This is a genomic window from Paenibacillus abyssi (assembly GCF_014640295.1).
GTDB classification, from domain to species: Bacteria; Bacillota; Bacilli; order Paenibacillales; family Paenibacillaceae; genus Paenibacillus_D; species Paenibacillus_D abyssi.
The window spans coordinates 1-57,671 of the sequence record NZ_BMGR01000010.1 but is presented as its reverse complement, the minus strand read 5'-3'; the positions used below and the strand labels follow the sequence as shown (position 1 = coordinate 57,671).

The following is a 57,671-nucleotide window of genomic DNA, read 5'->3' as shown; positions in this document are numbered from 1 at the left end:
GCAGAGCTTGGTGAAGATATAACACTCGCCAAACGAGCGGGGTTACTGCACGATATCGGTAAAGCGTTGGATCATGAGGTTGAAGGCTCCCATGTTGAAATTGGTGTTGAGTTAGCCAAGAAATACAAGGAGCATCCAGTTGTCATTAACAGTATTGCATCCCATCATGGTGATTGCGAAGCAACATCTGTTATTGCAATGCTGGTCGGAGCTGCAGACGCTTTGTCGGCTGCCCGCCCTGGCGCACGCAGAGAAACACTGGAAACGTATATCAAACGTTTGGAAAAGCTCGAAGAGATTTCCGAATCATTCGAGGGCGTGGAGAAATCCTACGCAATTCAAGCGGGCCGCGAGGTTCGTGTTATGGTTCAACCAGAAAAGATCGACGATGCCGAAGCGTTCCGATTAGCGCGTGATATCACGAAGAAAATTGAGGGCGAGCTCGATTATCCGGGTCATATCAAGGTTACCGTTATACGTGAGACAAGAGCGGTCGAATACGCTAAATAATGACGCCTGTTAATGGGCATACTAAAAAGTGGCTGCTAGTCAGCCACTTTTTATGTTACCATACCAGAAAGTAAATGGGCTCCGCCGGGAGTTTGATACATAGAAGCGAGGGAATGTAATGAAAGTAATGTTTATCGGTGATATCGTAGGGAATGTAGGGCGCGGCGCATTAAAGCAGGTGCTGCCCGCTTTGCGGACGAAATACATTCCCCACATCATTATTGCCAATGGAGAGAACGCAGCTGCCGGGCGCGGGATTACGGCGTCGATTGCGAGAGAGTTTTTTGAATGGGGTGTCCATGGCATCACAATGGGCAATCATACATGGGATAACAAAGATATCTTCGATTGGATCGATGAAGAGGATCGTCTCGTCAGACCCGCCAATTATGTCGCGGAAGCGCCCGGGCAAGGCGCAGCGGTGATTAAGGCCAACGGCAAAGAACTTGGTATATTGAATCTGCAGGGAAGAACATTTTTGCCGCCGATTGATTGCCCTTTTCGCAAAGCGGATGAACTGCTTGAAGAGCTAAAAAAGAAGACCAAATGTGTATTGGTCGATTTTCACGCGGAAGCGACATCGGAGAAAATCGCGATGGGCTGGTATTTGGACGGACGGGCATCCATCGTTGTTGGGACCCATACGCACGTGCAGACCAATGATGATACGATTTTACCGCAAGGGACGGCATATTTAACCGATGTAGGTATGGTAGGCTCCAAAGAAGGCGTTCTGGGCATGGAGCGTAAGGCAGTAGAATATCGCTTTTTGACGCAGATGCCTGTAAGGTTTGTAGTTGATGAGGGCAAATGGCAGTTTCATGCCGTTGTTGTTGATTTGGATGAGAGCACGGGAAGCGCACGTTCCATAACAAAAATTAGATGGACTGAAGAGGACTGGCTATTAACGTAACGTTAATAGTCTTTTCTTAAACATATAATCTTTGAAAATTCGCGCAATTTCGAAGAGTTTGCAAAGTGATGCCAAGAAAAGAAGGAATTTTTTGACCTTTCTCGAATAGTTATTAAATAGTGGAATTCACTCATCATTCCCGAGGAGGTACTTTTCATGGAAGTATTAAAAGTTTCAGCAAAGTCCAATCCAAATTCTGTTGCTGGTGCGCTGGCTGGAGTTTTGCGTGAACGCGGCGCTGCCGAACTGCAGGCTATCGGGGCTGGTGCATTGAATCAAGCGATCAAGGCAGTGGCAATTGCCCGCGGCTTTGTAGCACCAAGCGGAGTTGATTTAATCTGTATCCCGGCATTCACGGACATTGTAATCGATGGAGAAGACCGCACAGCAATCAAACTCATCGTGGAACCTAGATAAGTCGTCTGAATCGTTGGTGATATTGACTAACCTGTTTACTTTGTAAACAGGTTTTTTTGTATGGGCGCGCCCGGAGGCACGCATCTTCTAACTTAAATCGTTTTTGTAATCTGGATGCACATGAATGACGAACATCAGAAAACCGTATGAGGGTAAACCTCACGTACGGTTTGATGAGAAGGGTCAGATTTGTCTGCCCTTTACTCTAGACGCATACGTATAGGGTAGTTAAGACAATGGAGGGATGAGCCGTGACGTATAAAATAGCGGATTTTCATTGTGATGTGCTGAGCAAAATGCTGGTTGATGATTCGATTGATTTCGGACAAGCGGATTCGGACCGGCTCGATGTAACCTATGCTCGGCTAATTAAGGCTCAAGCGGTACTTCAAACCTTCGCGATCTATATTCCTGAACAAATGGAGCTTGGTATGAGACCGATCTTGCGCAGTATCGATTTATTCTACCGTAAAGTGCTTAATTATCCGCGCATGAAGCTGGTCCGCAGTGCAGGTGATCTGGAACTATCGCTGCAGCACGGTCAGATTGGCGCATTATTGTCATTGGAAGGGGTGGGGGGACTGATGGAGGACCTCACTAACCTCAGGATACTTTTTTATCTCGGTGTAAGGGCGCTCGGATTGACCTGGAATCATGCCAACTGGGCAGCTGATGGCGTTATGGAGCCGAGGCAGGGCGGCTTAACAAGAAAAGGCCGCAGCCTCGTTAGAAATTGTAATGAAATGGGCATACTGTTAGATGTATCTCACCTGACGGATCGCGGCTTTTGGGAGCTCGTGGATGAAAGCGAGGCACCGTTCATCGCCTCTCATTCAAATGCCAGATCAATCTGCGATCATCCTCGTAATTTGACCGATGAACAAATTCGCGCGATCATTGCGATGGATGGACGGATTGGCATCACATTTGTACCATGGTTCGTCAACAAACCGCAGCCCGCGGTTATCGATGATGTTCTGCGCCATGTGGAACATGTGTGTGCATTGGGCGGCGAACAGCAGCTCATGCTTGGTTCCGACTATGATGGAATTGACCGCCATGTGGTAGGATTATCCCATCCGGGAGAAAACGTTAATCTGATAGAAGCGCTTCAAAAACATTATAATGAAACGCTTGTCGCTTCTTTTACGTATCAGAATGCAGTAAGGTTTCTGAAAACTAATCTGCCGAGATGAAAGTCTAAAAGCATTCTATCTCGTTTCGATATGAATTCAATCGAAAAGAACTATCTGATTATTTGGATGAAATACCTTGCAATTTGGTATAGAGAATCATAAAATTTATTTGACTGTTGAAAAGATTTTTTTATTATGTAAGCTGTTGTCGAAATAATGAATGTTGACCAAAAAGAGGAGTTGGACATTTTGATTAGTCAATTGTCTTGGAAGATCGGTGGACAACAAGGTGAGGGCGTAGAAAGTACAGACCGTATCTTCTCGACTGCGCTTAACCGGTTGGGGTATTATCTTTACGGCTATCGTCATTTTTCTTCACGTATTAAAGGCGGGCATACCAACAATAAAATCCGGATCAGCACCAAGCCGATGCGGGCAATTTCAGATGATCTTGATATTTTGGTTGCTTTTGACCAAGAAACGATTGATCTGAACGCTTATGAGCTTCGTACAGGCGGCGTTGTCGTAGCGGACGCCAAATTTAACCCGACGCTTCCGGAGGGTATTGATGCCAGATTGTTCCCGGTGCCGATCACTTCAATTGCGGAAGACCTTGGAACTTCCCTTATGAAGAACATGGTTGCTTCAGGCGCTTCATGGGCTTTGCTCGGATTGCCGCTTGAAGTATTCAATAAAGCCGTGGAAGAAGAGTTCGGGCGTAAAGGTCCGGCGATTGTGGAGAAAAACGTTGAAGCGGTAAAACGCGGGGCAGACTTCGTACTTGAGCTTGCAGGCGGACCGCTCGAAGACTTCCGCTTGGAAGAAGCAGACGGCAAGCAAAAGCTGTTCACGATTGGTAACGAAAATATCGGACTTGGCTGCGTAGCCGCAGGCGCTCGTTTGATGGCCGCTTACCCGATTACACCGGCTTCCGAGATTATGGAATATCTGATCAAGAAACTGCCGAAGTTCGGCGGTACGGTAGTACAAACTGAGGATGAGATTGCTGCCGTTACAATGGCGATCGGCGCAAACTACGCAGGCGTGCGTACGTTGACTGCTTCCGCAGGTCCTGGTCTTGCTTTGATGATGGAAGCGATTGGCCTTGCAGGCATGACGGAAACTCCGCTTGTCATCGTTGATACGCAGCGCGGCGGTCCTTCGACAGGTTTGCCAACGAAGCAGGAACAATCCGACTTGAATGCAATGGTATACGGTACACATGGTGAGATTCCGAAAGTCGTTATCGCACCGGCATCGATTGAAGATTGCTTTTACGATACGATCGAAGCGTTCAACGTTGCTGAACAATACCAAGTTCCGGTTATCATCATGACAGATCTGCAATTATCGCTTGGTAAGCAGTCTTGCGAAGCGCTTGATTATGACCAAATTAAGATTGAACGCGGTAAGCTTGTAAAAGATGCGCCGCCTCTTGAAGATAACAAACTGTTCAAACGTTATGAATTTACTGAAGACGGTATCTCCCCACGCGTGCTGCCAGGCGAGAAATATGGCCTGCATCATGTAACAGGTGTAGAGCACGACCAGGAAGGCCGCCCTTCAGAGAATTCGGTTAACCGTCTGAAAATGATGGATAAACGCCTTAACAAATTAAACAACCTGTACATCCGTGATGGCCTGCGCATCGATGCACCGCATGAAACACCGGATCTGCTGATCGTTGGCATGGGTTCGACAGGCGGTACGATCGATGAAGCAAGATTGCGTCTGGAGAAAGATGGATTATCGACGAATCACATCACAGTGCGTCAGATTCATCCGTTCCCGACTGAGCAGCTTACACCTTACTTGGAAAAAGCGAAGCAAGTGCTTGTAATCGAGAATAACGCGACTGCACAGCTTGCATCCCAGATCAAAATGCATGCAGGATACGGAGAGAAAATTCGCAACCTGCTGAAATACGATGGTAATCCATTCCTGCCTTCGGATGTATATAAAGCTTGTAAGGAGCTGAACTAAGATGGCTACATTTAAAGACTTTAGAAATAACGTAAAACCTAACTGGTGTCCTGGTTGCGGTGACTTCTCCATTCAAGCCGCGATTCAACGTGCTGCCGCAAATGTAGGGCTTGAGCCAGAAAGCCTGGCTGTCATTTCAGGTATCGGTTGTTCCGGACGGATCTCCGGTTACATTAACGCATACGGCCTGCACGGTATTCATGGCCGCGCACTGCCAATCGCACAAGGGGTTAAACTCGCTAACCGCGAGCTGACAGTTATCGCTTCCGGCGGTGACGGCGACGGCTTTGCAATCGGTATGGGCCATACGGTTCATGCGATCCGCCGTAACCTGGATATCACATACATCGTTATGGATAACCAGATTTACGGATTGACCAAAGGTCAAACTTCCCCGCGCAGCGCGGAAGGCTTCAAGACCAAATCAACGCCGGAAGGTTCTATCGAGTCAACGCTTTCTCCGCTGGAGATTGCGATGTCTGCAGGCGCTACCTTTGTTGCCCAGTCGTTCTCAAGCGATTTGAAACAGCTGACGAGCTTGATCGAAGCTGGCCTGAATCACAAAGGCTTCTCTTTGATCAACGTATTCAGCCCTTGCGTAACGTTCAACAAAGTGAACACTTATGATTGGTTTAAAGAAAACATCGTCAATCTGGAGCAATTCCCGGATTATGATTCTTCCAACCGCGTAGCGGCCATGAACAAAATCATGGAAACTAACGGCTTGCTAACCGGCCTGATCTATCAGAACAAAGAACGCAAGCCATATGAAGAGCTTGTATCCGGCTTCCGTCCGGAGGGCTTGGCGAATCAGGATATTCAGCTTTCCAGAGAAGATTTCGAAAAACTGGTTGCTGAATTCAAATAAGATTGAACAACGATTGAACAATGATAAAAGGCATACGGCATTCGCTGCCGTATGCCTTTTATTTTATTCGGATATAACATTATAATAGAAAGAGAGAAAAAGGGAGAGTGAAGACAATGAAAACCGTACCAGTGGGCGTATCCGCCCGTCATATTCATTTATCGCAGGAACATGTTGAATTATTATTCGGAGCAGGGTACCAGCTTACCGAGTTCAAGCCGTTATCCCAGCCTGGCCAATATGCAGCAAATGAACAGGTAGCCGTAATCGGACCGAAGGGAAGCTTTGGCAAAGTTAGAATTCTAGGTCCGGCGCGTAAACGTACACAACTGGAAGTATCCCGTACGGATGCTTTTTCACTCGGCATCAATCCTCCGGTGCGTGAATCCGGCAATATTGAGGGAACGCCGGGCATTACTATCCAAGGTCCAGCAGGCGAGGTTGTCATAGAGGAAGGTGTCATCGTTGCGGCCAGACACATCCATTTTCATACCAGCGATGCGGAGCGCTTCGGAATTAAAGACAAGCAGCTGTTAAAGGTAAAGCTTGAGGGTGAACGCGGTCTGATTCTGGATAATGTGATCGCAAGAGTATCAGAGGATTTTGCATTGGATATGCACATTGATACCGACGAAGCGAATGCCGCAGGGGCAAAAACAGGCGATACGGCGACTATTATCGACTAGTTCCAGCGGTAGCACCTCTGGTCAAAACATGATATAATTTGAAGGATATGACTAGAGGGAAGTGAATACAAGGTGGCGAAAGAAACGAAAGATTACAGCAAATATTTCGATTTTTCCGGGGCCAAAATCATTTCCGAGGACGAGTATGGCAAAAAGATCCGGATCGGCGGACGCGATGTGCATATCGTTTCTGAGCCGAACTACCGCCAAGAGAAGCAGCGCGGCAAGGAAGAAATCAAAGTGCTGTACGATCTGGCAATGCCGGAAGAGCTTCGTACCCTTGGAGTTGGAAAATACTATTTAATCTATACGTACGGTTGTCAAATGAACGAGCATGACACAGAAGTGATGAAGGGTTTATTTGAGCAAATGGGCTATACGGCCACGGAAGACCGTAATCAGGCGGATGTTATATTGTTCAATACATGTGCGATCCGCGAGAATGCAGAGGATAAAGTATTCGGAGAACTCGGTCATTTGAAAGCGCTGAAAGCCGAAAAGCCGGATCTTCTGCTTGGAGTATGCGGCTGCATGTCCCAGGAGGAATCCGTTGTCAACCGCATTTTGAATAAACATTCCTTCGTTGATATGATCTTTGGTACACATAATATTCACCGGCTGCCGCAGTTGATCAGAGATGCGCTGTTCAGCAAGGAAATGGTCGTTGAGGTTTGGTCCAAGGAAGGCGACATTATCGAGAATTTGCCTAAGAAACGCGAAGGCATGCGGGCTTGGGTGAACATTATGTATGGCTGCGATAAATTTTGCACGTACTGTATCGTTCCTTATACGCGAGGTAAGGAGCGCAGCCGCCGGCCGGAGGACGTAATTGCCGAGGTACGCGATTTGGCAAGGCAGGGTTTTAAGGAAATTACTTTGCTCGGACAAAACGTCAATGCGTACGGCAAAGACTTCGAAGATATCGAATACCGCTTTGGCGATCTAATGTCGGACATTTCCAAGATTGATATCCCGAGAATTCGCTTTACCACCTCGCATCCGCGGGATTTTGACGATCATTTGATCGAGGTGTTAGCGCAAAGAGGGAATCTGGTCGAGCATATTCATCTGCCTGTGCAATCGGGAAGCACGGAGATATTGAAGCGCATGAGCCGCAAATACAGCCGTGAACATTATCTGGAGCTTGTACAGAAGATTAAGACGGCGATTCCTGACGTGGTGCTGTCCACCGATATCATCGTTGGTTTCCCAGGTGAAACGGAAGAGCAGTTTGAAGATACGTTGTCGCTTGTTCGTGAAGTTGGGTTCGACTTTGCATACACGTTCATCTACTCTCCAAGAGCGGGTACGCCGGCTGCGGAGATGGAGGATAACGTGCCGATGGCAGTGAAGAAAGCACGTTTGCAGCGGTTGAACGATCTGATGTCCGAGCTGGCTCGTGAGAGCAATGAGCGGCTGAAAGGCCAAACGCTCGAGGTGCTTGTAGAAAGCGAAAGCAAGAACAATGCAGAAGTGCTTTCCGGACGGACGCGTACGAATAAGCTTGTCCATTTTGAGGGGTCGAAGTCACTGATCGGCCAATTTGTACAAGTGAAGGTTACGGTACCGCAAACATGGTATATCAAAGCGGAGCTAATTAATCAGGAGACTGCAGAAGCGGTTTCGTAAGCCGGCGAGGAGAGAAGAAGGATGGCAAATCAGGAAACAGCACAGACACATGACCATCACGGGCATGACCATGATCATGGCAGTGGATGCGCGATACCGAAGTTCAACACCCGGGATTTACTTGTAAGGCAGGATATTATGGATAAGGCCAAGGAATTGGCTGAGATGATCTATACCTCGGAGGAGGTTAAGCATTTCCAGCGTGCCGAGAAGCAAATTCAAGGCAATGAACGGATTCAAGCGTTGATCGCACAAATGAAAAAGAAACAAAAAGAAATCGTGGCGTTTCAATCCTTTGAAAACACGAAGATGGTGGCAAAAATCGAAGGAGAGATCGAAACGCTGCAGGACGAGCTGGATGGTATTCCAATCGTAGCGGAGTTCCAACAAAGCCAAACGGATATCAATTATTTGCTGCAGCTGGTCATCTCGATTATCCGGGATACAGTTGCGGAGAAGATTACGGTTGAAGCCGCAGAGGCGGAAGAGCCGGCAGAATGCATAGATTAATACCGGAAGAGGGCGTGTCTAAACGGGCACGCTTTTTTCAATTTTAGGCCTGTATAAGATTTATACTCATATAAGGCTGGAATTCACTGTGGACGGATGTCCCGGCAAGCTGGAACCATACGAAAAGCCGCATCCATAGTGGAGCGGCCTTCCTGCAGGTGTACCTTATAAGTAATTATAGGTTTGACTTTATTACTTATCTGCCGACTGAAGTCGAGCCGCTCGCGCTGCTGCTTGTCAGCTTCGGAATGTATGCTTGGAGGGCGGTGACGACACCTGCGGCGACAAGCGCTTTGATGGCATCGCCAGGGAGGTAAGGATACATGCCTACTGCGAGCGCTTTGTTCATCGTCATGTTGGCGGCATGCGCTAACCAAGGCACGCCTGAAACGTAAGAGATCAGAGAACCGAAAATCATAAACACGACAGACAGCGCTATGAACAAGAAAACCGGTTTTTTTGCAAGAGAACGATAAATCCGCCCGGAGAAATAACCGACGGTCAGCGCACAGACGGGAAACATCCAGATAAAACCTCCGGTAGGCCCCAAGATTTTTGCAAGGCCGCCTTCGCCGCCCAATAATGGCAGGCCGATTGCTGTGAGCAAGCACACTGAAAAAATGCTTAAAAATCCATAACGCGCGCCTAGAAAAGCGCCGGCTAACATGATTGCAAAATTTTGCAGCGTAATCGGAACCGGCGAGAAACCGAGCGGGATCCGGATTGCACTCATTACGATAAACAATGCCGCGAAGAGAGCGGTAAATACGATACTGCGAATTGGACTGGACATGGAAACATCTTCTCCTTTATGCTTTTGTTAACTTGTTGTAATCTGTTGGTTAACAAATGGAATTTTATCATAGGATGATCGTTTGTGGAAGAGGTTGGTGAAATTTTGTTGTCAACTGATGATTTGCGAGTGGAACAGGCATCGGTCATTGCGGTTGAGCCGTTGTCGGGTAAGGAAATCACATTGTTAAACGGTGTTACGTTTCATATAGCACCTGGCGATTGGGTCCAGGTCGTCGGTGCTAACGGAAGCGGTAAAAGCACATTAATAAAGCTGTTAACCGGCCATCTAGGGATGACGTGCCGATTGGAAGGTACTGTCCACCGGGGATTTGTGGGGGAGGGGCCAATTCCTTATGTCATGCAGCACCCGGAAGCTGCAATTGTCGGTGCTACGCCCTGGGAAGACGTGCTGATCGGATTGGAGCAGCAGGGTGTACAGGAGGCGCTGATTGGGGCCCGTTTAGAAAAGGCGCTCCAACTGGCCCGGCTGGAGCATATCCAGCACCGCCAGGTAACCTCGCTCTCCGGCGGTCAAAAGCAGCTAACGGCGTTAGCGGGTTGTATCGCTGCGGAGGCGCCGCTGCTCATACTCGATGAAGCCACATCAATGCTGGATCCTGAATCGCGCGAGTTGGTGCTGAAAGCCGTGCGGCATTTGAATCAGCTTGGCAGGGCGGTTATATGGGTAACCCACCGGCTCGAGGAATGGGAAGCGGAAGATCGGATTGTAGTACTGGATGAGGGAGAAATCATTTATGACGGTCATGTAGATGGCTTCTATGAGCAGCCAAACGAAAAAGATAAAAGCATCTGTGAGCGGTTAGGCTGGCAGCCGCCTTACGTAGTGGAAACCGCGCTTCATTTGCGCGCATTGGGCTATGCACTCACTCCGCTGCCTTTGACAACAGAGGAGCTGGCCAGGGCGGTGAGCGCATGGCGGTAACGGAGGGCTGGAAGCTTGAGTCCGTTGTCATCGGCTCCGAAAATGCTGCTATTTCAGGCCATACGGAACATCGAAATGAAGACGAATATGGAACTATAGGGCGGACCGGGAAGCTTGGAGCGGTGTATCGTGAGGAGAGTGGATCAGGCAGTTCGGAAGAAACGAGAACGGAGAGGACAGAGAAGGGGCCAAGCAGTACGGAAGCGAAGAGAACAAAAAAGGCGGAGAATGCAAGTTCAGGAAGTGAGCGAGGATCAGATCAGATAGGAACGGTTCTCCATATAGAGTCGCTTGTCTTTGAGCCTGGTGAACTGACGCTGGTTATTGGACCTAACGGCGCGGGGAAAACGACGCTGTTAGAGACGATGGCCGGACTAAGAAAACTGCAGCGCGGCCGTGTTACTTTGGCCGGCAAACCGCTTTGGTGCAGACGAAAGCTTAATCGTGATGTGCTGCTTCAATTTGCAATCTCACAACAGCATAGTGAATCACAATGGTTTGCCAAATCGGTTAAGGATGAGCTGCTGTATTCTTTGCGTCCCTATCGGCTCCCTGAGCAGGCCATGCAGGAGAGAATCAACGATGCATTGCTGCAGGCAGGGCTGCCGATCACGCTGCTGGATCGCGATCCTTGGACGCTCAGCGGCGGACAACAGCGGCGATTGGCGTATGCTTGCCTGCTGGTATGCCACCCTGCATGGCTGCTGCTGGATGAGCCTACTGCAGGGCTTGATGCAGAGGGCGTGCGGCTGTTGTGCGCCAATCTTGCGGCGCATAAAGCGGCGGGACATGGTGCGGTCATTGTGACGCACGATGTGCAGGCGTTATGGGCGATCACGGACCGCATTGTCGTGATCGAGAATGGCGCGGTCGGCGGCGTATATACCGCCGACCAATGGCAGGCGGAGCGGGAGGCCGGCTGGCCCTCCGCTCCCCCTAGCGCCGCAGCGCAGCCGCCAAGCGCAGCGGCGGCTGCTGCGGCAGCGCTCCGCGCGGCCGGCTTCGCCCTGCCGCGCGATCCACTGGCGCCGGCAGAGCTTGCCGGCGCCATAGCGGCGCAGCTGGCGGCGTCCGCCGCAGCGCGGGCAGCGCATGCTGCGCCTGCCCGCAGCGGCGGCATCGCCGCCGGCGCCGCTGCCGCAGGCGATCCGGAGGCACCGGATCGCCGTGCGGCGACCGGCCGGCCCGGCCCCGGGGAGGCTTCCCCGGGCCGGGAACCGGCCGCCGCGCTTGCAGCGCCCGCGCAGCGCGCGCCATTGGCGCCTGCGCCAGTGCATGGATGGGCGCGCCGCGATCCGCGCGCCCTGTGGGCGGCCTACCTGCTCATAGCGGCCGGCATCTTGATGCAGCAGCATTGGATCGGCGTCGGTGCGGCGGCGGTTTTAACGCTGCTGCTGTTGTGGGATTTGCGCAAGCTGCTGCGTCCGTGGTACGGCGCGATTAAAGCATATATTTTCTTTATATTATTTTTTATAGGGTTTTCAGGCTTGAGCTTTCAACCATTGGCTGTCGATTTTCAGACGGCCGGGGAAACGGCGCTGAGGCTTTCCAAGCTGCTGTTAGTGATGCTGTTGGGGTTGTCGCTGCCCTCACTCATTTCTCCGCTGCGTTTGCAGCGTGCGATCGAGCAGGGACTGCACAGGCTGCAGGCGATTAAGCTTCCGGTAAGCGAAATGGCATTGACCGTAGCGCTGATCTTCCGGTTTATACCTTTGTTAACAGGGGAATGGGGGCGATTTGCCCGAATTGTACATGCACGAGGCAAAGCTGTAAGCGTCCCGGGCGCTGTTCCGCTGAGGGATTTGCACCGCGTTGTGCTTCCTTTTCTCGTTTCGCTGCTTCGATTAGCGGACCAAATGTCCACCGCATTGGAAATTAGAGGATTTGGAAGAAAAAGAGGCAAGATTACGAGCGGATACAAGCTTCGTTTCAATGCGGTAGATGGCATGTTTGTCGCAGCAGCTGCAGTCGGGTTGGTGCTGCTAACGTTAGCAAGTCACATTCAGCTTCCCTAAAGTGCCGGCTGATCCGATACGGTTGGGACGAGCCCTTAGTAAACTGTTGCGTATTGATTATGAGAGCTGATTTAAGAGTAGACCTTTCATACCCGCTGAATGCACCTCGAAACCGAAAGCTAGATGTCGTCGATCGAGGTGCATATCAACACTTGGCTGGACCAGCACTGCTGCTATTCGCGGCTCCAGCTGCGAATCTGCATTATAATTTGGTGCCTTAACTATTGCCGAGAACGCTCTCTTGCGGCTTTTTCCATAATGTAATGAGCAGAACCGCGGCGAAAGCGACGCTCGCTCCGTAATAAAACCCGCTTTGTAACCCCCAGACTTCATTTAGCCAGCCGGCGAGAAACGGTCCCATGAACATGCCTACCGAATAAATCGCTTGATAGAATCCCATCGCAGTTGCACGCTTGGAAGGCTCGAAGTCTTTGATCGCCATTCCCAGCAGCAGGGGGAAGATTAATCCCAAAGCAAAGCCGTTTAATGCCTGTGTGAGCATGAGCCATCCCAACGTAGGCGAGAATGCAATGGAGGCGGTGAAGATACCGCCCAACAGGAATCCGATTCTCGCAAGCCTCCACTCGCCCAAACGCGGGGCGAACCATTTCCCGCTGAACAGCGAGGTGAGCGCATGCGGGATCATGAACGCAATCACGACATAGCTCAGCTCCAATTTGCTCGCACCAAGCGAGGTTGCCTGCAGCGGCGTAAACCCAAACATCGTGATGAACAGAATGCTGTGAGCAAAAATGGAAAGAATGGAAACCCGGATCAGAATTGGCGAGCGTACGACTTCTACAAGAGCGGAGAGGGACATAGGAGTGCGTTGAATCCCTTCACTCGGCTCTTTTATTAGAAAAGTAAGTGCCAATCCGGTTAGACCGATGCAAATCCCGGCCAAAAAAGCAGCATTCCAGCTGAATGCTTCCGCCAGCCAGCCGCTAAGCGTCATGCCGATCAACTGTCCGGATACCGTCATAAAGCTGATTGTGCCCATGGCGCGTGTAGCGCTGGAAGCGGAGAAATAGCTTGCGTACAACACGGTGAATGCCACCCATGTCGATGCGCTCACGCCTGACAGGATCCGGCCGGTCAACGGCCACAACCATGAACCGGGGATGATATAAAATAAACAGCTGATTACAGCGGTCAACAATCCGAGCATAATAAACGGTTTGCGTCTGTGAAGCTTATCTGAAGCGATGCCTAACGGAAACCGTACGATTAATTGGGTGAGCCCATAGCTCCCCAGGACCAGGCCGATCAGTTGCAGAGAAAGGCCGCGAAATTCCAAATACGGGGTGAGAATGGGTACATAGACGAATAAGGCCGACCAATAGAGGATCGTTACGATGATAAATACGGCATGATCCAGCACCGTCGTTTCGATAGGGGGCTGGTCTTTGAGTATAGCGGTTTTTTGCTGCATAACGGGCTCCTTTTAAATAGTGTATTCGCTTACAGGATGATAATCATGCCCATAATGTAACTCAGAAGTGCAAGGTTGTCTATCACCGAATGACTTTTCTAAAGAAATGTTCAAGTAAGAAACCTTTCAATCCTCCTGACGTAGATGTAAAAAAAACATTGTGAAAAAGGTATCCCAGTGAATGGGACAAACCTGCATAAAAGCTGTATTTTTATGATTTTTCAGCCCGGATAACTTGAAGGATGTGATATTAAGTTAATAACATTAAATATTAATTGCATAAATTAAATAGTATAAAGCGATGGCGAATTAAGAAAGATTTAATATCCCGTTTTTTTTTCGTTTATAAATAATCGTTATGATATTACTAGAACTAACAAAGGCGTGATGAATATGTCGATCCGCGTCAAGCTGAAGTTAACCTTATTGGCCATGGTCATCGTGCCTCAGCTTCTTCTTATCATTGTTGCGCTGCTCGTGACTCCGATTTTTCAGGGCAAGGTTCATGTATTTAAAACGTATGAGGTCAATCAGGAACTGCTGCTTCACTTGTCGGAAGTAACAGGTGAAGTCAAATATGTAGCAAGCCATGATCCTGACCGGTTTAAAGAGCCGGAGTATGTGCAGTCTGTCATGAACCGTTTTGAGCAGTGGAATTCCGGATTTATATTAACCGAAGGAGGGGAGGTCACCGCGTCACCGAATTGGCTGGCAGATACTGCAAAACAGACGGAATCAACCGTCAGCAAAGCCCAATCCGCAGACAATATTAAGATCGGTGCGGAGAACTATTCCATACATAAGGAGACGTTCACGTATTCGGACGGCAGCGCCGGAGAGTACACGCTGTTATACAATTACGAACCGATTCCGGTTTATATGCGGCCGTTGATTTTTATTGCTTTGCTGATCTCCATCGGCGTGACGCATTTTGTGCTCAGCTATCTCGTATCCCGAAGCTTGATCCGGCCGTTGGATGAATTAAAAGGTGCGGTGGAGCAAATCAAGGACGGCAATCTTAATTTTGTCGTCAAACCGACATCCAATGATGAAATCGGCCAGTTGGGCACTGCATTTGAGGATATGCGCTCCCGGCTGAAAACCTCGATTGATCAAAGCTTACAGTACGAGGAGAACAGGAAAGAGCTCATCTCGAACATTTCCCACGACTTAAAAACGCCGATCACGGCCATTAAGGGTTATGTCGAAGGCATCCTGGACGGGGTGGCCAATACGGAGGAGAAGCGGGAGAAATACATCCGGACGATTTACAGTAAAGCATCGGAGATGGATAAATTGATTGACGAGCTGTTTCTATTCTCCAAGCTGGATCTAAACAAGGAGACTTATGATTTTCAGAGCTTCGATCTGCATCGTTACTTAAGCGATTATATGGAGGAACGCCAGTTTGATATGGAGAAATCAGGCGTGATATTGGAGTTTGTGCCTGCCGCTAATGTACCGGTGCATGTAACAGCGGATCGTGAAAAGCTGAGCAGGGTGCTCTCGAATATAATCGACAACAGCTTAAAGTATATGAAAGTGCTGCCTGCCGGCCGGGAAAAACGAGTGACGGTCAGCTTGAAGGAGAAGGAAGATTGCGTCAAGGTGGAAATTCAGGATACGGGCCCGGGCATTAATAAACAGGCGCTTCCGCATATTTTTGACCGGTTCTACCGGGCGGAGCAATCCCGCAGCTCTGCGAATGGAGGAAGCGGGCTCGGCTTGGCTATCGTGAAGCATATTGTTGAAGGCCACGGGGGCACCGCGGAAGCAGCGAGTATTGAGGGACAAGGAAGCAAGATCGCTTTTACGCTTCCCAAATCCATGTCGAAGGAAGCGACGGTGAAAAAAGTTGAAGAAAATTTTGATCATTGAGGATGAAACGTCGATCGCCGAGCTGGAGAGGGATTATTTGGAAAGTCATGGCTTTTCTGTAGATTTGGTGAGCAGCGGAGAGGTTGGATTACGGCAAGCGCTGCAAAACGACTATGACCTGCTCATTCTCGATTTGATGCTGCCCGAGGTGGACGGTTTCGAGATCTGCAGACAGCTTCGGCAAACGAAGGATATCCCGATTCTGATGGTATCGGCCAAGAAAGAGGAAATCGACAAAATCAGAGGCCTTGGGCTAGGGGCAGACGATTACATGACAAAGCCGTTCAGTCCGGGTGAGCTCGTAGCCAGAGTAAAGGCTCATCTAGCCAGGTATGAACGGCTCATGGGAGCAAGGGAAGGCAAAAGCGACCAGATTCGAATCCGCGGCCTGATCATTGACAAGCCTTCGCGAAGAATATTTATCAATGAACAGGAGGCTGTTCTAACCTCCAAGGAATATGATCTGTTAATGTTTATGGCCCAGCACCCAAACCGCGTATTTAATAAAGAGGAACTGTTCGAGCGGATTTGGGGACTGGATTCTACAGGCGACCTGACAACGGTAACGGTTCATATTCGCAGAATACGGGAGAAGATCGAGCTCAATCCGTCGAATCCCCAGTATATCGAGACAATTTGGGGCGTCGGCTACCGTTTTAAAATATAGATCTGCTATTACCTAGACACTAGAAGGAGTGGAAGTTGTTGAAAAGCACGATTCGTTTCTCGTTAAATAACAAATTTGCCATTTGGATTATGACCATTATTGTCACGGTGGCAGGCTTGTATTCCGGCTTCAATATGAAAATGGAAACTATGCCCGATATTACAATTCCTATCGTCAGTGTGACGACAGTGTATCCTGGCGCAACGCCGGACGAGGTGATGGAAAATTTATCAAAGCCGATTGAACAGCGCACCCGTAATTTGGATGGGGTAAATACCATCTCATCCACATCGATGGAGAATGTATCTTCGGTCGTCATTGAATATAATTATGAAAAAGATATGGATGAGGCTGTTGCCGAAGTGAATGAAGCATTATCCAGCATGCGCCTTCCTGATGGAGCGCAGGATAGCAGCGTTTCCCGGATGTCCTTCAATGCGTTCCCCGTGATCTCGCTGAGCGTCTCCGATCAAACCAGAGATCTTCCTGAGCTGACAAAGCTGGTTGAAGAAACCGTTCTGCCGACTGTTCAAGGAATAGAGGGCGTTGCTTCCGTGCAGATCTCCGGACAGCATGTAGAGGAAGTTGAACTGAAGTTCAATGACGAGAAAATGGCTGCTTTAGGATTGAATCAAGAAACAGTCAAAGGCATCATTCAAGGCTCGGCAATTACGATGCCGCTTGGCATTTTCGAGTTTGAGAATACAGAGAAAGCCGTACTGGTCGACGGGAACATCATTGGCCTGGATGACCTGAAGAACTTGACCATTCCTGTCATTCCTTCAGCAGCTTCTGCACCAAGTCAGGGGATGCCGCAGCAAGCGCCAACCGCTCAAGGCCTGCAAGCGCCTGGCACAGGGCAGCAGCCGCAAGCGGGAGCACCTAATCAGCAAGCGGAGACGAACGTCCCAGCTGTTATGCCGGGTCTTCCAACCGTTACATTAGGCGAGATCGCCGACATTAACGTGATCGGTAAAGCGGAATCGATCTCCCGCACGAACGGACAGGATTCAATCGGCTTATCAATTGTGAAAGCAGCTGACGCGAACACCGTTGATGTTGTTAACGACGTCAAGGCTGAAATGGAACGGCTGGGCAGTGAGACAGAGGGTTTGATCATCGAGACTTCGTTTGACCAAGGAGCTCCGATTGAAGAATCCGTGCACACCATGCTGAACAAAGCATTAATGGGATCCTTGTTTGCAGTTATCATTATCCTGCTTTTCCTGCGTGATATTCGCTCCACAATCATTGCGGTAGTATCGATTCCACTGTCCATTCTGATCGCACTGCTTGTATTAAATCAGATGGATGTCACGCTTAATATTATGACGCTTGGCGCAATGACTGTAGCCATCGGGAGGGTCATCGATGACTCGATTGTCGTTATCGAGAACATCTACCGAAGGATGTCGATGAAATCAGAGAAGCTTAAAGGCAAAGAGCTTGTGCTGTCGGCGACAAAGGAGATGTTCGTGCCGATTGCGGCTTCGACGATTGTAACGATCGCTGTATTCCTTCCGCTTGGTTTGGTTGAAGGGGCGATTGGCGAGATTTTCCTGCCGTTTGCACTGACTGTAGTATTCGCGCTTCTGGCATCTCTGCTTGTTGCCGTAACTGTCGTGCCGATGCTGGCGCATATGCTGTTTAGAAAAATGCTCGTGGAGGGAACAAAGAAACAGCATGACGAGAAGCCTGACATGATGTCTAACGGTTACAAACGTATTCTGAATTGGTCGCTTAATCATAAATGGATCACGTTTGGTATCGCCACACTCGTGCTGTTTGCCAGTCTGCTGCTTGCACCGGTGGTCGGCTTCAGCTTCCTTCCGTCTGACGAGCAAAAAATGATGGTTGTAACCTACAACCCTGCACCAGGCGAAACATTGGAACAAGTGGAGGACCTGGCTCTCAAAGCGGAAAAAGCATTCATGGAGCGCGAAGGGATTGACATGCTTCAGTACTCGATTGGCGGTCAGAACCCAATGAGTCCAGGCGCTTCCAAGCAGGCTTTGTTCAATTTGAACTACGATCCTGATTTTGAAAACTTCACTGAGGAGAAACAGGATGTTGTTCAGTTCCTGGAAGGCCTTGGCGGAGAAGGGGAGTGGAGAGAGCAGGATTTCACAGGCGGCGGTTTAGGCGGAAGCGGAGTGTCCCTGCAGGTCTTTGGACCGGATATGGAGACCCTGCAGCCTGTTGTTGGCCAAATCATGGACTTGATGAGAGAAAATCCGGATCTGTCGAATGTCGACTCAAGCATGTCCGAAACCTATGAGCAATACGTGCTCGTTGCCAATCATGAAAAGCTGGCGCAATATGGATTGGTCGCCGGTCAAGTGGCGATGGAATTAAGTCCTGCCCGCCAGCGTCCAGTGCTTACGACGATTGAGAACGACGGTAAAGATATGAATGTTTACATTCACGTTGAAGAGAAAGGCTTCTCAAGCAAGGAAGAGCTGGAAAATGTTACACTTCGCTCTCCGCTTGGCATGGAGGTTGCCCTTAAAGATGTGATGGACATTCAAGACGGCGAATCCCCAAATACGATTACAAGACGGGATGACCGTACCTATGCGGAAGTAAGTGCGGACGCGACTGCAGCCAATGTAGCTGCTGTTTCGAACACCCTTCAGCAAGAGATCGACAAGCTAGAACTGCCTGCGAATGTTGAAGTCAGCTTTGGCGGGGTTACACAGCAGATGAATGAAGCCTTTACTCAGCTCGGTCTGGCAATTCTGGCTGCGATCGCGGTCGTTTACCTCGTCCTTGTCATCACGTTTGGAGGCGGCTTAACACCGCTCACGATATTGTTCTCGATTCCGTTTACGGTGATCGGCGCACTGGTTGGACTGTGGCTTGCCGGTGAAACCATTAGTGTCACCGCCTTGATCGGCGCACTGATGCTGATCGGGATCGTCGTTACCAATGCAATTGTATTGATCGACCGTGTCATACAGAAGCAGAAGGAAGGTCTCACCGTGCGTGAAGCGCTGCTTGAAGCAGCAGGAACAAGGCTGCGCCCGATTTTGATGACTGCACTCGCAACTGTCGGCGCATTGCTGCCGCTCGCTTTTGGATATGAATCCGGCGGATTGATCTCCAAAGGGCTGGGCGTCACGGTTATCGGCGGTTTGATCAGCTCCACGCTGCTCACGCTTCTGATCGTTCCGATTGTATATGAATTTATGGCTAAATTCCGCAAAGCTCCTGCGAATGCGGAAATCGAATAAGTTTGATTAAACAGAGGTTTATTCCGCAGCGGCCCGTCCGATGCAGGATAAATCTCTTTCTTTTTCCTGTAATCAACGGGTCGTGATGAGGGGACACTATTGGCAACAAAACCGTGGAGAGAAGGATGGCTTTTATGCTATTATTAAACCTGTTTCTTGTTGCTGTCTTGATCTTATTTACGGCCTTTTTTGTGGCAACGGAATTTGCTATCATTCGATTACGGCCAAGCCGCGTGGATCAGCTGGTTCAGGAAGAGCGAAAAAATGCGCAAAAAGTCCATAAAGTAACCAACAATTTGGACGGTTATTTGTCAGCGTGCCAGCTAGGTATTACGATCACCGCACTCGGACTGGGCTGGCTGGGCGAACCAACCGTTGAAAAGCTCCTTCACCCCTTATTTCATTACGCGGGTATTGGCGAGCCTTACATAAGCGTTCTGTCCTTTGTCATTGCCTTTGCCGCGGTCACCTATCTACACGTGGTATTAGGTGAGCTTGCGCCAAAGACATTGGCCATTCAAATGGCGGAGCAGATCAGCTTATTGACCGCCGGTCCGATTATTTTCTTTTATAAAATGATGTATCCTTTTATTTGGGTGCTGAATGGATCAGCTAACGCATTGGTCAAAATGCTGGGGTTTAAACCGGTGAAGGAACAGGAGTATGCCCATTCTGAAGAGGAAATCCGGATTATTTTGTCCGACAGCTATGAGAGCGGAAAAATTAACAAAACCGAGCTTGGTTACGTGAGCCGTATTTTCACCTTCGACAATTTGCTGGCAAGGGAAATTATGGTGCCACGGACCGATATGGTCTGCTTATATACGAATAAATCATTAGAAGAAAATTTAAAGATCATCAAGCGCGAACAGTACACACGATTCCCGGTTGCCAAGGAGAATAAGGATAATATTGTCGGTTTTATCAACACGAAGCAGTTCTTCCTGCGTTATGACAATAATCCGGATTTTGATTTCAAATCGCTGCTGCTTCCGCCTATGACAGTGCCGGAGGTAATGCCGGTCAAATTGCTGCTCAAAAAAATGCAGGCAGAGCAGTGTCATATCGCGCTTTTGCTTGATGAATACGGGGGTACGTCTGGCATTATTACGATTGAAGATATTCTGGAGGAAATTGTCGGCGAGATCCGTGATGAATTTGACAAGGATGAAAAGAAGGCCGTCGAAATGATTGCGCCGGACCATTATATGTTCGACGGGAAAGTGCTCCTGTCCGAGGTTAGCGTGGTCGTTGGGCTGGAATTTGATAATCATGAGGTCGATACGATCGGGGGATGGGTCTACAGCCAGAACCCTGAGATTAAAAACGGTGAATCGATCCACCTTGATGATGTAACATTTACCGTACGGGAAAAAGAGCGGAACCGCATCCGCAAAGTAGAAATTAAGCGATAGCACAGGCTTTCCATAGAGGCATATCGCTGTTATCCTTATAACGGAAACCATGGGAAAAATTACAATTTAATAATGAAGGAGAAGCTTTAATCTAAGGCGAACTATTAACATATAGAGAAGAGAACAAACAGTTGATAGGAGTGTTTCATTTTGAACGACATTATTAATGCGATTATTCTAGGGATTGTGGAAGGCTTAACTGAGTTTTTGCCTGTTTCTTCAACCGGCCATTTAATTCTTACGTCACATTTGCTCGGATTTGAAGGAGAGAGCGCCAAAACGTTTGAAATTGTCATTCAGTTTGGAGCCGTATTGGCTGTTCTGGTCATTTATTGGAAACGATTTGCAGGACTGTTCAAGGATTTGTTCACATTTAATTTTGCTCATCGAAATAGCGTTAGCATCATCCATATCGCATTGGCGATGCTGCCTGCGGTAATTGCCGCTTTTACAGTGCACAGCCTGATCAAGCAATATTTGTTCGGGCCCGAAACGGTGCTGATCGGTTTGGTCTTAGGCGGTATACTTATGATCGTGGCCGAGAATACGAAACGTACGATTACAGCTGAAAATGTGGATGATATCTCGTATAAACAAGCGTTTTACATTGGATTATTTCAATTATTAGCGTTGTGGCCCGGGTTTTCCCGCTCCGGCTCAACAATCTCCGGCGGATTGCTTGTCGGGACTAGCCAGAAGGCAGCTGCGGAATTCACTTTTATCGTCTCTGTTCCGGTTATGTTCGGCGCTTCATTGTATGATCTGTATAAAAGCAGAGAGTATTTGTCCGTCGACGACCTACCGGTATTTCTGGTCGGACTTGGCGCAGCGTTTATTGTGGCGATGATCGCCGTTGTCACGTTCCTTAATCTGATTAAGAAGCTGCGGTTGACCTGGTTTGCGATATACCGTTTTGCGCTCGCGGCGATCTTCTTTATTTTTGTTATCTTATAGGAGTGCGCTGATGCCTTATTCTCCATTGCTGGTATTGAATAAGGCATTCGCATGTGGAAACAATACGCCTACTGTATAAACGAAGAGATCTTAATGAAAATTTAATGCAGCCGGATGAATCCTATAAAGCGGTTATGACGTATAATTGTGGAAGGTTATCATAATGGAGGAATGCGAAATGATTATCACGACAACACCAACCATTGAAGGTCGTCCGATTGTAGATTATGTAGGCATTGTGAATGGCGAAGCTATTATGGGCGCCAATATCGTGCGGGATTTTTTCGCATCGATTACGGATGTGGTTGGCGGACGCTCCGGCGCCTATGAAAGCAAATTGAAGGAAGCACGCGATATTGCCATTAATGAAATGAAGGATCAAGCACACCGTATGGGCGCTAATGCAATTGTAGGCATTGATATTGACTATGAAGTTGTCCGTGAAGGTATGCTGATGGTTGCCGTTAGCGGAACGGCTGTCCGATTATAAAGCGCTGATGGATATTTTTTCGCGGATTGCTGAGGACAGAATTAATGAAGCGATAGCCCGCGGGGAATTAAAGAATTACAGAATTTCGTAAGTAGGAAACCAAGTTAGTCGAAAAAGGATTGGGAGATGAGTTGTAATGTATCCGGAGTGGAGTCCAGAGGAAGTAGCAGAAAAATTAACACGCGGCGAAAAATTGAATTTGGTTGATGTTAGAGAACGCGATGAATGGCAGCAGGGGCATATCGCCCAGGCGCGGTTAATTCCGTTATCCGAGCTGACTAATCGCCTTGATGAATTAAAGCAGGGCAACGAGCCGATCATCATGGTATGCCGCAGCGGCGGACGCAGCGGCAAAGCTTGCGATTATCTGGCGAGCCTAGGCTATTCGGTTATCAATATGAAGGGCGGAATGTTAGCCTGGACCGATGATGTTGTAACAGGCGACTAGCACTCTTTGCCTAATATGTCTAACACCCCCTCACGGTTTTTTTTTTGACTTGCTAGAATTATAAAATTCCGGGGTGGGAGTTTGTGCAGCCGGTCCGCTCATCTGGACAAGTTTAGGCCGAAATGTTATAGTAACTCTTGCATAATTGAATAGTTTTAGTAGATACAGGTGTCGCACGGAATCGATCGTCACACGATTCGATCGTTCGGCTTAATAGGGAAGTCCGGTGAAATTCCGGCACGGGCCCGCCACTGTAAGAAGTAATCACCGCAGTTTGAGCCAGGTGATAACCGTTTCTTCATCATGTCACTGGGAAGCTTTCCCGGGAAGACGCTGGGACGGTTGCTTCGAGTCAGGAGACCTGCCTGTTTTACATAACGCTTTATCCTACGTGGACATAGGAAGGTGTTGGAGATTGGCTTGTTCATCTTATCTGTGGAGCGCATCCCCGGAACATGGATGTATAGCCTGGCAGGTGTTCTATGGAACATAAAGCATTTCTGACACGATGATGTCGGGAATGCTTTTTTTTGATGGAGGTTTCAGCTATTTTTTAATGTGCAATGGATATTTTGGGAGGATGATGAAGCATTATGAAAGAAAAAACGATTTTGAAATGGAACGGATTAAAGAAATCTGCGCTAGCCGTCTTATTAATTGTCATGATGATACTGGCAGCCTGCGGCAGCAATGAACCCGCTGCTAATAATTCCGCTTTGAACGATCCGGCAAGCGCCGTTAATGAGACGAATGCCGACAACGCGAATGCCGAAGGTACAGCGGAAGCTGCCGGCCAAACCGAATATCCGCTGACGATGGTGGACGTTACAGGCACTGAAATCGTATTTGAACAAGCGCCGACTATGGTCGTTACCCTGGTTCCTAGTGCAACGGAAACGCTGTTTGCCGTTGGAGCGGGCGAAGAGGTAATCGGTGTTGACGAATGGAGCAACTACCCGGAGGAAGCAGCAGCAAAACCAAAGATCGGCGACCTGACCACCAATATTGAATCCGTCTCAGCGATGAATCCGGATCTGGTCGTCGCTTCGGCCTCGATGAATGCACAGGCGATCGAACAGCTCCGGGCATTGGGCGTTACGGTATTCGCTTCGAATCCGAAAACGCTTGATGAGACAATCGCGCATATCGAGGAAATCGGCGTGATCATGAATAAACAGGAGCAGGCCTCAGCGGTTGCTGAAGAAATGCGTGCTGTGAAGCAGCAGGTTGTAGAAGCAGTGAAAGATGCACCGAAAAAGAGAGTATATCTGGAATTTTCGCCGGGTTATTCTGTCGGGAAAGGCGAATTCCTGGACGAGCTGCTGACGCTTGCTGGCGGCGAGAATATTGCCGGAGATCAAGAGGGCTGGTTTCAGATCGATGCCGAGACTGTACTGCAAAGCAATCCTGAAGTGATCATTTATCCGGATATGGGAGAAGACAAGACGATACTGGAATTGATTCAGAGCCGCCCGGGCTGGGATCAAATCGATGCGGTGAAAAACGATCAAGTGTTTGCCGTTGCCAATGATCCGCTTGTTCGAGTAGGTCCGCGTTTGACGGACGGGCTGCTGGAGATGGCCAAAGCCATCCATCCGGATCTTGTCAAATAAAGAACGATGCGAATAAAACTTTTCGGTTATGGAGGAGCAGCGATGCTCCTCCTTGCCGCATCCATTGTGCTTGCTTTATCCATCGGCTCTGCCGGTTTTCCGTTCATGAAGGTGTGGAGCATCCTGCTGCATCAGCTTCCGTGGATGGCAGATAGGCCTGTAGCGTGGACGAAGTTGGAAGAAGCAATTATTGTTCAGGTCAGATTGTCGCGCGTCATGCTCGCTATACTTGTGGGAGCCTGTTTGGCATTGGCGGGAGCAGGATTTCAAGGGGTGTTGCGCAATCCGCTTGCTGATCCATACACGCTTGGCGTTGCCTCGGGCAGCTCGATTGGAGCGGCGTTTTTGATCTTATTCGGCCTGCAGACCTTTATTGGAATGTGGTCGATCCCGATCATCGCATTTGCGACAGGGATGATGACGTTATTTGCCGTATTCTGGCTGGCGAGGTCACAAGGAAAGATGGGGATAGAAACGCTTATTTTGTCCGGTGTCATCGTGCAAGCCTTCCTTAGCGCATTTGTATCCTACATGGTTTCACTGTCCCAAGGGGTGATCAATGAAATCCTGTTTTGGCTGATGGGCAGCCTGGCCAAGCGCAATTGGGGCCATGTGAGCATGATGCTTCCCTTTCTGCTAATCGGTTTGCCGGTGCTGAGCTATTATTCACGTTCACTTAATTTGTTTGTGCTGGGAGAGAGACATGCAGCGCATCTGGGCGTTCGCGTGGAACGCACTAAATTAATCGTACTGATTGTTTCTACACTGCTGACGGCAGCGGCGGTATCCGTATCAGGGGTTGTTGGCTTCGTCGGTCTCGTCGTTCCGCATTTGGTCCGCCTGATCGTTGGACCGGATTATCGCCTGATCGTGCCGATCTCGGCGATCGGCGGCGGGATCTATGTGTTATGGGCGGATACACTTGCGCGCACGATATTAAGCCCGAAAGAAATTCAGCTGGGCATTGTTACTGCGTTTATCGGGGCGCCTTTCTTCGCTTATTTGCTTAAACGCCGTAAAGCCGGTCTTGCGAAGGGGGGATGATGAATTGATTCACGTAAAGCAGCTTGTCAAAAAAGCGGGGGAGCAGCGAATTTTGGACGGTGTGAGCTTCTCCCTGGAAGAAGGGCAAATGGTTGGCATTATCGGGCCCAACGGCGCAGGCAAGTCTACGCTGCTTAGCATATTGTCGGGCGTGGAGCCGTTTCAAGCCGGCGAAGTCCGATTGCGGGACAAAAAGGTTGATGAATACAACCGGAAATCGCTTGCCAGATGGCTGGCTGTACTGCGGCAGGAAGGGCTGCCGAGCACTTCTTTCTCCGTTAGAGAAGTTGTGGCGATGGCACGCTTTCCTTACCAGAATTGGCTCGGGGATGAAGAGGCCAATTCGGAAGCGATTATTGATCATGCTCTGGAAATGATGGGGCTGTCGTCTTTTGCGGAGCGCAGAATGGATCAGCTCAGTGGCGGTGAACGGCAAAGAGTTGCACTTGCAAAAGTAATGGCACAGCAGCCGCAGTTGATCTTCCTGGATGAGCCGACCACTTATCTTGATATCGGATTTCAGGTGCAGCTGCTGGATTCGGTCCGCGAATGGCAGCAAAGCAACGGCCTTACTGTGGTGGCGGTTTTGCATGACTTAAACTTGGCTGCGCAGTATTGCGACCGTTTGGTGGTTCTTCACGAAGGCAAGGTTGCCGGACTTGGCACGCCGCTTGAAGTATTGACTGCGGAGAACATTCGCAAGGTGTACGGTACCGAGGCAATCGTTATGAAGCATCCGGTAATCGGCTGTCCACAGGTGCTGCTGCAGCCTCAGCGGATGCACGCGTCGAAGCAAAAGATGGAGGGCGGTTCGTAATGGCGGTTCTTATAACGGGCGGCGCGCGAAGCGGCAAGAGCGCGTTTGCCGAGAAGTATGCGATGCGGTGTGCAGGTAGAGGCATCTATCTGGCTACTCTGCAGCCCTACGATGAGGAGATGCGGCAGCGGATCGGGAAGCATCGGCAGGAGCGGGAAATGTCGGGCTTTGCGTGGGAGACGGAGGAAACGCCTTTCGAATTGGTCTCCAAGCTGAAAACAATCGAACAGGAGGCAGCAGAGATACAAGAGCGGCCTGCTGTGCTGGTTGATTGCCTAACTTTATGGCTGACGAATTGGATGCTGCGGATCGGCTCCGAGAGTACGAAGTGGAATGAGCAGCATGAAGCGGCATTAGAGGAACAGATGACCCGGCTTGTGAATATCGCAGTTGAGTACCCTTTGCCGCTTTTATTCGTTACCAATGAGGTAGGCAGCGGCATTGTTCCCGAATATCCGCTTGGCCGTCGTTTTCGGGATGCGGCAGGCCGTTTGAACCGCAGGATGGCGGAGATCTCAAGCAGCGTGTTTTTAGTAACAGCAGGCATTCCGGTCGAATTGAAATCGATCTCTTTCAGGTGGGATGAAGATCAATGATTTTTTATTCTTTACAGGAGATTCTGTTGATGATCAGCGCTGCGCTGCTGTTCGATTGGCTGATTGGCGATCCGAAGCGGCCGGTTCATCCGGTCATCCGAATTGGACAGCTGATCAAGCTGCTGGAGCAGAAGCTTTATTATTCCGCGGCGATGGGTTCAGGCAGCAAAGCCCGCTTTCGTGGAGGGATGCTTACGCTCATCACCATTACCTTGTCCTTTGCTGCGATGTGGTTAACGATCTCCTTGGCGGATGTTATCCATCCTTGGCTTGGTTATGCCTTGAATACGTGGTTTATTTCCACTACGATTGCGGTCAAAGGCTTAAAGGACGCGGCGATGCTTGTGTACAGGCCTCTCATCGAAGGGCGTATGGATGAAGCGAGGATGTTCACGGGTTATATTGTCGGCAGGGATACGGATCGCCTGGATGCCTCCGAGGCTTCGCGGGCAACGGTGGAGACGGTTGCGGAAAATACGGTGGATGCAGTCGTATCACCGCTTTTCTATGCATTTCTTGGCGGTGCGCCGCTTGCCATGTTCTATCGGGCAGCCAATACGCTGGATTCGATGGTTGGTTATAAGAACGAGAAATATGCTGACTTTGGCTTTGCATCCGCCCGCTGGGACGATATCATGAACTATTTGCCCGCACGTTTGACCGGTTTACTGCTTCTCATATGTGCACTTCCTATGAGAGGCCTATCCTCATTAAGAGGGTGGAGATCCATGGTGCGATTCGCCAGGCTGCATCCGAGCCCAAACAGCGGTATTCCGGAGGCGGCGGTAGCAGGAGCGCTCGGCGTTGAACTGGGGGGATTGAATTATTACTTCGGAAGGCCCAGTGAAAGAGCACGGATGGGATGGCCGGTGAGGCGCCTTGAAGCTCATGATATCATCCGAACGGTACGTTTACTGTATGGCGTCAGTATTTTAATATTTGCGGGGGGATTGCTCGGATGGTGTCTCATTACCTTTTAAGATGGGTGCAGGCTTTTATAACGGCTTTGCAGTTTCTTACCCGGTTACCGATTCCATTACATATTGCGTTTACGAATGAAACGACCAGGCGGAGTGTCGTTTTTTTTCCATTTGCAGGATTGCTTATCGGGCTGTTAGTCACATCGTCCGGAGCAGTCTTGCAACATCTTCTGCCTGCTTTGCCGGCAGCTGTAATGATGCTGGCTGTATGGGTCGCTCTAAGCGGTGGATTGCATCTGGACGGCTGGATGGATACCGCAGATGGCGTCCTCAGCCACCGTTCGCGCGAGCGGATGCTTGAGATCATGAAGGACAGCAGGGTCGGCGCTATGGGTGTCATCGCAGGTGTGCTGTTATTACTGCTGAAATTTGCGCTACTGTCCGCTCAGCTCGAGCAGCAGCTATCCTGGATCGTGATGGGGCATCTGATAGCCATCCCGGTGTGGAGCCGTTTGGCGATGGCGATGGCAATGGTCGGCTGGAGGATGGCACGGGGCAGCGAAGGGATGGCCGGTTTGTTTGGCGGGGTTGGCACAAGGCACCTTATGGGCTCATGTGCGGTTACTTTGACCGCTATTTTGACGGTATATTTGCTCATGGGCATGTCGCCGGGTGCGGCGATGTTTTATCTGGTGGCCGCTTTCATTATCACCATCATTGCAAGCTGGGGCATGGGATGGTGGTTAAACCGTAAGCTTGGTGGATTAACAGGCGATACGTACGGAGCAATTAACGAAGCTGTTGAAGTTGTTTTGTTGATTGCGCTGGCCATTTGGATGCACCTATAAATTATGGATAGCGAGGAGGATTAGAATGCTCGAACGATATGGACATGGTGGTGACTTAAGGACGGCTGCCGAGGCATTCGGCCGATCGGAGGACGGGTTTATCGATTTTAGCTCGAATATGAATCCATTCGGACCGCCGGACATCGTAAGAACGATCCTGCGGGAGTATGCGGATCGTATTCATACGTATCCGGATCCTGCAGTTCGTGAGCTGAGGCAAGCATTGGCAGCCCGGCACGGCATAGATGAGAGCTGTATTCTTGTTGGCAACGGGGCGGCAGAGTTAATTGATTTGGTTGTGCGCTATATAAAACCGTCACGGGTCGGATTAACAGTTCCTTGCTTTTCCGAATATGGAGAGGCGGCAGCCAAAGCAGATGCGGAGATCGTAACGCTGCAGCTCGACAGCGGAGCTTCGTTTGAACTTGCTTCAAAGCAAATACGCGGTATGAAAAAACAGCCTGACTTGTGGTTTCTCGGATCGCCGAACAATCCGACCGGCAGGCGAATCGCACCTGGGATTATTGTTGAAGGGATGAAAAACGGCCATTCGTTTGTCGTCGATGAAGCGTTTTTGGATTTTGTGCAAGGTAGTGAGCGCTTCAGCCTCATTCGCGATGCGGTGATGTCCGATCGGCTTTTTGTCGTTCGCTCGCTGACGAAATTTTACGCGATCCCAGGAATCCGGCTTGGTTATATTGTAGGGAAAGCTGACCGGATCGCTGCTCTGCGGGAGCTTCAGGTTCCCTGGAGCGTCAATTCTCTGGCCCAGCTTATCGGCTGTGCAGTTTTGCAGGACAAAGCGTACGAAGCGCGCACATTGTCTTGGCTGGCAGGGGAGCGCCCTTGGTTTATAGAGCGGCTTCGTTCCCTTGGCCTCAGGGTGAACGAAAGCGACACGAATTATTTGTTGGCGGGGCTGCCCGCCGAATCGATATGGCAAGCCTCAACCCTGCAGCAGGAGCTTGGTAAACAGGGCATTCTCATCCGCGATGCTTCATTGTTTGAAGGATTGGACCATTCATGGTTCCGGATTGCGATCCGCCTGCGTGAACAGAACGAGCAGCTGCTCTCCGTGCTTAAATCGGTGCTTGCCATGCCGGCAGCAGAAGCGGAGGCGATCGGATGAGTAGGCAGCAAAAGCTCGCAAGCACTATTATGATTCAAGGAACGGCCTCGGACGTGGGCAAAAGTCTGCTCACGACGGCGCTCTGCCGTATTTTTGTGCAGGATGGATTGAATACAGCCCCGTTCAAATCGCAGAACATGTCGCTGAATTCTTATGTGACTTGGGACGGCAAAGAGATCGGCCGTGCCCAGGGTATGCAGGCGGATGCCTGCGGCATTTTGGCAACGACGGACATGAATCCGATTCTGCTGAAGCCGAAGAAGGATATGGTCTCGCAGGTTGTCGTTCACGGCCGTCCGCTTCGGGATTACAATGCCCGCGCTTACCGGGAGGAGTACTTAATTGTGGCTGAAGGCATCGTTAAAGATGCGCTGAACCGGCTGCGCTGCGAATATGATCTTGTCGTGCTGGAGGGTGCGGGGAGCCCGGTGGAGATCAATCTAAAAGACAGGGATATCGTTAATATGAGAATGGCTGCATGGGCGGATGCACCGGTCATTCTTGCGGCAGATATCGATCGAGGCGGCGTGTTTGCTTCGATCGTCGGTACGTTGGAGCTGCTTGAGCCCCATGAACGGGATCGGGTGGCCGGCTTTGTCATCAACAAGTTCCGCGGCGATGTTTCGCTGCTGCAGCCTGGCTTGGATTGGCTGGAGCAGCGCACCGGAAAGCCGGTGTTAGGCGTGGTGCCGTATTTGCCGGAGCTTGGCCTTGAGGCTGAGGATTCATTGTCGTTAGAAGAGTCACACCGCCAAACATCGGAGATGCGAGACCCGTCCGGCAGCAATCTAGATGTGGCGGTGATCCGGCTTCCGCGCATCTCGAATTTTACTGATTTTGATCCGCTGCTGCAGGAGACGGATGTCCGGTTGCGTTATATTACCGGCGCCGATTCATTCGGTGATCCGGATCTTGTCATTATTCCAGGCAGCAAGAACACGATGGATGACCTGCTCTTTTTGAAATCATCCGGTCTGGCGGATTTGCTGCTGCGGCATGCAGGTGCCGGTAAATACGTGATAGGTATTTGTGCCGGTTACGAGATGCTCGGACAACGTTTATTGGATCCCGAGCGTACCGAGTCGGATGTAGATGAGCTGGAAGGGCTGGGGCTGCTTCCATTTGAAATCAGCTTTGCTTCGGCTAAACGGACCGTCCGTGTCTCGGGGCAAGGCTCACTGCCCGGGATGGAAGGCTCGTATCCGATCGAAGGGTATGAGATTCATACGGGGAAAGTACGCTGGACAGGAGAAACGGTTCATCCCTTTGTGCTGAGTGAAGCCGCCGATACAGCCGCTTCAGAGAGCAGTTGCCAATTCAGGGAAGGCGCTGCGATGCCAAACGGCAAAGTATGGGGAAGCTTTGTTCATGGGGTGCTGCATAATGATGGATTCCGCCGTGCGCTGCTGAACCGAATCCGCAGCGAAAAAGAGTGGCCGCCATTAGAAGCGGGAATTGCATTTAAAGAACGGCGTGAAGCGGCCTTCGATCGTCTAGCGGCCCATGTTCGGGCGCATGTTGATATCGAGAGGATCTATTCCTTACTCGAAACAACATTCAGGAAAGGGGAGTAGAGATGGTACAGCCTTTTCGCAGTGGACAAGACTACTGCTCATCTGTATGGCCGGGCTTGATGATATCGTATCGCGATGACCACCTTCTGGTAAAAGGAACAGGGCAGCTGGAATGCATAAGCAGTGCGGTGTACAACGGCGGCTTGCGGATGGCGGATCATTGGGTGAACTGGCGGGTGCCGCTAAGCTATCAATGCTCAGATCCTGTATCCGATGTGCTCGAACAGTTGGGGCATTGGGAATATCCGGCTGATACAACGATCGGATTGATCACGGCGGCCAAGCTTACTCATGCGGCGATCGCGGAACAGCACGGGGATCATTTCCGGATCGTCTGCTGCTCAACTTCCGGCACTCGCAACGCTGCCCGTGCAGGCTTGGCAAGGCCGGTGTTCTCTGCCTATCCGGCGGTGGGAACGATTAATACGATGGTATTTGTAGACGGAAGGATGTCACACTCCGCCATGGTCAATGCCTTAATTACAGCTGCTGAAGCAAAGGCAGCAGCCCTGTCCGATCTGGGTATTCAGGACTTGGTTACCGGCAGCATCGCTACAGGAACGACGACCGATGCGCTGATGATCGGTGTCAGCCAGAGTGAAAACTTTCAAGAGATCCACCGTTATGCCGGAGCGGCCACAACGATCGGCAACATCATAGGCAAGGTTGTCTACGACAGTGTATACATGGCGACGGTGACGCAGCATGAGAGTTGAATCGGGCCCGGCAGAAGCTTCAGTCTACTTGCTTCGCCATGGGAAAACAGCTTGGAACAAGGAGCGCCGTTATATCGGCCATACGGATCAACCCTTGGATATAGACGAGCTGCCGCTGCTGGAGGACGCAAAGGATCAACTGCGAGGTGCAGCCTTCACTGCGGTTTATTGCAGTGATTTAATCCGGGCGAAGCAAACGCTGCTGGAGGTGCGTGCGGATTGGATCGGGCATGCGGTATTTGACGACAGGCTGCGCGAGCTTCACTTTGGCAGCTGGGAAGGAAAGACCTATGAGGACTTAAGCCCGGATCCGCAATACAGCCAATGGCTGATTGATCAGGCCCGGCATGCTCCGCCTGGCGGGGAAACAACCGATGCGCTGCACGGGCGCATCATCCGCTTTGCGGCCGATGTTATTGACCCGCTACGCTGCGGCCTAGGTGTAAAAAACGATATTTTGATTGTCTCTCATGGAGGACCCGTCCGTATGCTGCTTACGTATCTACTGCCAGAGCTGTCCTTTTGGGATCTGGATGTACCGTGCGGCAGCTTGTACAAGGTCGGTCTGGGAAGTGGCACATGGACTCGGTTGGCATAAGGCCGCAGCGGTTAATGTTCATTTGTGGAGGCGCTGAAGCATGGAAACATCAAGCTTAATCGCCTGTTTAGGCAATTTGTTTAGATCGAAATAAGGGATCAGCTCACGGGCCGATATCGGCTCGGGGCGGTCATGCAGGTTGCATAAAAACGCCAATAAGCCTATGATCGGTTCGGGATGACGGACGGCTTCCCGTATCGCAGCAATGGAGAAGTCGCCCTGCCGCTTGGCTAGCCGCTTGCCATCCGAACCGTGAAGCAGCGGCACATGCGCGAATCTTGGCGGTTCATAGCCTAGCGCCTCGTAAAGCTGGAGCTGCCGCGGCATCGAGTCGAGCAGATCTGAGCCCCGCAATACATCTGTAATGCCCATCAGTGCATCGTCAACGACTACTGCAAGCTGATAGCTGTTGATGCCATCCGCACGTTTTATAACAAAATCCCCGCCTGAGCCTGGAGAAAATGATTGTTCACCAGCGGCCAGATCGATGTAACGAACGGCCTCTTCCCGCATTTGAAAACGCTGGGATGGAGTCTTGTAGGCCGATTTGGCAGCACGCTGCTTATCGGAAAGAAGACGGCAAGTTCCCGGGTATAACGGCCCTTCTGAAGATAACCCGTGAGGCGCACTTGCAATCGCCCTTAATTCGGCACGGCTGCAGAAACAAGAATAAAGCTTGCCGCCAACACTTAAACGCCGCAGCGCAAGCTCATAAATCTCCAGTCTCTCGGATTGAGTGTAGGGACCGCAGGGCCCGCCAATATCAGGACCCTCATCCCAATCGATCCCAAGCCATCTCAGATCGTTCATGATGAGCCCGGCCAACTCTTTTCTCGAGCGTGTCGTGTCGATATCTTCTATTCGCAGTATAAATTGGCCTCCGGCTTGGCGAATCTGCAGCCAGGCCAGAAGAGCCGTATATCCATTGCCGATATGTAACTCGCCGGAAGGCGTTGGCGCAAAGCGGCCTCTCAAACGGCTCATCCCTATCACCCCGTACAAAAAACGAGCCAAGGATACGGTGATCCCTTGCTCGTTATATTGAAGTGTTATGTAAGTGAAAAATGGCGGAGCTGACGGGATTCGAACCCGCGGTCTCCTGCGTGACAGGCAGGCATGTTAGGCCTCTACACCACAGCTCCATGAGTAATACAATGGAAATGATAACATGAACAGCCCGGCAGAGGCAAGCCCTGAATCCGATTTAATGATAGGCGTTGATGGTTTAAGAATGGCTTAAGATTATCTTAAAGATTGTAAATTCGTCTCCAAACAGCGGACAAAGCCGATATCTTTCATGTATAATCGATTTAAAATAAACAAAAAAACCGTTTGATAATATCATAACAAGGTTAATATAGAGTGAGATATGCATTCTATCACTTTTTTTGTCAAGGAGAAGAAAGATGCATCATAGTATCGGCCATTTTAGCGGGTTCATTGTCTTTTTCTCGATATTGGTTTCTATAGTTGCCGCTTATACAGCAATCGACTTAATTGACCGGATTCTGGTGTCAGGCACCAGATCAATCAAATGGATGCTTCTGGCTTCCACCGTGCTTGGAATCGGCATTTGGTCCATGCATTTTATCGGCATGCTTGCTTTTCATACGGATTTTCCGATTTCATACCATTTACCTACGATGCTCTTGTCTGTTATACTCCCAATCTCTGCGGCGATGGTAGCCTTGTTCTTAATCACAAGAAATTCTGTAAAGAGAATGTATTGGCTGCTGGGTGGATTATTAGTCGGGTTAGGGATTGTAAGCATGCATTATACCGGGATGGCATCCATGCGGATGCCAGCGGATTTGACGCATGATGTTTATCTTGTGGCGATTTCTGTTGTCATCGCGTTTGTGACATCATTGTTGTCGTTACACTTCTCGTTCATGCGTCGGGAACGATTGTCCGAGCCAGCTGCCATGAAGAGCAAGATCATCGGGGCGGTTTGTTTAGGGGCCGCTATCGCCGGCATGCATTATACAGCCATGCTGGCTGCACATTTCACCCCTTTTACGGATAGCGCTTATGTTGGAAATGATACGGCGATCGATCGTTCGACGCTTGCCGTGATTGTCGGAATCACAGTCTTGTTCATTTTATCGCTTGTGCTTTTCGGTTTGTTTATCGATCGGAAAAATATGATGCGGCTGGCACGGTATAATGAGAAGAGATATATGATGTTATTTGAGCACAGTCCGGATCTGGTTGTATGCTTTGATCCTAAAACCAATCATTTTGTCAGTGCGAATCCTTCATCGGAGCGAATCACAGGTTATTCCGCAGATGAATTTATAAATATGAAACGCGGTAGTCTATTATATGACCAGAATGAACTGGAAAAGCTGATCACGAGCTACGAAGAGGTGAAAAAAGGGAACCCGCAAAAAACGGATTTTTCCATTCGCCACCGCAACGGAAGCAAGATTATTTTGAGCACGACCATGTTCCCCTTATTTCTCGAAGAACATCAGTATATCTATATCATCTGTAAGGACATCACCTCGCAAAAAGAAGCGGAATTGGCGTTAATACAGGCTAAAGAAGAAGCGGAAAGCGCTGCAAAGGTAAAAAGTGAGTTCCTCTCTGTCATGAGCCATGAAATTCGAACGCCTTTAAATGGAATCATAGGCATTAATGAGCTGGTTCTGGAGACTGAGCTTGATGACAGCCAAAGGGAGCTGCTCGAGCTGCAGGGAAAAAGCGCAGAAGCATTATTGCGGATTATCAATGCTATACTCGATTTTTCACGCATTGAAACCGGGAAAATCTCACTTAACGAGGAAGTATTCAAGCTTGAATATGTTCTCGAGGAGTGTTTAGAACTATTCGAACAGCCTGCAATGGAAAAAGGGCTTATCCTGGAATCCAGTGTAGCTATGGATATTCCAGCTTGGTTAATCGGCGATCCTGTCCGTTTAAGACAAATATTAATTAATCTCATTGACAATGCGGTGAAATTTACGCCATCCGGTTCAGTCAAGCTTGAAGTGCTGCTGGATGCAGAAGGTAGAGACGATGTGAATCGCATTCAGCTTGAGTTTGTCGTATCCGACACTGGGATCGGGATTGCTCCTGAGATGCGGAATCGGATTTTTGAGCCTTTTTCCCAGCTTGACTCTTCGACCAATCGGAGTTTTGAAGGAACCGGACTCGGCCTTGCAATATGCAAAAAACTGACAGAACTGATGCAGGGAGAGATCGTATTGAAGCAGGATAGAGAGGTTGGGGCATCAGTTGCGTTTAAGGTGCCTTTTAAAGTAGAACATCGTTCTGAGGAGGCATCGTTATATGTCGGAACTTCCGATTGATAAGGTCGTTCCTTCATTAAAATCAACGTTAAGTGTTCGAAATTCAGCTGTGCTGGTCGCAGCTCCGGGTGCCGGAAAAACGACAAGGGTGCCCCTGGCATTGTTGAATGAACCTTGGCTTAATGGAAAGAAGATCGTTATGCTGGAGCCGCGCCGCTTGGCTGCGCGGGCTGCAGCACATTATATGTCATCCGCACTGGGTGAACCAACTGGCGCAACGGTGGGCTACCGTGTGCGTATGGATACCAAGGTTGGCCCGAATACTAGAATCGAGGTCGTCACAGAAGGCGTGCTGACCAGGATGCTGCAGGTAGATCAGGCGCTCGAGGGTGTCGGCTTAATTATCTTTGATGAATTTCATGAGCGGAGCCTGCATGCTGATCTTGGCCTGGCCCTTAGTCTTCAAACGCAGCAGTTGCTGAGGGATGAACTGCGGCTGCTTGTTATGTCTGCCACATTGGAAACGGATAAGGTTGCCAAGCTGTTAAATGACGCGCCGGTCATTCGCAGCGAAGGCCGGGTTTTTCCGGTGCAAACGCTCTTTACCCAGCAGCAGATCGAAGAGAAAATAGAGACGGCAGTTGCTCGGACGATCTTCAGGGCTTTATCAGAACAAAAGGAAGGCGATCTGCTCGTCTTTTTGCCTGGTGCCGGAGAAATCAACAGAGTGCGAAGACTTCTGGAGGAACAAAACCTGTCCCGGACGATTGCCATCACTCCGCTGCATGGCAATTTGTCGCTTGAAGCGCAGGATGCGGCAATCAAGCGTAGTGCTGATGGCAAACGCAAGATTGTGCTCAGCACCTCCATTGCGGAATCAAGCTTGACGGTGGAAGGCGTCCATATTGTGATTGACAGCGGCCGGATGCGGGTACCCCGGTTTTCACCGCGCACCGGCATGACTCGCCTTGAGACGGTTGCCGTATCCAGAGCATCGGCTGATCAGCGGCGGGGACGTGCGGGAAGGCTTGGACCCGGTGTTTGCTACCGCCTGTGGACAGAGGAAGAGGATCGGATGCTTGAAGAGAGCGGCGTACCGGAAATTCGCGAAGCGGATTTGGCGCCGTTCGTATTGGAATTGGCCAGCTGGGGAGTTACGGAGCCTGATGAACTGTTATGGCTTGATCCGCCGCCGGAAGCAGCCTATCAACAAGCAGTACAGCTGCTGCAGCAATTAGGTGCGATAGATCAAACAGGAAAGCCGACAGAGCATGGCCGCCGGTTGGCTTCTGCAGGAGGACATCCCAGGCTGTCCCATATGATTGTCCGCGCTGCAAAGTTAGGATTAGGACCGGAAGCTTGCATGCTTGCGGCATTGCTGGGAGAACGGGATTTGCTGCGAATGTCAGGAGGAAGAGCAGAAGTCGACATGCGTCTCAGAATGGAGGCGCTTGCTGGAGTGGAGCTCCCTGGTTATACGGTTGATCATGCCCTCCGGAGGCGGATCCTGGCTGAAGCGCAGCAGTGGCAGCAGTCCTTTGATATCCCGAGAAGCGGGGAGCGGATAAGGCATTTCGATAAATGCGGACTGCTGCTTGCCTTCGCTTATCCTGACCGGATTGCAAAAGGAAGATCCGGCGGCAGGTTTTTGCTTCGAAACGGAAGGGGGGCTGTTATCACAGATCTTCAAGTCCTGTCTAATTCGCCTTACCTTGCTGCCGCGGAGCTTGATGATATTGGCGCGGATAGCCGGATACAGCTTGCCGCGCCGATTGAGCTGCCCGATATGGAGTTTTATTTTAAGGAAGAGCTGATTACGGAATCCTCTGTGGCTTGGGATCGGGAGCTGCGGACGGTGAAAGCGAAAGAGCAAGTCAGGCTCGGTGCGCTTGTCATAAAAGAAAGGCAGCAATCCGCCCCTGATGCAGAGGCTGTTGCTGCCGCTCTAACGGATGCCGTACGCCAAGAAGGCTTGGACTTGCTGCCATGGACTAAGCAGGCGCGGCAGTATCAGCAGAGGAACCGCTTTATGCAAGAGATTGATCCCGCTTGGCCTTCGATGGATGAGGAGAATTTGCTGGAAACATTGGATGAATGGCTTCTGCCTCACTTAGTCGGAATGCGAAGCGGCAATGATCTGCAGCGGCTTCAAGTAAAAGCAGTGTTGGAATTAATGTTGTCTTGGCAGCAGCAGCGTATATTGGAAGATGCGGCGCCGACCTATATTACCGTGCCAAGCGGGTCGCGGATTCCGGTTGATTACACGGATAGCAGTGCGCCGGCAATCGCTGTTCGGCTTCAAGAGGTATTCGGTCTGCTGCGTACGCCTAGCATCGGAAATGGAAAAATCCCGGTCATCCTGCATTTGTTATCTCCGGCGCAGCGCCCGGTGCAGGTGACTCGGGATTTGGAAAGTTTCTGGAGCACGACATATTTCGAGGTCAAAAAGGATTTGAAGGGACGTTATCCTAAACATTATTGGCCTGAAGATCCGTTGGTCGCCATGCCGACAAGCCGGGTTCGTCCCCGTACCTAGATTATCTGCCGCTGCGTCCTCGTCCGCCGCCGCGAGAAGAACCTGCTCCGTTGCGGGCCGGGCTTGAGCCGCCGCGAGAAGAGCTTGCTCCATTGCGGGCCGGGCTTGAGCCGCCGCGAGAAGAGCTTGCTCCATTGCGGGATGAGCTTGAGCCGCTGCGAGAAGAGCCTGCACCATTGCGGGATGAGCTTGAGCCGCTGCGAGAAGAGCCTGCACCATTGCGGGATGAGTTTGACTTGGAACTGCGTCCCCGTCCATGTTCCTGGGCTTGTCCGCGTACTCCGCGCGTCGTCTCTTGCGTATTATCGTCACGGCTTGCTTCATTTCTTCTATGATCGCGTCCGGCATTGCCGGGCGCTTTTCTCATTGGTTTACCGCTGTAATCCCCGCGATTGGAAGCGTTTGTCTTTCTTCCTCTCGAGGAGGCACCTGCAGATCGGCTGGTGCGTTCATCCGATACCTTCGCTTCCGCAATGACATCGAGAGTGCCCATGCTGCGACGTTCCAGGGTGGCATCGATACCGCGTTCAATGACTTGAAGTGTCATTCGGTCTCTTGGAGAAGCTAGTGTAATAGCTGTGCCTTTATGTCCAGCCCGGCCTGTACGGCCGATCCGATGGATATACGTTTCCGCATCTTGAGGGATGTCATAATTAAAAACATGTGTAACGCCTTCCACATCCAATCCGCGTGCTGCGACATCGGTTGCCACAAGCAGCTGCAGCTTGGCGCTGCGGAAACGTTTCATGACCTGCTCACGTTTGGCCTGGGTCAGATCGCCATGCAGCTCGTCTACTTCAAGTCCGAGCGACAATAACGATTCGGCAAGCTTTTTCGCACGGATTTTCGTACGGCAGAATACGACTGCCAGATAGGGCCGATCGGTTTCAACCATTTTAACCAGCGTCTGCAGCTTCGCACGATCGGTCGTTTCAACGACATATTGATTAATGTTATCCAGGGTGATTCGTTCCCCTTGAATGCGTATGTCCTCAGGGTCCCGCATATACTGCACAGCAAGTCTCTTCACGCTATCAGGCATTGTGGCAGAGAAGAGCATCGTCTGCCGGTGTTTTGACGTTTGGGAAAGAATTTCCTCCACCTCGTTCAGGAAACCCATATGCAGCATTTGATCCGCTTCGTCTAATACAAGCATCGATAGCTTCCAGAACTCTACCGTTCCTCTACGCAGATGATCCAGCAGCCTTCCCGGGGTCCCGACAACGATATGCGCGGTTCCTTGCAGCTTGCGGATTTGGCTTTCAACATCTTGGCCGCCATAGGCAGCCAGAACATTACAGCCGATTGCGGAAGCCAGTTTGTTTATTTCCTTCGTAATTTGAATCGCTAATTCTCTCGTCGGTGTAATGATTAACGCTTGAACGTTCCGGTTATCCGGCTGAATTTTTTCCAGGATCGGCAGTGCAAAAGCCAATGTTTTGCCTGTGCCGGTCTGAGCTTGAACGATTACATCTCGGCCGTCCAAGACGACAGGAATGGTATTTTTTTGTACGGGTGTCGGCTCGAACACTCCGCCCGATTTTAACAGGGACGCCAATGAATAGCGGATGCCCAGATTTTGAAATGGTAAAGACATAACGTAACGGCCTCTTTTCTAAATGAGTTAACATGATTTAACTAGTATAACAGGTTATAAGGCAAAATGCAGAACATCCTGTCAGTTTAATTTGAACAGCAGCCGCCAGCTTGGCAAAAAGAGAAAAACAGAAAATCGTCTTGGCGTCACAATTATATTCATACAATTGAATAGAGGTCCTTACGACAATGGAGGAGGCCAGGTGATGAAATGCACAGCATGCGGAGGAAAAGGGAAGATAAAGGCGATGGGGCCCCTTCCCAGAAAGACGATGTGCATTCGCTGCAGTGGTACAGGCGCAGAACCGAATATGAGCGCGAAAAAAGAGTTGAAGCCGCTGGAAGAAATCAAAAAATGGTTTTGGAGAAAGTAAGGGCCTTGTGCCGGGGGCCCCTTACTAGAATTCATCCCGGATGGATTTCCCGTCACCAAAGACGGTTTTAACCGCTTCCGTTTGTTATATTGCAGCTTGCTTCGCCAGATCATCTAGGATTATATCCGCTACAATTTCCTTCATTTCACAGTTTGTCCTTATCTGGCCGCCCTGCTCTTCCAATAAACGTCGTCAAAATAGAAGGACCCGTATCAAAGGTGTATCCAGCACATGAGCGCTTGTTCAGCTTGCCGCCGACACGCTCGTTTTTTTCAATGACCAGTGTTTGATGCCCGTCTGCCTGGAGCCGGATCGCAGCCGATATGTTTTCTCCAAAAGCCGTGCACAGGTGAGGTCTTGCTAACCCTCTAACAATCCTGCACAATAAAGAGACTAGGTGAAGAGAGCAGGGAGAGACAATGGCATTCGGAATTAAACGGGCAGAGATGATGTTATGGAAGGAACGGGTACGGCAAGGGGAGATCGCGTATTTAACCCATTATTGGTTTGAACCCCGATTTCCCGGTATAAAGACCGTAACAAAAGTAGGTTGTTCGGATCTGGAGAAGCTGAGCGCTTGGTGCCTGGAGCACGGTTTGAATCCTGAGTATATCCACCGCCGGAAGCTGTTTCCCCATTTTGATCTGATTGGTGCAAAGCAGAAGGAAATCCTGATCAAGGAGCAGCTTTGGGAGCATGTGGAACGATTCGGCTTATAATCCGGTATTAGCTGTCATTCGAAGGGACGACAAAATCGTCGAACCTTGATACAATAGATCGGTACATGATGAAACGATAAAAGGGGTACCGAAACGATGTCATTTTCTATCCAATATTTATCCTTCTTTGTCATCCAAACCGACGGGGACGGATCGCAATCGTCGAAGAGCTTCAAGCACTATCAAACGATGGACCATGAAGATTATGCCGAAAGCGAGCTGAAGTCTTTTTTAGATAGCGAGTTCGGAAGAATAAATAAACGAAAAGTGGAGAAAAACCCCAGCACCGAGGCGGCACCGACAAAAATCGGCCGATTTATTGTTGAACCGGGCTATGAGCTGGACAGCAATCCTAACTACAATCTGATGCAAAGGCTTCGTTCCTCCGATAGCAAAGAAGAATTTCTCGGCTTTGCCGATGAAATGGTTCGGATCTATATGGAGACAAACGCGGTTAGGGGCGGCGCATTTATCGTCGCGATTGCCAAACCGACGAAGGTGCTTGATGAACCGCTGTTGTTTGTGATGAAATGTGATTTTGAATCAAAGATTGCCCGAATTGCAGATGAGCGAAGTCTGATCTCCCATGTGGAGATGGCAATCAGCGCAAGAAGCATTAAATCCATTCAATACCCTCATATGCCGGAAGAAGGCATGCTGGATGAATGGGAGCTCAAGATTCATCAGGCGACTCATGCCCGTTACTTTGAAGATTTTCTTCGTTTTGTCGCCTATGAGAAGCCCATGCCGGAAATTGTAAGCGAGCAGGTCATTGAAATGGTCCACCAATACATGGATGAGAAATGGCAGGCAGCGCCGGATAATGAGCAGGGCAGGCAGATGGAACAGGAAAGCTTGGAAATATGGGCAGCAAGCGAGAAAAGGGATCTGCAGGAGAAATGGTCGCATGATTATGTCGTAGAAGCAGCCGCACAGTTAATCGAACACAAACCGGACCTTGATTTTAAATTCAAGCTCGGAGGCGTTGCGGTTAAAGGGCTGTTATCAGACTATGGCCAGCATATTCATTTTGCAAAGCACAATGGGCGATATGTAGTTGTGATTGAAGGGGACGGTTTTGAATTCGAGAAGGGGATGTCACCGGTTGAATTGCTTCATCCGGAGGAGCTCGAGCAGGTCATTTCCAGAATAGGCGTACCTTCTTCGGAGAATGATGATAATTAATGAAAAGCTCGGAGGGCTGATCCCAGGGACAGCCTTCCGAGCTTTTATTTTACTCATTTCTGTGAATTGCCGTTACTCCGCTTTACGTAAGATGCGGCTGTCGAAAACAAATGTGCCGAACGGCAGAAAGGCGGCGATGAAGCCTGCAAAAACTTTGCCGAATGACCAGCGGTGTTTAAAGGTGACGTGAGCGAGTGCAAGCATGTAAACGATGAACAATACGCCGTGCAGCGCCCCAACTACCGTTACGACCTGAGGAATATCCATCCAATACTTCAGCGGCATCGCGATAATAAGCAAAACTAAAAAAGAAATTCCCTCATAAAGTCCGACTGCCCGCAGCCGGCTGATTGGCGTTCCGAACATAATTAATGTAACCTCCCGCGTATTTTGGATCAACCTGACAAGCCCATTATAGCCTGAATTATCAATTGAAAGATTATAAATTACAAATTGTTCAAAATTTCTTCATGAATAAAACGGCACCACATCTTCCGTAAGGAGAAGGTGGTGCCGTCGGTGAGACATTATTTTTTTAATGACCGCTAGGTGCGGCAAGCCCGATCCGTTCGATTAAAACACGGCTTTCTTCGTTAAGTCCTACAATATCTACATTTCTCCCGTATTTTTCAAACCGAAGGATGACCTTTGCAATGGCCGTTACTGCCGATTGGTCCCATACATGAGATTGGGTGAAATCGATCACGATATGTTTTACATCCTCTTGTTGGAATTGAAATCCGTTAACAAAAGATGTCGTTGTTCCAAAGAAAAGCTGTCCGGCAATCTTGTAAGTGACGGTACCGCCGGCAGCAGCAGACGATGCGACGCGGATCTTGGCAATCCGCCAAGCAAAGATAAGCGCGCTAAGTACAACACCTGCAATCACACCCATTGACAAATCATGCGTCGCGACAACGATCGATACGGTAACGATCATCACAAGCGCATCGGGGCGCGGAATTCGCTTCAACTCGGTCAAGGATTTCCAATCGAAGGTTCCGATCGATACCATAATCATTACTCCTACCAGTGCTGCCATGGGGATGAGCATGACGACATCGCTTAATACCATAATCAGAAATAATAGAAATACCCCTGCAGTGAGAGTGGATAATCTTGTGCGTCCACCGGATTTGACATTAATGACCGTCTGGCCGATCATTGCACAGCCGGCCATGCCGCCGAAAAAGCCGGTCACAACATTGGCAATACCTTGGCCCTTCACTTCTTTGTTCTTATCACTAGACGTTTCGGTCATCTCATCAACGATCGTAGCGGTCAGCAAGGATTCAAGAATGCCGACTAACGCCAGTGAGATCGAATAAGGCAAAATGATCCATAACGTTTCTAGCGTAAACATCACCTCTGGAATTTGGAAGAAAGGCAGTGTGCTTGTAATTGTTCCCATGTCGCCGACCGTGCTCACGTTCAGATTCATGCTGATCGTGATCATGGATACGACGATAATCGCTACAAGCGCCGAAGGAACCGCCTTGGTGAAGCGCGGAAGCACATAGATAATGGTAAGCGTCAAGGCAACCAGTGCGTACATTATCCATCCGGCACCGACAAAATGAACTAACTGCGCCATAAAAATAAGTATCGCCAGCGCATTAACAAAGCCTGTCATAACAGATTGGGGGACGAAGGTGATGAAGCGCCCCATCTTCAGTAAACCTAGAATATACTGGAAAATCCCCGCAAGAATAGTCGCAGCAAATAAATATTCGATCCCGTGATTTTTAACCAGCGTGACCATGAGCAGTGCCATGGCACCCGTCGCAGCTGATATCATGCCAGGCCTTCCTCCTACGATGGAGATAACGATGGCAATACAGAACGACGCGTACAACCCGACCATTGGGTCAACACCCGCGATGATCGAGAACGCAATAGCTTCAGGAATAAGCGCCAGAGCGACTGTAATCCCGGAGAGGACATCGCTGCGCACATTCGAGAACCATGCTTGATGTAATTTTTGCAACAAAATAAATAAACCTCCTATTATGTTATATGTGACTTTCCACTCTCAGAAAAGTCGGGGCCGATGTGCACTGTATGGAATTATAACGAATTATTGGCGAATATTCTAATACTTCAAGTATGAAATTATTGGGTTAATACTGGTTATTCTCGTTTTTACTTTATTTTTCGAAATATTACGCCCAACTTTGGTCCGTCCTATATTAGCAGCATTTGGATCGACGCTCTGGTATTGATATACTAGTGTTGAGGGGTGATAGGTATGAAACGACAATGGACAGCAATAATCGGAATCTCATTGTTACTCGCTTTGCTCCTATCTGCGTGCATGGGAGAAAATGAGGAAACGGATATGAACCATCAGCCGGTGAATCAGGAGACAAATACGAATCCACCGGTCAACGTCGAAGACGAGGCGAGTGAGCTATCGTCGGCTTATGAAGTTGCAGCTGCGCATTTACAAGCGCCCTGGTCGATCGATTTTGACGATGATACCATTTTTATCAGTGAACGAGACGGTGCAATTGTAAAGGTAGAAGACGGTGAGATTTCACGAGAAGCCGTTCAATTGTCCATACCGGTTCATCAGCAGGGCGAGGGCGGTTTTATGGGCTTTGTGCTTGACCCTGATTTTGCTGTAACCAGACAGGCCTATGCGTATTACACCTATATGGACAACGGTACAATACTCAATCGCATTGTAGCCCTGCAGTACAGCGGGAGTGAATGGAACGAAGTGAACCCGCTGCTCGAACAAATACCCGGATCCAGCGTCCATAATGGCGGGCGGCTTGCGATCGGGCCGGACGGTCTTTTGTATGCGACAACAGGAGATGCGCGCATTGAAGCACTTTCCCAAGATCAAGCCAGCTTGGCAGGCAAGATTCTTCGATTGAATCTGGATGGTTCGATTCCTGAAGAGAATCCGTTTGATGATTCCTATATTTACTCATGGGGACACCGCAATCCGCAGGGCCTCGCCTGGGATTCGGATAGGCGCTTGTTCAGCTCAGAGCACGGGCCCTCCGGCAATCCAGGAGGCCATGATGAGATCAATTTGATCGAACCTGGATTAAATTACGGGTGGCCGGCAATTATCGGAGATGACACGAAGCAGGGAATGGTTGCACCGTTGTATCATACAGGGAGCGATACGTTAGCTCCGTCAGGCATGGCGTTAACTGCGGACAATGAACTGCTGGTTGCGGGCTTAAGAGGCCAGAAGCTTGTACGGTTCCATTCCGATATGAACGGATATGAAGTGCTGCTGGAGAATGAAGGCAGGCTGCGGGATGTCAAGGTATACCAGGGGGACATCTATGTGCTGACGAATAATACGGATGGTCGCGGCCAGGCATCGGATGTTGATGACAGACTCATCGTGCTGCGCAGCGAAGGAGGAAGGAATGAATGAGAAAATGGAATATCGCACTCGTGACGTTGTTCATTTTTGTATTAACGGGATGTTCTTTATTTGACCGAATCAATGATTCATTAGCTTATGTAAACAATGCAACCGAATATATGAACACGGCCAACCAGTTCGCTGAAGAGCTTCCGGTTATGGCGGAGGAGGCTGTGACAAGCAGTGAAGCAAGACAGAAGCTGTTATCTGAGCTTGAAGCGATGAAAGCAGAGATTGTATTATTTAATGAACTTGTGGTACCGCAATACGCCCAGGACATTCATAATCAAATCATGACATACAACAATCAACTGCATACAGGGATCACGGACTATATTGCTGATATCAAGAACGGCATCTATGATCTGTCCCTTTTGCAAGAGACAGGCATTATTGCTACCATTAATCAAGTGGTGGAATTACGGGAGCTTCTGAATCAGCTTAACTCATAATCCATAGCATAATATAAATGGAGGGTAAGACAATGAAAATCACCATACTACACGCGACGATGTCGTATACAAAAGAGGATGGATATGTAGGGCAAGTGCAATTCCGGGCGGAAAACCATCGGGATGATTATGAGATTACGCTCCAGAGCAAAAAAGGCAAAGAGTGGAGCTACGGCCTTCATTTTTTGAATGCCTCAGGCAGCGAAGAGGAGATCTTCAAGATGGAGGAGCTTATCGAGGAAGATGACGAATTGTTTGACTCGCTCATAGAAGCGGCAAAAATCAGCTTGGATGAAAAGTAAAAGGAAATCGAACTGAAGCCCATAATCTAGCCACTTGCCGATCGAGATTATTCAGGCAGGCGATGGGGAGGAAGCATTCGAATATCCGATAATTAACGAAACCCGTTGTTGTGAACGGGTTTTTTTGTGTCCGGTTACCACCTAGCTTTAACCATGTATTAGTTGTATGGTCCCCGGGAAAAACAATGACGAGGTCGAAAAGAGCAAATGAATCCAGAGCTTGCGCTTTCGTTACTCAACAACAGAGAAAGGAATGAGACGCTAACATGAAACGGATCTCAATCAGCTTTTTGCTCGTTGCTTCTCTCATGTTGATCTTGGCGGTACCGGCATTTGCGGACAACATGAAGAATGACAACAATGACTCAAAAATGGGGATGAACGGAGCTTCTTATTACAGAAGCAACACAAGCAGAAGTAATAATATCACGTACGGATCGACAATGGATCGTACACCGACACGCGGTGACGCGCGTGCCTATGGCTACAATCGTGTAACGACAGACGGTAATTATCGCAATTACAGCATGAATTCAACGGATGGTGCAACTGCGTTGAACCAACGCTATCGCGCCACTGCCGCTGCCGATCGGGATGGAATGGATTGGGGATGGCTTGGATTGCTCGGACTATTAGGGCTAACTGGCTTGCGAGGCCGCAATAACGATCGTGAAAAGGCCTAGAGACTTAAGTTGAAATAGAAATCAACCAAGGGAATCGCCATCGTAGTGCAGTTAATCCAACTGCCGTGATTGGCGATTTTCTTTGGTTATCTTAGTATGGGGTATCCTTTCGGCTTCTATACTGGCCTTTCTTTTGGCGTTGAACCGATTTGGGATGTTGAATCAGCCCTTTGTATGGAATTATGTCCTGCGGTTTGTCGCCATAGCGTTTGTTATTTGACAGGCTGGGAAGAATTAATCAATCTGGTGAATATTTTTTTGTGTTATTTTTTAGATCGCGATATAATGAAAATTATTCTCAATAATATTGCCGATTTGGGTAAACGAAGGGGAGAGATCGGTGGCGACGTTCGATTTTCTTTATTTGGAAGAGAAATTCAATATAGTCAGATCTGACCGGGAAGAGATTATTTTCGCAATGTCGATGGCTTCACTTCTGGAGGAGGAGAACGCACAGCAATTCCTGGCTGTGTATGCCCCACTAATCAAAACAACGGATTTGGATGCCGCTGCCGCATACTTTGCCGGGTACTTAGGTGCAGCTGCAGCAAGCTTGCAATATTCGCTGTCTGTATGGGATGCGATGTTTGATCTTTCTTGTGAAAATGTAATTGTACAACTACATCGTGCAGGTGAATATTTTCGCCTGGCGTTCAAATTAATTAACGATACCGTGGAATTTGCACCCCGAGATTCTGAAGAACGCCTGAAGTGGCGTGAGCAAAGGTTGACTACATATTATCATGATTCGGTGAGTCCGTTATTTCAAGTGTTTGCACGATGTGCTGGCGTTGATGTTAAAATGCTGTGGGGACAGTTGCCGACCCGATTTAACTATTATATGGAAATATGGATGTCTGAGCTTGAGAATGCAGCGCCTAAAAGTCGACTTGAAGCGGACTATCGTTATCTGAGAGAAGACCTTGCTGCCGCAGTGTTCGGGTGCAAGAAAAATCCGTTTGAAGTGAAAATCCGCTGGATTGAAAGCCTCAACGAACCAGGCAGGCAGATGCGGATGAAAAATGCTTGCTGTCTTTATTACAAAACAGAGGGCGGCCAGTACTGCTATTCTTGTCCTCGATTGAAGGAAGAGGACCGCGAGGCAAGGCGAGCGCTTGTAAGAGTGTAAAATCGATGATATTCTTCCATAGTATCCTTTAGGTAACTACATCACAATATTGTGCCTACTTCCTTTTTGGATAGTTAGCCCCTAAAATGAAGGAGTGATAAAAATACAACTTAGGAGGAACAAACAATTATGAAATTACAACTAGCACTGGATCTTGTAAACATACCTGAGGGAATCGAAGTCGTTAAAGAAGTACAGGAGTATATCGATATCGTCGAGATCGGCACACCTGTCATCATCAACGAAGGCTTAAGAGCCGTTAAAGAAATGAAAGAAGCTTTCCCTTCCCTGGAAGTGTTGGCGGATCTGAAAATTATGGATGCAGGCGGATACGAGATTATGAAAGCTTCCGAAGCGGGCGCTGACATTATCACTGTTCTGGGTGCTACTGACGATGCAACGATTATCGGTGCTGTTGAAGAAGCGAAGAAGCAAGGAAAAAGCATCCTGGTCGATATGATCAACGTAAAAGACATTGAGCAGCGCGCAAAAGAACTCGATGCTCTGGGTGTCGATTACATCTGCGTTCACACAGGTTATGACCTGCAAGCAGCAGGAAAAAACTCTTTTGAAGAGCTTGCAATCATCAAACGTGTTGTAAAAAATGCAAAAACAGCGATCGCTGGCGGCATCAAATTAAGCACGCTTCCTGAAGTTATTAAAGAGCAGCCGGACCTTGTTATTGTTGGCGGCGGCATTACAGGCCAAAGCGACAAACAAGCGGCAGCCGCTGAAATGAAAAAACTGATTTCACAAGGGTAATCGATACGATGCAAACGACCCGATATGCAAATGAAATCATAAATGAGTTAATACGCTCCTTGGACTTCATTGCGGAGGAAGAGGCTGAAGCGCTGGTTAAGCAAATCTTTCAGGCAAAGAAAATCTTTGTCGCCGGCGCTGGCCGATCAGGATTAATGATCCGAGCTTTCTCCATGCGGTTAATGCAGCTTGGCATGCAGTCCTATGTCGTCGGTGAAACAGCTACACCGGGAATGGGTGAAGGAGATCTTCTGATTATCGCATCTGGTTCCGGCGAGACAAAAGGCCTGGTATCCATGGCTGAAAAAGCGGCAAGCTTAAAAGGTGCAGTAGCAGCTGTAACGATTTTTCCTGAGTCAACGATCGGCAAGCTGTCCAATATCATTATCAAATTACCGGGCTCGCCAAAGGATAAAACGGAAGGCGATTATGCAACGATCCAGCCGATGGCATCTTTGTATGAGCAGACGCTACTTATTTTCTTTGATGCCGTGATCCTGAAGCTTATGGAAAAGAAGGGCCTTGATTCCGGCTCGATGTACGGCCTGCACGCTAATCTTGAGTAGGCTGGATGCATCTGACCCCTATTTGTTCTAACTCATCATATTAAGGGCTTTATCGACGGTCTGAGTCCACACTGTTTTGCAGTGTGGGCTTTTTATATACGATGTTTTTCTCGGCGCCGGTTCATAGTATAATCATGGCAGTGGGAGGTTGATTGGATGGCTAATGAATTAAAAGAGCGGATCAGCTTGAAAGAAATCAATTGCGAGAAAGAGCTTACTCTTGCTGTAATTGGTGGAAAATGGAAGCTTATCATTTTGTGGCACCTGGGATTAGAAGGAACAAAACGGTTCAGTGAATTGAAAAAGCGAATACCTCATATTACGCAAAAAATGCTCACGAACCAGCTTCGTGAATTGGAAGAGGACCAGCTGATTGACCGCAAGGTTTATCCGGTTGTCCCGCCTAAGGTGGAGTATTCTTTAACGAAGTATGGAGAAAGCCTGATGCCTGTCTTAAGAATGATGTATGACTGGGGCAAATATTACGGGGATGAAGTGATCTGGAACGATCCTCCTAGAGAGGCCAGTGGAGGAAGCGGGGAGTAATATCATTTAATCTGGTTGACAGCTTGAAGCCCGGGAGCTTTTTCCTGGGCTTGTTTGACTTGAGCAGGCTGGAATAGTGAGGCCATAACGGCGGAAAACTATAGACTGCTGTCACCTCAGTCCGAATAGCCCGTTCCCGGCAGGGTTGTTTTTCATATGATGGAAGCATTATGATGGGAGTAATAGACTGGAGAGCGTGTGTAAGGAGCCAAGCGATCGTGGAAATATTACCGGAAAAAGACGAAGCATTATATTCTAGTTTACCCGAAGCACATGGGATGGATTCTGAACGTCTCCGTCGAATGATGGACGTATTAGTGGAATGGAAGATTAAAGACGTTGTGGTGGTCCGAAATGGAGCGTTGATATGGAAATGGCATGACCGGGATATCGACCGATTAGGCGCTGTGTTCTCCTGCACGAAGAGTGTTCTGTCCGCAATAGTCGGAATTGTAGTGGATGAAGGCTTGCTGCAGTTGGATCAGCCGATATCAGACTTCTTCGAAGGGTTTGGCGCGAATGACGTTAATAAAAATAAAATTACGGTCCGGCATCTGCTGACGATGACACCTGGTTTTGAATGGCCCGAATTCGATAAACCTTACTTCAACATGAGGAAGACGAAGGATTGGATCGGATTTATTACGAAGCAGCCGCTTGCACATGAGCCGGGTGAAGTATACACATACAATTCCGGCTGCTCTCACCTGTTATCCTCGATCGTGACGAAGCTAACAGGAAAAAGTGCTTTTCAATTTGGCCAGGAACGATTGTTTGACAAGCTTGGCTTCCACAAAGTGAAATGGAATCACGCGTCCGGCATAAGCGAGGGTGGAGCAGGCATGCATATGATGGCTCGCGACCTGGCGAAGCTCGGCCAGTTGTATCTCCAGCAAGGAAAATGGAATGAGGAGCAGTTAATCTCGAAGAACTGGATTAGGGAATCAACGGAAGCAGCCAACAAAGGCCTTTCGAATTACAAACCGCCGATCTACGGGAATTATGGCTATCATTGGTGGAATTCGACAGCAGAATATAACGGATGGACTGACTTTTATTTCGCTCTAGGCTATGGCGGGCAGTATTTATTTGTCATTCCTGAATTCCAATTGGTCGTCGTGGTTCGCAAAGCGGTTGATGGCAAGAACAATGCGATCTTATCGAAAAATTTGTTGTTTGAACATATTGCTCATTCCATTCAAGAATAGGGAGAGGAATGCTCATGAGGATCGGTGTGCTTTCAGACACGCATATGCCTAAAATGGCAAAACAGCTGCCGCGGCAGCTAGTCCATGACTTTCGCAATGCAGACCTGATTATCCATGCCGGGGATTGGTGCGATTTATCCGTTTACGATGAACTGGTCCAGTTAGCTCCGGTCGAAGGCGTGGCTGGAAATAATGACGGCAATGCAATTGTGAAGCGGTTTGGTTATGTGCAGGTTATCCAATTCGCCGGTAAGCGTATCGGTGTTGTTCATGGCCATGGTGGTGGACGCGGCACGACGGAGCAGCGTGCCATGGAAGCTTTCAAGGGGCAGCCGTTGGATGTGATCATATTCGGCCACTCTCATATTCCGGTGGCACGCGAGGTGAAGGGGAAACTTTTGTTCAATCCGGGTTCCCCAACCGACAAACGCAGGCAGTCCCAATATTCTTATGGAATCATCGAGATTATAGGCGATACTTTAACAGCGCAGCATGTGTTCTTCAAGAATAAAGATTGAACAAAGGCAGCAGCCCTTTAATAATGTATACCTATCTAAACCCGCAGAGTCGATACTTCTGCGGGTTTTATGATATGCTGTTATTAACAAGGAAAGGAGAAGTGATCGTCATGAACCGTGATTTCATACAACCTAAGTCATTGGATGGAGAATTGAAGCTCTCGCACAAAAATTACGATTATGGCGTAACCGTCTCCACCAAGGAACTAATTTTCCACAAGCCGCACATCAATTATCATATTAAATTTGAGGATTTGATAAGCATTGTGCCCTTCGAGATTCGCGGGAAGAAGAAGTTTGCGATTGAAAATCGGCGGGGGGAAATTACTGAGTTCGCCAGTACCTCGACTAGCGCCAATCCTTATCGGCTGCATGTGAGATCTGCAGTGATGCATAATCGCAGCGGAATGTTCAAGCTGGGTACGATGCAGTTTGTTTTTCCAATCCATGCGAATCTGCTCCAAATCATCGCTGAGCATAGTGGTTTGAATCAATTTTAGCTGTATTTTGGCTGGTTTTCGCATGAAAATGGATAGAGCTGGTATTAATTGTCTTGCAAAATTAACTTGAATGGTATTATATGTTAGTAAATAATCATTAAGCAATCGCCTTGGAGGAGTAAATATTCATGTCAAAGTCGGAGCATCTAAATGAAGTAAATCTGGTCAGGGCGCTGGCGATCGTCGGGGTACTGATGGTTCATTCAACGTCATCCGCGGTCGGACAGACGATAGGCACTCCATATCTGCCGTTTTATAATTTTTTGAACATTTTCTTTAAATTCGGCACGCCAACGTTTATTTTTTTGAGCAGCTTTGTATTATTTTATAACTACTACCATAGACCTTTTTCCAAAGAAACGATTATCCGTTTTTATAAAAACAGATTGTTATACATTCTCGTACCTTATGTGATGTTTTCAGGGATCTATTTTACATTAAAGAATTACTCCTCCATGTTAGTCGATGCTAAATCGTACACGTTAAATCGTTTTCTGGACCAGCTCATGTGGGGTGATGCGCATGATCATTTATATTTCGTCTTTATCAGTATTCAGTTTTATCTGATGTTCCCTTTCTTGCTATATTTCTTTCAAAAAGCAGGATGGGCTAGACGATATGCAGTACTGCTAGGATTTGCGCTTCAATGGGGATTTATTTTCTTGAACAGGGACTACTTTCAAATTGTACAAAAGGGAAGCATTTCCTTCTCTTATATGGCGTATTTCTTCCTTGGTGTTTTCTTGGGCATTTACTTCGAGAAGATCAAGGATTGGATTATTATCCGCAAAGAAAACATGTTGTCGCTTAAAGGTGTCGTATGGATCTCGCTCTGGGGACTTTGGATCGTTGCAGCGTTTTTATATGTGAGCTTGTGGTATGAGACGCGGGCTAATGGTACTTGGAGGCAAAATTTATATTATGAGTCTTACTGGAACTTCCATACCTTTCTTTCAGCGATTATATTATTTCAGCTTGCGTTTGTCATTTACCGCCATGCACCGAAATTGATCGTTAGAGCGATGCTGCATTTAGCATCCGTATCCTTTGGAATTTATTTATTCCATCCGATCGTATTGCGCTTTTACCGGTTTTACCAGCCTGCGAAGGAAGGGATCGTATTCCACCTGTGGGTTGCTGGTGGCTTCTTAACAGCGTTGATAGTATCATGGATTGTGGTGACTGTTGTCACAAAAATAAAATTCTCATGGATATTGTTCGGCAACAAACCGCGTGGCAAGAAGAGAGCGGTTTCGGAAACAGCCGTTCAAGTTAGAGAAGCAAAGCCGTGATATAAGAGGACATAAAATAAACGCCAATTCGTTCAAGAACGAGGTTGGCGTTTATTTTGTATGTACTCAAATCAAATATGAAATAAATAAAGTGGCGAGCCCGAAATAAATAAATAACGAGAGCACATCGTTAAGCGTTGTAATCAATGGTCCGGAAGCAACGGCGGGGTCTACTTTTAGCTTGTTTAACAGCAGTGGGATAACCGTGCCGGCAATGGTCCCGATAATCAAGGTAACAACGAGTGACAATCCTACCACAAATCCGAGCATGAGATTTCCTTGCCAGAAGTATGCGAGCAGGGTGACTAACACGCCGCATATTAAACCTATAATTACTCCGACGAACAGCTCACGCCTTACAAGGCGCAGAACATCCTTGCCCTTCAATTCCTTGCTGATCAGTCCGCGGACAACAACCGCCAATGACTGCGTACCCGTGTTTCCTGTCATTCCAGCGATCATCGGCATGAAAAAGGCTAATGCGACAATTTGATTGATCGTGTCCTCGAAACGGCTAATAATCGTTCCCGATATCATTCCAATGAACAACAGGGCCACCAGCCATGGCAATCTGCGGAAAGCGGCTACGGTCGGTTTCGTATCAAAGTCGATATCCCGGCCGTTGCCGGATAACTTTTCAATATCTTCATTTGCTTCATCAATCACAATATCGATGATGTCATCGACGGTGATAATACCCGTCAGCTTATTGTTTTCATCTACAACAGGCACAGCCAAGAAGTCATAATTACGTATAACGTCCGCAACCTTCTCCTGGTCCATATCAACGGTAACGGAAATGACCCGCGTATACATGATCTGGTGTATCCTGTCATCCAGCTTGGCTAATATTAAGTCGCGGTAAGAGACGACGCCAAGAAGCCTCTTGTCCTCGTCGATGACATAGAGATAACTAATCGCTTCGGATATGTCTGCGAAATCACGGATTTTATCAATGGCTTCCCTCACAGTATAATGCTGTGGAATCCAAACATAACGGTTATTCATTATCCGTCCTGCGGTTTCCGGAGGATAATTCATTAGCTGCCGTACTGCGGTGGATTCGAGCAAATCCATCGAGGACAAGAATGCATCTTTTTCTTCATTGGTTAGTGATCCAAGAAAGCTGGCCAAGTCGTCATTGTCCATTCTGTCCATGACCTCGGTCGTCCGCTGAGTTCCAATGAGAGAAAATACGTCATATTGTTCTTCGCTGTCCAGCTCTTCTACCATATCGGTTAACGTTATGATATCCAGCAGATCCAAAAACGCAGGTCTGTGCTCCCCGGGCAGCAGCTCAAACAACGTGGCGATGTCATAGGGCTGAAGCTCTTCAATGATCAATACCACTTCAGACGTTCGATTTTTTTCGATCAACCGGATGATCTCGGATCCGAGCTGTTCAATGGAAAGTTCTCTGTTCACACACTTCACTCCCTTAGACGGCAAAATTTATGAATGACTTATGTCTTAAGCTGAACCCATCTTTTCAAAAAACAAGGAAGTAGAATTCAAAAAGTCTGTGATTTCCTGCTTCGTCTGCAGCGAGCCGTAGGCAAGCATCACTTTAACGAGCGCTGCTTCAACAGTTATCCCGGCAAGCGGATGGGCTCCGGCCTGAATCATATGAACTGAGGTTACATAGAAATCTTCACCTTCGTTTTTCATTGGACAAAGATAGATATCTACGTCCTGCTTGGTGCAGGTTTCGATGAAATCCACAATTGAGTATCGAATTTCTCCATTTACTGCTCTAGTGCTTGCTGTGCCCGAATGGTATAAATCATGAAGCACTGCCTTTGGTTTAGCGCCGGCAAACGGTAAGTAATTGTAATTCAAGCCCGGATAAGGCTTTAGATAAAGGATCTCATTCGAGAAGATCGGCGTTTTAAGGGCAATATGTCTGGAGCGAGGTTCACGAATTTCCTCCATCGTAGGATTAACCGGATGCTCCACCCGGATAAACAGCTCATCATTCATATATCCTAACGGTACAGAATAGGCACTCTCATACTCGTCGGTAAAAGGGGCCGACTGCTGCAGGCGGGTACCCAGATGAATCAAAGCTTCGCCTTTGCGGTTTTCAAAACTGACATATACGCCCGGCAGTTTAGTCCCAAGAATAAAATTTACGGCGTGGATAAAATTATTAAGGCCTTTGCTCCTGGCATCGTTCAATGGATAATTGCTGGCAATCAGGAGAATCGGTACCGGGCATGCGTGATAGATGTAACTGAGCGCAGCGGCTGTATAAGGCAGGGTATCTGTGCCATGGGTAATAATCAGCCCGTCATAATCCGATAAGTCAAATTTGCTTATAGCTTTGAACAGGACAGCCCAATCATCAGGAATCAAGTTTTCGCTTAGCAGATTAAAGGGCTGCATCGTATCGAACTGCACCGATCGAGCTTTTTTGGATTGGGTATAACGTTCCAATAATTCAAAAGAGATCGAATGGTCAACGTCAATTTTATTATTCTGTTTTTTACTTCCAATCGTTCCTCCGGTAAAGACAACCAGTATTCGGTTCAAGGTCAGTTTCCTTTCAAATAGATAATGATTTCTATACAGTCAATTATAACCGAACTTTGCTGTAAGATAAGCTAGTCCGGTTATTCTGTTTAAAGTGTTCTCTAATCGGGATAATAAAGGGAACAGGATGGTTCAGGGGAGGTGTGGTTAATCGTTGAATCATCAATATGATTGCATAATCGTTGGTGGCGGTATAGCCGGTTTGCAGGCCGCTATTCAACTCGGGAGATATCAGCACCGTACCCTTGTGTTGGATGCTGCTGACGGCCGGTCAACGTTATGCCGGGCATACAATAATTTGCTTGGATGGCCTGAGGGGATCAGCGGACAACAGCTCCGTGAGTCAGGAAGAGTGCATGCGCAGCGGTTAGGCGTAACTTTTATCAAAGCCAAGGTGGATCAAGCAAGGCGGATGGAACAGAGTTTCGTCCTGCATACAAACGAGGAGGGAGGATTCCATGCCAAGCGATTGCTTATCGCTACAGGTGTTACCGATCGGATTCCGGGATTTTCCGAGCTTAAGCCTTGCTTAGGCATTTCGGTCTTTATTTGTCCGGATTGCGATGGCTATGAGGTGAAGAACAAACGGACCGTTGTGATCGGATCGGGTAAAACAGGGGCAGAAATGGCGCTTGAGCTAACATTTTGGACAAGTGATATCGTTTATATCAACCATGAACAGACCGGTATTGTCCCTGACAAGCTGCTTCAGTTAAGGGAAAGCGGAATATCTTATATCGAAGCACCCATTAGCCGGACGATTGTCGAAGGCGATCAATTTCTTGGTGTTGAGCTGCAGGATCGGGGATTTATCCCTTTTTCGCACGCTTTTCTGGCGTTTGGCGGCAATACGGTCAACACGTCCTTAGCTGAGCAACTGGGAGTGAGAATTCTTGCGAACAGGCACATTGAGGTTGATCCCCGTACGAAAATGACTAATGTTCAGCATGTTTGGGCAGCCGGTGATGTAACGGCTCATTCCGAGCAGGTTGCCATTGCGATGGGAGACGGTTCACAAGCCGCGATCTGGATTCACAAAAGTTTGCTCTAGCATAATTAATGGCGCAGCCGAAGGTGAGCCCTCATTACTGATCAAGGGAGACTTAGGCAGAATTGAATGGTAGAGATGGTAATAGAGGAAGAAATAAACACTTGCGAAGCAGTGCAATTCTATGATAAATTTATTTTCGCCGCTGAACAGCGGTCGATACGATTAGCTAGTATGCAGTGTTATATGAACGCGAAGAAAAAAGTTTAAAAATAACACTTGCAAAGTTATTCGGTAATATGGTATATTCTAATTCCGGTCGCGAAACGGCTGGGACAAACGAAAGAAAAGAAATGAATTT

55 protein-coding genes, 1 tRNA gene and 1 riboswitch (1 of these 57 running past the window's edge) are annotated in these 57,671 nt (G+C 48.7%); of the genes, 46 read left to right on the top strand and 10 right to left on the bottom strand.

The features are described 5' to 3' along the window. The 9 genes from rny to IEW11_RS15400 form a co-directional block, all read left to right on the top strand. Positions 1-510 carry the final stretch of a ribonuclease Y gene (rny, locus tag IEW11_RS15440; protein ID WP_188531967.1) on the top strand. Its footprint begins 1,032 nt before the window's first position, so 510 of the gene's 1,542 nt are visible here — the last part of the coding sequence; the start codon falls outside the window, past its left edge; its stop codon occupies positions 508-510. 118 nt (positions 511-628) lie between these two features. Next, positions 629-1,423 (top strand): TIGR00282 family metallophosphoesterase, encoded by a 795-nt coding sequence (locus IEW11_RS15435; RefSeq protein ID WP_188531966.1) that lies wholly within the window; start codon positions 629-631, stop codon positions 1,421-1,423. Between the two features lie 156 nt (positions 1,424-1,579). Further along, positions 1,580-1,840 (top strand): stage V sporulation protein S, encoded by a 261-nt coding sequence (locus tag IEW11_RS15430; protein WP_006286829.1) that lies wholly within the window; start codon positions 1,580-1,582, stop codon positions 1,838-1,840. Positions 1,841-2,091: 251 nt separating this feature from the next. After that, positions 2,092-3,036, top strand: coding sequence for a dipeptidase (locus IEW11_RS15425; RefSeq protein ID WP_188531965.1), 945 nt, complete (start codon positions 2,092-2,094; stop codon positions 3,034-3,036). Between the two features lie 189 nt (positions 3,037-3,225). After that, positions 3,226-4,959 carry a 2-oxoacid:acceptor oxidoreductase subunit alpha gene (locus IEW11_RS15420; protein WP_188531964.1) on the top strand — a complete coding sequence of 578 codons (1,734 nt, stop codon included), beginning with the start codon at positions 3,226-3,228 and terminating at the stop codon, positions 4,957-4,959. 1 nt (position 4,960) lies between these two features. Next, positions 4,961-5,827 (top strand): 2-oxoacid:ferredoxin oxidoreductase subunit beta, encoded by an 867-nt coding sequence (locus IEW11_RS15415; RefSeq protein ID WP_188531963.1) that lies wholly within the window; start codon positions 4,961-4,963, stop codon positions 5,825-5,827. Positions 5,828-5,943: 116 nt separating this feature from the next. Continuing rightward, complete coding sequence (locus IEW11_RS15410; protein WP_188531962.1) at positions 5,944-6,513, top strand: phosphate propanoyltransferase; 570 nt, start codon at positions 5,944-5,946, stop codon at positions 6,511-6,513. Positions 6,514-6,585: 72 nt separating this feature from the next. After that, complete coding sequence (miaB, locus tag IEW11_RS15405) at positions 6,586-8,142, top strand: tRNA (N6-isopentenyl adenosine(37)-C2)-methylthiotransferase MiaB (protein ID WP_188531961.1); 1,557 nt, start codon at positions 6,586-6,588, stop codon at positions 8,140-8,142. A gap of 21 nt (positions 8,143-8,163) precedes the next feature. Beyond that, positions 8,164-8,652 carry a YlbF/YmcA family competence regulator gene (locus IEW11_RS15400; protein WP_188531960.1) on the top strand — a complete coding sequence of 163 codons (489 nt, stop codon included), beginning with the start codon at positions 8,164-8,166 and terminating at the stop codon, positions 8,650-8,652. Positions 8,653-8,848: 196 nt separating this feature from the next. Here the strand turns inward: IEW11_RS15400 and IEW11_RS15395 are convergent, their stop codons facing one another. Beyond that, the gene (locus IEW11_RS15395; protein WP_188531959.1) at positions 8,849-9,445 is read right to left on the bottom strand and encodes a biotin transporter BioY; all 597 of its coding nucleotides are present in this window, start codon (positions 9,443-9,445) and stop codon (positions 8,849-8,851) included. Between the two features lie 84 nt (positions 9,446-9,529). Here IEW11_RS15395 and IEW11_RS15390 point away from each other — a divergent pair, with 84 nt between their 5' ends. Together IEW11_RS15390 and IEW11_RS15385 are read left to right on the top strand one after the other, a co-directional pair. Then, on the top strand, positions 9,530-10,390 hold the full coding sequence (locus tag IEW11_RS15390; protein ID WP_188531958.1) for an ATP-binding cassette domain-containing protein: 861 nt from the start codon (positions 9,530-9,532) through the stop codon (positions 10,388-10,390). After that, positions 10,381-12,405 (top strand): ATP-binding cassette domain-containing protein, encoded by a 2,025-nt coding sequence (locus IEW11_RS15385; protein ID WP_188531957.1) that lies wholly within the window; start codon positions 10,381-10,383, stop codon positions 12,403-12,405. Before IEW11_RS15390 ends, IEW11_RS15385 begins: the two co-directional genes overlap by 10 nt. Before the next feature lie 217 nt (positions 12,406-12,622). Here IEW11_RS15385 and IEW11_RS15380 read toward each other — a convergent pair whose 3' ends face one another. Continuing rightward, the gene (locus IEW11_RS15380; RefSeq protein WP_188531956.1) at positions 12,623-13,837 is read right to left on the bottom strand and encodes an MFS transporter; all 1,215 of its coding nucleotides are present in this window, start codon (positions 13,835-13,837) and stop codon (positions 12,623-12,625) included. A 393-nt stretch (positions 13,838-14,230) separates the two neighbouring features. On the opposite strand from IEW11_RS15380, the gene IEW11_RS15375 reads away from it, so the two are divergent. The 17 genes from IEW11_RS15375 (at position 14,231) to IEW11_RS15300 (ending at position 32,777) form a co-directional block, all read left to right on the top strand. Beyond that, positions 14,231-15,715: a sensor histidine kinase gene (locus tag IEW11_RS15375; RefSeq protein WP_188531955.1), complete on the top strand. Its 1,485-nt coding sequence runs from the start codon at positions 14,231-14,233 to the stop codon at positions 15,713-15,715. Then, the gene (locus IEW11_RS15370; RefSeq protein WP_188531954.1) at positions 15,693-16,382 is read left to right on the top strand and encodes a response regulator transcription factor; all 690 of its coding nucleotides are present in this window, start codon (positions 15,693-15,695) and stop codon (positions 16,380-16,382) included. Before IEW11_RS15375 ends, IEW11_RS15370 begins: the two co-directional genes overlap by 23 nt. A gap of 38 nt (positions 16,383-16,420) precedes the next feature. Then, positions 16,421-19,615: an efflux RND transporter permease subunit gene (locus IEW11_RS15365; protein WP_188531953.1), complete on the top strand. Its 3,195-nt coding sequence runs from the start codon at positions 16,421-16,423 to the stop codon at positions 19,613-19,615. A 125-nt stretch (positions 19,616-19,740) separates the two neighbouring features. Next, positions 19,741-21,030, top strand: coding sequence for a hemolysin family protein (locus IEW11_RS15360; RefSeq protein ID WP_229725327.1), 1,290 nt, complete (start codon positions 19,741-19,743; stop codon positions 21,028-21,030). Positions 21,031-21,180: 150 nt separating this feature from the next. Beyond that, entirely contained in the window at positions 21,181-21,984 is an 804-nt protein-coding gene (locus tag IEW11_RS15355) for an undecaprenyl-diphosphate phosphatase (protein ID WP_188531952.1), read from the top strand. A 178-nt stretch (positions 21,985-22,162) separates the two neighbouring features. Further along, positions 22,163-22,474 carry a YbjQ family protein gene (locus tag IEW11_RS15350; protein WP_188531951.1) on the top strand — a complete coding sequence of 104 codons (312 nt, stop codon included), beginning with the start codon at positions 22,163-22,165 and terminating at the stop codon, positions 22,472-22,474. 136 nt (positions 22,475-22,610) lie between these two features. Then, positions 22,611-22,922 carry a rhodanese-like domain-containing protein gene (locus IEW11_RS15345; protein WP_188531950.1) on the top strand — a complete coding sequence of 104 codons (312 nt, stop codon included), beginning with the start codon at positions 22,611-22,613 and terminating at the stop codon, positions 22,920-22,922. A gap of 149 nt (positions 22,923-23,071) precedes the next feature. Continuing rightward, positions 23,072-23,305: riboswitch (cobalamin riboswitch) on the top strand. A 210-nt stretch (positions 23,306-23,515) separates the two neighbouring features. Then, positions 23,516-24,535, top strand: a complete 1,020-nt coding sequence (locus IEW11_RS15340; protein ID WP_188531949.1) for an ABC transporter substrate-binding protein — start codon at positions 23,516-23,518, stop codon at positions 24,533-24,535. Positions 24,536-24,541: 6 nt separating this feature from the next. Further along, complete coding sequence (locus tag IEW11_RS15335; RefSeq protein WP_188531948.1) at positions 24,542-25,579, top strand: FecCD family ABC transporter permease; 1,038 nt, start codon at positions 24,542-24,544, stop codon at positions 25,577-25,579. Between the two features lie 4 nt (positions 25,580-25,583). After that, on the top strand, positions 25,584-26,396 hold the full coding sequence (locus IEW11_RS15330; RefSeq protein WP_188531947.1) for a heme ABC transporter ATP-binding protein: 813 nt from the start codon (positions 25,584-25,586) through the stop codon (positions 26,394-26,396). Then, the gene (gene cobU / locus IEW11_RS15325; protein WP_188531946.1) at positions 26,396-26,992 is read left to right on the top strand and encodes a bifunctional adenosylcobinamide kinase/adenosylcobinamide-phosphate guanylyltransferase; all 597 of its coding nucleotides are present in this window, start codon (positions 26,396-26,398) and stop codon (positions 26,990-26,992) included. The genes IEW11_RS15330 and cobU overlap by 1 nt, the downstream gene beginning before the upstream one ends. After that, positions 26,989-27,972, top strand: coding sequence for an adenosylcobinamide-phosphate synthase CbiB (gene cbiB, locus IEW11_RS15320; protein ID WP_188531945.1), 984 nt, complete (start codon positions 26,989-26,991; stop codon positions 27,970-27,972). The genes cobU and cbiB overlap by 4 nt, the downstream gene beginning before the upstream one ends. Continuing rightward, a complete protein-coding gene (cobS, locus tag IEW11_RS15315) occupies positions 27,951-28,760 on the top strand; it encodes an adenosylcobinamide-GDP ribazoletransferase (RefSeq protein ID WP_188531944.1) in 810 nt (269 codons plus the stop codon). The genes cbiB and cobS overlap by 22 nt, the downstream gene beginning before the upstream one ends. A gap of 25 nt (positions 28,761-28,785) precedes the next feature. Continuing rightward, on the top strand, positions 28,786-29,889 hold the full coding sequence (gene cobD, locus IEW11_RS24925; protein WP_229725325.1) for a threonine-phosphate decarboxylase CobD: 1,104 nt from the start codon (positions 28,786-28,788) through the stop codon (positions 29,887-29,889). Beyond that, a complete protein-coding gene (locus IEW11_RS24920) occupies positions 29,886-31,463 on the top strand; it encodes a cobyric acid synthase (protein ID WP_229725322.1) in 1,578 nt (525 codons plus the stop codon). The genes cobD and IEW11_RS24920 overlap by 4 nt, the downstream gene beginning before the upstream one ends. A 2-nt stretch (positions 31,464-31,465) precedes the next feature. Next, a complete protein-coding gene (locus tag IEW11_RS15305; protein ID WP_188531943.1) occupies positions 31,466-32,179 on the top strand; it encodes an adenosylcobinamide amidohydrolase in 714 nt (237 codons plus the stop codon). Continuing rightward, the gene (locus tag IEW11_RS15300) at positions 32,169-32,777 is read left to right on the top strand and encodes a histidine phosphatase family protein (RefSeq protein ID WP_188531942.1); all 609 of its coding nucleotides are present in this window, start codon (positions 32,169-32,171) and stop codon (positions 32,775-32,777) included. The genes IEW11_RS15305 and IEW11_RS15300 overlap by 11 nt, the downstream gene beginning before the upstream one ends. A gap of 18 nt (positions 32,778-32,795) precedes the next feature. Here the strand turns inward: IEW11_RS15300 and gluQRS are convergent, their stop codons facing one another. After that, positions 32,796-33,761, bottom strand: coding sequence for a tRNA glutamyl-Q(34) synthetase GluQRS (gene gluQRS, locus IEW11_RS15295; protein ID WP_188531941.1), 966 nt, complete (start codon positions 33,759-33,761; stop codon positions 32,796-32,798). A gap of 81 nt (positions 33,762-33,842) precedes the next feature. Then, positions 33,843-33,919: transfer RNA gene (locus IEW11_RS15290), tRNA-Asp, on the bottom strand. A gap of 264 nt (positions 33,920-34,183) precedes the next feature. Here IEW11_RS15290 and IEW11_RS15285 point away from each other — a divergent pair. Both IEW11_RS15285 and hrpB read left to right on the top strand, forming a co-directional pair. Further along, positions 34,184-36,091: an MHYT domain-containing protein gene (locus IEW11_RS15285; RefSeq protein WP_188531940.1), complete on the top strand. Its 1,908-nt coding sequence runs from the start codon at positions 34,184-34,186 to the stop codon at positions 36,089-36,091. Next, positions 36,072-38,567: an ATP-dependent helicase HrpB gene (gene hrpB / locus IEW11_RS15280; RefSeq protein WP_188531939.1), complete on the top strand. Its 2,496-nt coding sequence runs from the start codon at positions 36,072-36,074 to the stop codon at positions 38,565-38,567. The genes IEW11_RS15285 and hrpB overlap by 20 nt, the downstream gene beginning before the upstream one ends. A gap of 1 nt (position 38,568) precedes the next feature. Here the strand turns inward: hrpB and IEW11_RS15275 are convergent, their stop codons facing one another. Then, the gene (locus IEW11_RS15275; RefSeq protein ID WP_188531938.1) at positions 38,569-40,164 is read right to left on the bottom strand and encodes a DEAD/DEAH box helicase; all 1,596 of its coding nucleotides are present in this window, start codon (positions 40,162-40,164) and stop codon (positions 38,569-38,571) included. Between the two features lie 205 nt (positions 40,165-40,369). On the opposite strand from IEW11_RS15275, the gene IEW11_RS15270 reads away from it, so the two are divergent. Beyond that, positions 40,370-40,537 (top strand): hypothetical protein, encoded by a 168-nt coding sequence (locus IEW11_RS15270; protein ID WP_188531937.1) that lies wholly within the window; start codon positions 40,370-40,372, stop codon positions 40,535-40,537. 145 nt (positions 40,538-40,682) lie between these two features. Here the strand turns inward: IEW11_RS15270 and IEW11_RS25460 are convergent, their stop codons facing one another. Continuing rightward, entirely contained in the window at positions 40,683-40,922 is a 240-nt protein-coding gene (locus tag IEW11_RS25460) for an FAD-dependent oxidoreductase (protein WP_444544001.1), read from the bottom strand. A 34-nt stretch (positions 40,923-40,956) separates the two neighbouring features. Between IEW11_RS25460 and IEW11_RS15260 the strand changes: the two genes are divergently transcribed. Both IEW11_RS15260 and IEW11_RS15255 read left to right on the top strand, forming a co-directional pair. Then, on the top strand, positions 40,957-41,256 hold the full coding sequence (locus tag IEW11_RS15260) for a hypothetical protein (RefSeq protein WP_188531936.1): 300 nt from the start codon (positions 40,957-40,959) through the stop codon (positions 41,254-41,256). Between the two features lie 96 nt (positions 41,257-41,352). Then, positions 41,353-42,441, top strand: coding sequence for a DUF3900 domain-containing protein (locus IEW11_RS15255; protein WP_188531935.1), 1,089 nt, complete (start codon positions 41,353-41,355; stop codon positions 42,439-42,441). A gap of 72 nt (positions 42,442-42,513) precedes the next feature. On the opposite strand, the gene IEW11_RS15250 is transcribed toward IEW11_RS15255, so the two are convergent. Continuing rightward, entirely contained in the window at positions 42,514-42,807 is a 294-nt protein-coding gene (locus IEW11_RS15250) for a DUF3817 domain-containing protein (protein ID WP_188531934.1), read from the bottom strand. A gap of 169 nt (positions 42,808-42,976) precedes the next feature. Then, on the bottom strand, positions 42,977-44,434 hold the full coding sequence (locus IEW11_RS15245) for a SulP family inorganic anion transporter (protein ID WP_373289334.1): 1,458 nt from the start codon (positions 44,432-44,434) through the stop codon (positions 42,977-42,979). 255 nt (positions 44,435-44,689) lie between these two features. Between IEW11_RS15245 and IEW11_RS15240 the strand changes: the two genes are divergently transcribed. From IEW11_RS15240 to IEW11_RS15185, 12 genes are all read left to right on the top strand, one after another. Continuing rightward, positions 44,690-45,841, top strand: coding sequence for a PQQ-dependent sugar dehydrogenase (locus IEW11_RS15240; protein ID WP_188531932.1), 1,152 nt, complete (start codon positions 44,690-44,692; stop codon positions 45,839-45,841). Beyond that, positions 45,838-46,284: a DUF6376 family protein gene (locus IEW11_RS15235; protein ID WP_188531931.1), complete on the top strand. Its 447-nt coding sequence runs from the start codon at positions 45,838-45,840 to the stop codon at positions 46,282-46,284. Before IEW11_RS15240 ends, IEW11_RS15235 begins: the two co-directional genes overlap by 4 nt. A gap of 32 nt (positions 46,285-46,316) precedes the next feature. Then, complete coding sequence (locus IEW11_RS15230; RefSeq protein WP_188531930.1) at positions 46,317-46,586, top strand: hypothetical protein; 270 nt, start codon at positions 46,317-46,319, stop codon at positions 46,584-46,586. A gap of 266 nt (positions 46,587-46,852) precedes the next feature. Further along, positions 46,853-47,269, top strand: a complete 417-nt coding sequence (locus tag IEW11_RS15225) for a WGxxGxxG family protein (RefSeq protein WP_188531929.1) — start codon at positions 46,853-46,855, stop codon at positions 47,267-47,269. 340 nt (positions 47,270-47,609) lie between these two features. Next, positions 47,610-48,398 (top strand): IucA/IucC family C-terminal-domain containing protein, encoded by a 789-nt coding sequence (locus IEW11_RS15220; protein ID WP_188531928.1) that lies wholly within the window; start codon positions 47,610-47,612, stop codon positions 48,396-48,398. 129 nt (positions 48,399-48,527) lie between these two features. Continuing rightward, a complete protein-coding gene (gene hxlA, locus IEW11_RS15215) occupies positions 48,528-49,160 on the top strand; it encodes a 3-hexulose-6-phosphate synthase (RefSeq protein WP_188531927.1) in 633 nt (210 codons plus the stop codon). A gap of 8 nt (positions 49,161-49,168) precedes the next feature. After that, on the top strand, positions 49,169-49,726 hold the full coding sequence (gene hxlB / locus IEW11_RS15210) for a 6-phospho-3-hexuloisomerase (RefSeq protein WP_188531926.1): 558 nt from the start codon (positions 49,169-49,171) through the stop codon (positions 49,724-49,726). Between the two features lie 156 nt (positions 49,727-49,882). Then, positions 49,883-50,272 carry a winged helix-turn-helix transcriptional regulator gene (locus tag IEW11_RS15205; RefSeq protein ID WP_188531925.1) on the top strand — a complete coding sequence of 130 codons (390 nt, stop codon included), beginning with the start codon at positions 49,883-49,885 and terminating at the stop codon, positions 50,270-50,272. 218 nt (positions 50,273-50,490) lie between these two features. Continuing rightward, positions 50,491-51,480, top strand: coding sequence for a serine hydrolase domain-containing protein (locus IEW11_RS15200; protein WP_188531924.1), 990 nt, complete (start codon positions 50,491-50,493; stop codon positions 51,478-51,480). Between the two features lie 14 nt (positions 51,481-51,494). Beyond that, complete coding sequence (locus IEW11_RS15195; RefSeq protein WP_188531923.1) at positions 51,495-51,998, top strand: metallophosphoesterase family protein; 504 nt, start codon at positions 51,495-51,497, stop codon at positions 51,996-51,998. 110 nt (positions 51,999-52,108) lie between these two features. Beyond that, complete coding sequence (locus tag IEW11_RS15190; protein ID WP_188531922.1) at positions 52,109-52,498, top strand: hypothetical protein; 390 nt, start codon at positions 52,109-52,111, stop codon at positions 52,496-52,498. Positions 52,499-52,626: 128 nt separating this feature from the next. Then, complete coding sequence (locus tag IEW11_RS15185) at positions 52,627-53,790, top strand: acyltransferase (protein WP_188531921.1); 1,164 nt, start codon at positions 52,627-52,629, stop codon at positions 53,788-53,790. A gap of 66 nt (positions 53,791-53,856) precedes the next feature. Here IEW11_RS15185 and mgtE read toward each other — a convergent pair whose 3' ends face one another. Both mgtE and IEW11_RS15175 read right to left on the bottom strand, forming a co-directional pair. Next, a complete protein-coding gene (mgtE, locus tag IEW11_RS15180) occupies positions 53,857-55,215 on the bottom strand; it encodes a magnesium transporter (protein ID WP_188531920.1) in 1,359 nt (452 codons plus the stop codon). 45 nt (positions 55,216-55,260) lie between these two features. Then, positions 55,261-56,322, bottom strand: a complete 1,062-nt coding sequence (locus IEW11_RS15175; RefSeq protein ID WP_188531919.1) for an asparaginase — start codon at positions 56,320-56,322, stop codon at positions 55,261-55,263. 154 nt (positions 56,323-56,476) lie between these two features. Here IEW11_RS15175 and IEW11_RS15170 point away from each other — a divergent pair, with 154 nt between their 5' ends. Continuing rightward, positions 56,477-57,373, top strand: coding sequence for an NAD(P)/FAD-dependent oxidoreductase (locus IEW11_RS15170; RefSeq protein ID WP_188531918.1), 897 nt, complete (start codon positions 56,477-56,479; stop codon positions 57,371-57,373). Positions 57,374-57,671 lie beyond the last annotated feature (298 nt).

What these genes read in the sequence shown, in the direction of transcription:
- IEW11_RS15275 (WP_188531938.1), bottom strand. Translation starts at nt 40,164, where the DNA reads ATGTCTTTACCATTTCAAAATCTGGGCATCCGCTATTCATTGGCGTCC.
- hxlB (WP_188531926.1), top strand. Translation starts at nt 49,169, where the DNA reads ATGCAAACGACCCGATATGCAAATGAAATCATAAATGAGTTAATACGC.
- IEW11_RS15410 (WP_188531962.1), top strand. Translation starts at nt 5,944, where the DNA reads ATGAAAACCGTACCAGTGGGCGTATCCGCCCGTCATATTCATTTATCG.
- IEW11_RS15255 (WP_188531935.1), top strand. Translation starts at nt 41,353, where the DNA reads ATGTCATTTTCTATCCAATATTTATCCTTCTTTGTCATCCAAACCGAC.
- IEW11_RS15400 (WP_188531960.1), top strand. Translation starts at nt 8,164, where the DNA reads ATGGCAAATCAGGAAACAGCACAGACACATGACCATCACGGGCATGAC.
- IEW11_RS15345 (WP_188531950.1), top strand. Translation starts at nt 22,611, where the DNA reads ATGTATCCGGAGTGGAGTCCAGAGGAAGTAGCAGAAAAATTAACACGC.
- IEW11_RS15250 (WP_188531934.1), bottom strand. Translation starts at nt 42,807, where the DNA reads ATGTTCGGAACGCCAATCAGCCGGCTGCGGGCAGTCGGACTTTATGAG.
- IEW11_RS15195 (WP_188531923.1), top strand. Translation starts at nt 51,495, where the DNA reads ATGAGGATCGGTGTGCTTTCAGACACGCATATGCCTAAAATGGCAAAA.
- IEW11_RS15435 (WP_188531966.1), top strand. Translation starts at nt 629, where the DNA reads ATGAAAGTAATGTTTATCGGTGATATCGTAGGGAATGTAGGGCGCGGC.
- IEW11_RS15225 (WP_188531929.1), top strand. Translation starts at nt 46,853, where the DNA reads ATGAAACGGATCTCAATCAGCTTTTTGCTCGTTGCTTCTCTCATGTTG.
- cobD (WP_229725325.1), top strand. Translation starts at nt 28,786, where the DNA reads ATGCTCGAACGATATGGACATGGTGGTGACTTAAGGACGGCTGCCGAG.
- hxlA (WP_188531927.1), top strand. Translation starts at nt 48,528, where the DNA reads ATGAAATTACAACTAGCACTGGATCTTGTAAACATACCTGAGGGAATC.
- gluQRS (WP_188531941.1), bottom strand. Translation starts at nt 33,761, where the DNA reads ATGAGCCGTTTGAGAGGCCGCTTTGCGCCAACGCCTTCCGGCGAGTTA.
- IEW11_RS15185 (WP_188531921.1), top strand. Translation starts at nt 52,627, where the DNA reads ATGTCAAAGTCGGAGCATCTAAATGAAGTAAATCTGGTCAGGGCGCTG.
- cbiB (WP_188531945.1), top strand. Translation starts at nt 26,989, where the DNA reads ATGATTTTTTATTCTTTACAGGAGATTCTGTTGATGATCAGCGCTGCG.
- IEW11_RS15385 (WP_188531957.1), top strand. Translation starts at nt 10,381, where the DNA reads ATGGCGGTAACGGAGGGCTGGAAGCTTGAGTCCGTTGTCATCGGCTCC.
- IEW11_RS15285 (WP_188531940.1), top strand. Translation starts at nt 34,184, where the DNA reads ATGCATCATAGTATCGGCCATTTTAGCGGGTTCATTGTCTTTTTCTCG.
- IEW11_RS24920 (WP_229725322.1), top strand. Translation starts at nt 29,886, where the DNA reads ATGAGTAGGCAGCAAAAGCTCGCAAGCACTATTATGATTCAAGGAACG.
- IEW11_RS15205 (WP_188531925.1), top strand. Translation starts at nt 49,883, where the DNA reads ATGGCTAATGAATTAAAAGAGCGGATCAGCTTGAAAGAAATCAATTGC.
- IEW11_RS15350 (WP_188531951.1), top strand. Translation starts at nt 22,163, where the DNA reads ATGATTATCACGACAACACCAACCATTGAAGGTCGTCCGATTGTAGAT.
- IEW11_RS15335 (WP_188531948.1), top strand. Translation starts at nt 24,542, where the DNA reads ATGCGAATAAAACTTTTCGGTTATGGAGGAGCAGCGATGCTCCTCCTT.
- IEW11_RS15360 (WP_229725327.1), top strand. Translation starts at nt 19,741, where the DNA reads ATGGCTTTTATGCTATTATTAAACCTGTTTCTTGTTGCTGTCTTGATC.
- hrpB (WP_188531939.1), top strand. Translation starts at nt 36,072, where the DNA reads ATGTCGGAACTTCCGATTGATAAGGTCGTTCCTTCATTAAAATCAACG.
- IEW11_RS15395 (WP_188531959.1), bottom strand. Translation starts at nt 9,445, where the DNA reads ATGTCCAGTCCAATTCGCAGTATCGTATTTACCGCTCTCTTCGCGGCA.
- IEW11_RS15260 (WP_188531936.1), top strand. Translation starts at nt 40,957, where the DNA reads ATGGCATTCGGAATTAAACGGGCAGAGATGATGTTATGGAAGGAACGG.
- IEW11_RS15380 (WP_188531956.1), bottom strand. Translation starts at nt 13,837, where the DNA reads ATGCAGCAAAAAACCGCTATACTCAAAGACCAGCCCCCTATCGAAACG.
- IEW11_RS15230 (WP_188531930.1), top strand. Translation starts at nt 46,317, where the DNA reads ATGAAAATCACCATACTACACGCGACGATGTCGTATACAAAAGAGGAT.
- IEW11_RS15270 (WP_188531937.1), top strand. Translation starts at nt 40,370, where the DNA reads ATGAAATGCACAGCATGCGGAGGAAAAGGGAAGATAAAGGCGATGGGG.
- IEW11_RS15305 (WP_188531943.1), top strand. Translation starts at nt 31,466, where the DNA reads ATGGTACAGCCTTTTCGCAGTGGACAAGACTACTGCTCATCTGTATGG.
- IEW11_RS15375 (WP_188531955.1), top strand. Translation starts at nt 14,231, where the DNA reads ATGTCGATCCGCGTCAAGCTGAAGTTAACCTTATTGGCCATGGTCATC.
- IEW11_RS15300 (WP_188531942.1), top strand. Translation starts at nt 32,169, where the DNA reads ATGAGAGTTGAATCGGGCCCGGCAGAAGCTTCAGTCTACTTGCTTCGC.
- IEW11_RS15240 (WP_188531932.1), top strand. Translation starts at nt 44,690, where the DNA reads ATGAAACGACAATGGACAGCAATAATCGGAATCTCATTGTTACTCGCT.
- IEW11_RS15235 (WP_188531931.1), top strand. Translation starts at nt 45,838, where the DNA reads ATGAGAAAATGGAATATCGCACTCGTGACGTTGTTCATTTTTGTATTA.
- IEW11_RS15430 (WP_006286829.1), top strand. Translation starts at nt 1,580, where the DNA reads ATGGAAGTATTAAAAGTTTCAGCAAAGTCCAATCCAAATTCTGTTGCT.
- cobU (WP_188531946.1), top strand. Translation starts at nt 26,396, where the DNA reads ATGGCGGTTCTTATAACGGGCGGCGCGCGAAGCGGCAAGAGCGCGTTT.
- IEW11_RS15340 (WP_188531949.1), top strand. Translation starts at nt 23,516, where the DNA reads ATGAAAGAAAAAACGATTTTGAAATGGAACGGATTAAAGAAATCTGCG.
- IEW11_RS15415 (WP_188531963.1), top strand. Translation starts at nt 4,961, where the DNA reads ATGGCTACATTTAAAGACTTTAGAAATAACGTAAAACCTAACTGGTGT.
- cobS (WP_188531944.1), top strand. Translation starts at nt 27,951, where the DNA reads ATGGTGTCTCATTACCTTTTAAGATGGGTGCAGGCTTTTATAACGGCT.
- IEW11_RS15190 (WP_188531922.1), top strand. Translation starts at nt 52,109, where the DNA reads ATGAACCGTGATTTCATACAACCTAAGTCATTGGATGGAGAATTGAAG.